This window comes from Polaromonas sp. P3_B1 (genome assembly GCF_056402935.1).
Genome location: NZ_JBFUGK010000006.1, coordinates 1 through 55267 on the forward strand (window position 1 = coordinate 1; position 55267 = coordinate 55267).

The window sequence follows — 55267 nt, forward strand, 5'->3', positions numbered from 1 at the left end:
GCCCACCCCTGTCCAGTCTCACTTCGTGTAGCCTGCTCCCCCTCAAGGGGGCGGCGCCTAGGGCCGGCAAGCCGGACCCTCGGCCCCCGCCGATTGAATCCCCTGAACTCTTAAACCCAGCCGGGGCCGCGGAACCGGCTTTGCCGGGCCGCAGGCGCAGCGGCCCCCTCGGGGGGCAGGGAGCTACACGCAGTGAGCGACCGTGGGGGCCATACTCTAGCCTTCAAACTGCGGGTGCAGCTGGCGGATCCGGTTCATGGCCATGCCCGCGGCGGCGGTGCGGGTTTCCACGCCCAGCTTGGCGTAAACCCGTTCCAGGTGCTTTTTGACGGTGGCCGGGCTGGAGCCCAGGATATCGCCGATATCGCGGTTGGTCTTGCCCTTGACCACCCAGTACAGCACCTCGGCTTCGCGGGCCGTGAGCTTGAAGCTCAGGCTCATGGCCTCGACCACCGCGTCGTCGGAGATTTCGCGCATCACGATCAGCCAGTCGCCCCGGCCGGCGCCCTCGCCGCCTTCACCGCCGTCGCCGGTCTGCTGGTGCAGCCGGAAGGTCAAGCGGCGCGGACCCATCTCCACCGCCAAGCGCGGCGGCTCGACCTGGCGTTCGGCGTCCGCGATATGGCTGCGCAGCCAGGCCAGCACCGGCTCGGGCGTTTGCGGCGCCGAAGTGCCGTAGTAACGCATCAGGAGCTCACGCGCCAGCGGCGTCTGCCATATCAGCCGGCCGTCGGCCGCGCCGCCCATGCGCACCGTGATGCTGGCATAGCCGAAAGCGTCGAGTGCATTGCGCGCCTGGCCGGCCTGGCGCGCCTCCTGGCGCGCGCGGCGCGCACCCTGCAGGTGCACGCCCATGCGCGCCATGACTTCCTTGGGCTTGATGGGTTTGGTCACGTAGTCCACACCGCCGGCCTCCAGCGCTGCCACCAGGTGCTCGGTTTCTGTGAGGCCCGTCATGAAAATGATGGGGATGTGCGCGGTCTCGGCCGCGGCCTTCAGGCGCTTGGCGACCTCAAAGCCATCCATGCCCGGCATCATCGCGTCCAGCAGCACGATGTCGGGCCTGGCCTGCAACGCACGCTGCAGCGCGGCCTCGCCGCTGGTGGCCACCAGCACGGTATAGCCCGATTCATCGAGCGCGTCGTGCAGCACCGACAGGTTGTCGGGCACGTCGTCCACGATGAGCACGACGTCGCTGTTGGCCCGGTCCAGCGTGCGGTCCAGGCTGCGGTTGAGTGGAGAGGATTCTTCAAGCACGCTGCTCATAGGCCGGCCTCCTGGTTGGCAAGCTGTCGGCCCATGGCCTCGAACTGGAACTGGCGCGCCAGCACGCGCATGTCGTCGACAAACGGCGCGGTGTCGGGTTGCTGCCGCTCTATCTCCGCCAGCATGTTCATGATGCCGCGGTAAAAGCCCAGGCTGACCACCTCCTGCAGCGCGGCCAGTTGAGAGGCGCTGGGCAGCACGCGCTGCGCGGGTGGGGCTGCCGGCAGGGCCGGCGCAGCCTCCCCGGCCGCCGCGTCATACCGCCAGGCCAGCGACAGGCGCCGCTCCAGCCAGGCGATCAGCTCGGTGTGGCGCACGGGCTTGAGGATGAAGTCTTCGGGGAGTATGCCGGCGTCGTTCTCCATGCCCTTGTCAAAGGCATTGGCCGACACCACGGCCAGGTGTATGTCCTGGTAGCCGGAGTTGCGCACGCGGCGCAGCGTCTCCCAGCCGTCTATGCCCGGCATGGCCAGGTCCATGAAGATCACGTCGGGCTGGTAGCCGGCGGCGAGCAGGTCCAGGCAATCATGGCCGCTGGCGGCGGTGCGCAGCTCAAAGCCCATGGGCTGCAGCAGTTGCACCAGCAGCTCCCGGTCGGGCTCCTCGTTGTCGACCACCAGCAACTTGCGGCGCGTGCCTTCGTAGCCGCGCGGCCGGCGGCGGGCAGGTACGGCGGCGATTTCCTTCGAGGCGCCCGCGGGCAGGTGCACCTCGGGCAGGAAGAGCCGGATGCGGAAGATGGAACCTTCGCCGGGCGTGCTGACCACCGTCATCTCGCCGCCCATCAGGTCGGTCAGCATCTTGGCGATCGTCAGGCCCAGCCCCGCGCCCGGCGTGCCTTCGGCGCTCTGGCCTGCCGTGGCGCCGCGCGCGAAGGGCTCGAAGATGCGCGCGAGTTCTTCCTCGCGCATGCCGGGGCCGGTGTCCTCGATCTCGATATGGGCCATCTCGCGCGCATGGCGCAGCCTGAATGTCACCTGCCCCTGCGCGGTGAACTTGATGGCGTTGCCCAGCAGGTTGATGAGGATCTGGCGTACGCGTTTTTCGTCGGCGCGCACCAGCTCGGGCAAGTTGCCGCCGGCCTCAAAGCGAAAGCCCAGGCCTTTGGCCGCGGCCTGCAGCTCGAACATGCCGGCCATCTCGTGCACGCAATCGGCGAAATGCATGGGCTTGACGTTGAGCGTGAGCTTGCCCGCCTCGATGCGCGCGATGTCCAGCGTGCCTTCGATCAGCGACAGCAGGTGCTCGCCGCCGCGCTTGATCACGCTGACCGCCTGCTTGCGGTGCGGGGGTATCGCGCTGTCTTCGCCCATGAGTTGCGCGTAGCCCAGGATGCTGTTGAGCGGCGTGCGCAATTCGTGGCTGATCGCGCTGATGTAGCGGCTCTTGGCCTGGTTGGCCTGGTCGGCGTGGTGACGCGCTTCCTCGGCCACCCGCTTGGCCTGCTGCAAGGCCTCGTCCGTCTGGCGGTGCGATTCGATCTCGCGCATCAGCAGATGCGTCTGGCGATTCGATTCCTCCTGCGCCACCTGGCGGCTCTTGTGCGCCAGCACCAGCCACCAGGCAACCAGGCCGGCAATCACCAGCAGCGCCATATAGGCCTTCAGGAAGCCCGACTTCAGGGCCGGCTCGGAGGGCATGAGTTCCGACAGCGCGCTGGTCTCCTGGTGATAAAGCAGGCCGAACACACTGGCCAGCAGCGGAACGATGATGAGCATGAGAAGCAGGAAGTGGCCCAGGCCGGTATCCAGATAAGGCCAGGCGCGGCGCGGCAGCAGCCAGCGCAGCGCGCCCGACCATTGCGCCGAGAGGCTCGCATGCGGTTTGCACAGGTCGCCGCAGCGCGCGTCCAGCGTGCAGCACAATGAGCAGATGGGACCCTGGTAGGCCGGGCAGTGGGCCATGTCCGGGCCCTCGTAGGCACGCTCGCAGATCACGCACTGCTGCAAGGCATAGGGCTTGTAAGTGCCCTGGCCGGCCGCCGTGGCCGGGCCACGTGCGATGTAGTAACGGCCTTTGGTGGCCCACGCAAGCAAGGGCGCCGTGACAAACGCCGTGCCCATCGCGATCACCGCCGAAAACGCCTGCGCCATCTCGCCGTACATCCCCAGGTGCGCCGTGACGGACAGCAGCGAGGCCAGGGCCATCGCGCCCACACCGACCGGGTTGATGTCGTAGAGGTGCGCGCGCTTGAACTCTATGCCCGGCGGGCTCAGGCCCAGCGGCTTGTTGATGACCAGGTCGGCCACCACGGCCATGACCCAGGCGATGGCGATGTTGGAGTACAGGCCCAGCACGTCGCCCAGCGCCTGGAAGACGTTCATCTCCATCAGCATGAAGGCGATCAGCGTGTTGAACACCACCCACACCACGCGGCCCGGATGGCTGTGCGTGATGCGCGAGAAAAAATTCGACCAGGCCAGCGAGCCGGCATAGGCGTTGGTGACGTTGATCTTGAGCTGGGATACCACCACGAAGAGCGCTGTCGCCGCCACCGCCACACCGTAGTGCGGGAACACGTATTCATAGGCTGCGAGGTACATCTGGTTCGGGTCCACCGCGCGGTCCAGCGGCACCATGTTGGAGATCGCCAGGTAGGCCAGGAGGGCGCCACCCAGCATCTTCACCACGCCCAGGAAAACCCAGCCGGGCCCACCCGCGAGCACACCACCCCACCAGCGCCAGCGCCGGGCAGGGGTCTGCACCGGCATGAAGCGCAAATAGTCGGCCTGCTCGCCCATCTGGGTGATCAGTGCGATGCCCACCGTCAAGGCGGCACCAAACAGGTGCAAATCAAACTCACCGCCCGTACCTTTTTCACCGCCGTAGTGCAGAACGCCCGAAAAGGCACCAGGATTGCGCAACAGCACAAACACAAAGGGCACGACCAGCATGACCAGCCACAAGGGTTGCGTCCAGACCTGCAGGCGCGAGATCACGGACACGCCGTGGGTGACCAGCGGGATCACCACCAGCGCGCAGATCAGATAGCCCCAGCTCGGCGGTATGCCCAGGGCCAGTTCCAGCGCATAGGCCATGACGGCCGCCTCCAGCGCGAAAAAAATGAAGGTAAAGGAAGCGTAGATCAGCGAAGTGAGGGTGGAGCCTATGTAGCCAAAGCCTGCCCCGCGCGTCAGCAGGTCCATGTCCACGCCGTAGCGCGCCGCGTAAATGCTGATGGGCAGGCCGGCCAGGAAGATGATGAGGCCGGTGGCGACGATGGCCCAGAAGGCATTGGTGAAACCGTACTTGACCAGCAAGGTGGCGCCCACCGCCTCGAGGATCAGAAAGGAGGCCGCGCCAAAGGCGGTGTTGGCGACCCGCCACTCCGACCACTTGCGAAAGCGCTGCGGCGTAAAGCGCAGCGCGTAGTCTTCCATGGTTTCGCTGGCGACCCAGCTGTTGTAGTCGCGCCTGACCTTGATGATGCGCTGCAGCGGCGGCGCTTCGGCCGCCATGGGCGCGGCCGCTGCCGCTTCGGGCGGCAGTGGCGGCTGCAGGGGCGTGAGCGGGGCGTCCATGGGGTGGGCAGATGCGCCGGGCGCGTAGTGATTGAGCGTCTTCAGGTGCATGTTCTGTGCCATGCGCCCCGGCGGCCCGCCTCAGGCTGGACCGTAGGCAGGGTCTTATGGCACCATTCTTGCACCCCGGCAAGCATCCCCAAGCCGGCAGCCTGCCCTGAGAGAGCCCCATGGAATTGACGCCCCGCGAAAAAGACAAGCTGCTTATTTTTACGGCTGCCCTGTTGGCCGAAAGGCGCCGCGCCCGCGGCCTGAAACTCAACTATCCCGAGTCCGTGGCGCTGATCAGCGCCGCCGTCATGGAAGGCGCGCGCGACGGCAAATCCGTCGCCCAGCTCATGAGCGAGGGCCGCACCGTGCTGACCCGCGCCGACGTGATGGACGGCATTCCCGAGTTGATCCCCGACATCCAGGTCGAAGCGACCTTTCCCGACGGCACCAAGCTGGTCACCGTCCACCAGCCCATCGTCTGAACGCCGCAACAACATCCATCCCACAGGAGATTGCCGTGAGTTTTTCCGCCCTGCCCTCGCCCCGCGCACTGCGCGCCCTGCTCGCCCTGGCGGCCGCGCTGCCCGCGGCAGCCTTCGCGCACACCGGCGTGGACGGCCATACGCACCTGGATTTTTTCACCGGCTTGCTGCACCCGCTGACCGGCATGGACCACCTCGCGGCCATGGTGGCCGTGGGCCTGTGGAGCGCGCTGGCCGCGCGTCGTGCCGGCCCTGAACTGCTGTGGGGCCCGCTGGGCTTCGCCGGCATGCTGCTGGCGGGTGCATTGCTGGGCCTGCAGGGTGTGCAGCTTCCCGCCGTGGAGCCCATGATCGCGGCTTCGCTGCTGGTCACCGGCCTGCTGGTCGTGACGCGCTGGCATGTGCCCGGCATCGCGGCCGCGCTCATCGTCGGTGTGTTCGCCGCCTTCCACGGCCTGGCCCACGGCTCTGAACTGGCCGGGGCACCCAGCGCCTGGGTAACCCTGTCGGGCATGCTGGCCGCCACCGCGTTGCTGCACCTGGCCGGCCTGAGCGCTGGCTGGGCGCTGCGCGGCGCGAGCGCCTGGCTGCCGCGTGCGGCCGGCGCAGCCGTTGCCGTCTTCGGCGTGACCTTGCTGGCCCGGCTGGCCTGAGGAGCGGGCCATGATTCCTGGAGAACTCATCACCGACGGACCAGACCATGTGCTGAACGCCGGCCGGCGCACGCTGACCGTCGTTGTGCAGAACACGGCCGACCGCCCTATTCAAGTGGGCTCGCACTACCATTTCGCCGAAACCAACGGCGCGCTCGGCTTTGACCGCGACGCGGCGCGCGGCATGCGGCTGAACATCGCCTCGGGCACGGCCGTACGTTTTGAGCCGGGCCAGCAACGCACGGTGGAACTCGTGGAATTCGCGGGCGACCGCACGGTTTACGGCTTTCGCGGCCTGATCCAAGGAAAACTGTAATGGCAACCATAGGACGCCGCGCCTACGCGGAAATGTTCGGCCCCACCGTCGGTGACCGCCTGCGCCTGGCCGACACCGAGCTGCTGGTCGAAGTCGAGGCCGACTACACCTTGCGCGCCGGCAGCTACGGCGAGGAAGTCAAGTTCGGCGGCGGCAAGACAATTCGCGACGGCATGGCCCAGTCGCAGAAAACCCGGGCCGAAGGCGCCATGGACTGCGTGATGACGAATGCGCTCATCATCGACCACTGGGGCATCGTCAAGGCCGACATCGGCCTCAAGGGCGGGCGTATCGCGGCCATTGGCAAGGCCGGCAACCCCGACACCCAGCCCGGCGTCGACATGATCATAGGCCCGGGCACCGAGATCATCAGCTGCGAAGGCATGATCGTCACCGCCGGCGGCATCGACTCGCACATCCACTTCATCTGCCCGCAGCAGATCGAGGAAGCGCTGACCGCCGGCATCACCACCATGCTGGGCGGCGGTACCGGGCCGGCCACCGGCACTTTTGCCACCACCTGTACGCCCGGCCCCTGGAACATCGAGCGCATGCTGCAGGCCGCCGACGCCTTTCCCATGAACCTGGGTTTCCTCGGAAAGGGCAATGCCAGCCTGCCGGCCGCGCTGCACGAGCAGATCAACGCCGGCGTGATAGGCCTGAAGCTGCACGAGGACTGGGGCACCACGCCCGCAGCCATCAGCAACTGCCTGGACGTGGCGGAAGAAACCGACACCCAGGTCGCCATCCACAGCGACACGCTCAATGAATCCGGATTCGTCGAGAACACGATTGCCGCCACCAAAGGCAGAAGCCTTTGCGCCTTCCACACCGAAGGCGCGGGCGGCGGCCATGCGCCCGACATTTTGCGCGTGGTGGGCGAGGAGAACTTCCTGCCCTCCTCCACCAATCCGACCATGCCCTATACCGTCAACACGCTGGACGAGCACGTCGACATGCTGATGGTGTGCCACCATCTGGACGCCGGCATTGCCGAAGACCTGGCCTTTGCCGAAAGCCGCATCCGCAAGGAAACCATCGCGGCCGAAGACGTGCTGCACGACCTGGGCGCGATCAGCATGATGAGCAGTGACAGCCAGGCCATGGGCCGTGTCGGCGAAGTCATCATCCGCACCTGGCAGACCGCGCACAAGATGAAGCAGCAGCGCGGCAAACTTCCTGGGGACACGGACCGCCACGACAACTTCCGCGCCAAGCGCTACATCAGCAAATACACCATCAACCCGGCGATCGCCCACGGCATCTCGCACGAGGTCGGCTCGGTCGAGCCCGGCAAGTGGGCCGACCTGGTGGTCTGGAAGCCGACCTTCTTCGGCATCAAGCCGTCGGTCATCCTCAAGGGCGGTTTTATTGCGATGGCGGCCATGGGCGACCCGAATGCGTCCATCCCCACGCCGCAGCCGGTGCATTACCGACCCATGTTCGGCGGCTTCGGCGGCGCGATCGCCAAGGGCTCGCTGACCTTTGTGTCCCAGGCGGGGTTCAATGCCGGCGTCAAGGAACGCTTCGGTCTGGCCAAGACCCTGAGCGCGGTGAAGAACGTGCGCGGCGTGCGCAAGCAGCAGATGGTCCACAATGCCTACCTGCCCAAAATGGAAGTCGATGCCCAGACCTACCTGGTGCGGGCCGACGGCCAGTTGCTGGGCTGCGAGCCGGCCACCAGCCTGCCGATGGCGCAGCGCTATTTCCTGTTTTAAGTCTCGCTCCTCTCGTTTCCTATTAAGGCCACATGCTTCAGGTTTCCAAAGTGATTTCGCAGGGCGCGGGCCTGGCCCCCGTCCTGGTCAAGCGCGCCGCCACGGTAGAACTCGACTGGGACATCCGCCAGAAAAGCCGCTTTGAGGCCACCGACTCGCAGGGCCGCCAACTGGGCGTTTTCCTGCCGCGCGGCACGCTGGTGCGCGGCGGCGACGTGCTGGTGGCCGAAGACGGCTCCATGGTCAAGATAATCGCCGCGCCGCAGGCAGTGCTGCGCATCACGGCCTGCGCTTCGCATGGTTCGCCCTTTGACCTGACCCGCGCCGCCTACCACCTGGGCAACCGGCATGTACCGATCGAACTCAAGCCCGACCACCTCAAGATAGAACCCGACCACGTGCTGGCCGACATGCTGCGCGCCATGCACCTGATCGTGAGTGAGGCTGAGGAAGCATTTGAACCCGAAGGCGGCGCCTACAGCTCGGGCGGCCATGGGCATGGTCACGACCATAGCCATGACCATGGCGGCGAACATGGACACAGCCATGCGCCTGTTGCCGCGGCCGCAGCGCCGGTACCGCACGTACACGGGACAGGCGGCAACCATGGACATGATGACCATGGCCACGATCACGCGCATGAAGCCAAGCCCGTGGCCGTCCAGGTCCACAAGCACAAACCCCATAGCCACTAGGCCCGCCGTGGACGCGCCCACAACGCCCGCAGCCCCTGTAGAACAGCTTGCGGCGTCCAGCCTGCTGCAGTTGATCTGGCTGGCCTCGCCCGCCCTGCCGGTGGGAGGGTTCTCGTACTCGGAAGGCCTGGAGGCTGCCGTTGAGGGCGGTGAGGTCACAACGGAAAGCGCGGCCGCAAGCTGGCTCAGCGACCAGCTCCAGCTGGCGCTGGCCCGCGGCGACCTGGCGGTGATCGCCAAGGCCATTCCAGCCTGGCGCGAAGGCAAGCTGGCGCGCATCGCCGAACTGAATGCCTGGGTGCTGCAAACCCGCGAGACCAGCGAGCTGCGCGCCCAAACCGAACAAATGGGCCGCTCGCTGCTCGAATGGCTGCGTAACCATGAAGGCGCCAGCGCCTCGCATATAGACGCCTGCGCCGCGCTGCAGCCGACCTACCCCGTGGCCTTTGCGCTGGCGGCCTCGCAGACCGCCGCCGGCGTGCGCGACTGCCTGCTGGCCTATGCCTTTGGCTGGGCCGAGAACATGATGCAAGCCGCGATCAAGTCCGTTCCCCTGGGTCAGAGCGCCGGCCAGCGCATACTCGCCCGGCTGAGCCGCGACATACCGCCCGCCGTGGAAGCGGCGCTGCACCTGCCCGACAGCGAGCGCCAGGCTTTTTCCCCCATGCTGGCGATTTTGTCGGCCCGCCACGAAACCCAGTATTCGCGGCTGTTCCGTTCCTGACCCCCTTCACGCCGTCCCATCCAAGGTATTCACATGAGCTTGCACCACATCGCCAACCGCACCAAAAAACTTCCCCCCTTGCGCGTAGGCATTGGCGGCCCGGTGGGCTCCGGCAAGACGACGCTGCTCGAAATGCTGTGCAAGGCCATGAAGGCCAAATACGACCTGGTCGCGATCACCAACGACATCTACACCAAGGAAGACCAGCGCCTCTTGACCGTGAGCGGCGCGCTGGACGCTGAGCGCATCATGGGTGTGGAAACCGGCGGCTGCCCGCATACCGCGATCCGCGAGGACGCCTCCATCAACCTGGAGGCCATAGACCGCATGCTGGTGGACTTTCCCGATGCCGACGTCGTGTTTGTCGAATCCGGCGGCGACAACCTGGCCGCCACTTTCAGCCCCGAACTGAGCGATTTGACGATTTACGTGATTGACGTGGCCGCCGGCGAGAAGATTCCGCGCAAGGGCGGCCCCGGCATCACCAAAAGCGACCTGTTTGTGATTAACAAGACCGATTTGGCACCTTATGTCGGTGCGGACCTGGATGTGATGAAAAAAGACACCACCCGGATGCGCACCACAAACAAGGGTTTGAAACCATTTGTAATGACAAACCTCAAAACCCAAACCGGCCTGGCCGAGGTGATCGCCTTTATTGAAACCCGCGGAATGCTGGTGCAAACCCAGCCTGTAACCGCCTGAAGCAGGAGCGGTAGCCCCTCTACCCCGAATCCGTATAAAAAATGGCCGGCGGACGAATCAAGGGTGAAATTCGCTGGGATGGACGGTCTCGTACATCTTGCCCTCGTGGAAAAACACCACCATCCAGTTGCCGAATTTTTGCGACGGATGAGAGGGAATTACCTCGTTCAGCGCCAGCGTGATCGACTCCTTGACAGGAAGAGCCACCTCACGGACCTCCGGCGATATGGCATCGACGCTGATCAACATAAAAGTGCCTTTGTCCTGCATGTCGACCCGCGGAAACGACCAGCGGGCTCCAGTTGCCTTGACAAAAGCGGTTGCCACCTTTTCGGCGACTTCGGGGTGAAAAGCAGGGATCTTCATAGATTGTGGGGGCGCCCTTCTACGCTGTAACGGAATGTTTCTATGATGACCTCACCCATGGTTTTCGTCACTGGCTTGAAAAAGGTTTTCAAAAGGGATCGGAAATAGTTCCAGGAAATAATTCCGTTTTTTCGGGTCTGTTTGTTGCTCAAGCGAAGTGTGGAGTACCTTTGACTACAAAGGGGGTGCGAAAAAGAAGCTTTTTGGTTTCAAAACGCTACCGCAAAGCACCCCGCCAGGGGATCCGCACAAGCGCCCACACATACTTCACTATTGATTTCCCAAACCCGATAGCGCGCCAACAGAGGTGCAGGCGCGGTAGTGGCAAGAACCACTCATGGGGAGGGTGTCAGCGCGCCGAGAGGTAGTTACAGCATGAACTGAACTGGAACGCGACTAGAGGCCAGAGGCCGATGCCATTTAAAAGTGGCGGAAGCGGTGAGATTCGAACTCACGGAGGACTTGCATCCTCGGCAGTTTTCAAGACTGCTGCATTCAACCGCTCTGCCACGCTTCCGAGTCGGGTAGTTTAACCGTATCGTTTGTGGTGAAGTCGCACACCCGCCAAGGCAGGACTTGCAAAGGGCTCACACCTACAGGAAATGCCGACCAGTGCCTTATGCACCGTGCAGCCGGCAAGCGCTAAGCTTTGCATGACGGATTCCTTGAACTACCCTTGAATTACAACTCTCCGCGTGGCGATGCACTCGATCGTCATCTTTCCAGAAGGAGCCACCATGCGTTTGCCAATCCTCGCAATCCTCGCTACCAACACGGCCCTGCTGATGTCCGCATGCAGCAGCGCCCCCGCCACTGGCCAGGCCGTTGATCCCTCGCCCGTGTCAACCCGCTGCAACGCCGCCCCAGCCCAGTTCGCCGTAGGCCGCAATGCGGATGCCGCGCTTGAAAACGAGGCGCGCACGCGCGCCGGCGCGAAGGCGGTGCGGGTGCTCAGGCCCAACCAGGTCGTGACCATGGAGTTCAATGCCGAGCGGCTGAACCTCACTGTGGACGATGCGGGCCGGGTGACGCAGGTCAACTGCGGTTGAACCACCACCAAAACGATAAGTCAGCGCTTGTCTTTGGCGGCTTGCTGAAGTTGACGTTTACGTTTGGCCTTGTTGAGTGATTCGGGCTCGGCCGGGCGGTTGCGCAGTGCCGCAGCTTCGCGCTCCTCGGCGGCCTTCTTGCGCTTCTTGTCACGGAAATGCACAAAGAGCCGGCCCAGGCCGAAACTGATGGCGCAACTGACAACGAGAAAGATAAGGGCGGGAGTTTCCATGCGTGGATCAAGCCTTGCGTTTTCAGCCGGCCAGAAACAGTGACTGCAAGTCGTTCAAAAAATCAAAGCCCCGCTCCGTCGGCTTGACGCGTACGAAGTCGCGCTCTATCAAGCCCTTGCGCTCGGCTTCTTCAAGGCCTTGCTGGATGGCGGTAATGGGCAAACCGGTTTTTTCCGTGAAGTCCTGCAGCTTGAAGCCTTCGCGCAAACGCAAGGCGTTGAGCATGAATTCAAAGGGCAAATCGGCGCGGCTGACTTCGGTCTCTTGTGTCACGGCTTCGCCGGCCAGAGCCTTTTCCATGTACAGCTTGGGTTCGCGGTAACGGACCTGGCGCACCACACGATGGGCAAAACTGAGCTTGCTGTGGGCGCCCGCGCCTATGCCCAGATAGTCGCCGAACTGCCAGTAATTGAGGTTGTGAAAGCAGCAGTGGCCGGCCTTGGCATAGGCCGACACTTCATAGCGCCGCAGGCCGGCCGCCTCGGTCAGCTCGGTGATCTTGTCGAGCATGGCGTAAGCCATGTCTTCTTCGGGCACCACGGGCGGGAACTTCGCGAAGTAGGTGTTGGGCTCTATCGTGAGGTGGTAGATGGAGATGTGGGGCGGCTGCAGGGCCAGGGCCTGGCGCATGTCCTGCTCCAGGCTCTGCATGGTTTGCCCCGGCAACGCGTACATGATGTCGAGGTTGAAGGTATCAAACGCCTGCGCAGCTTCTTCAACCGCGGCGATGGCCTGGGCGCGGTCATGCACGCGGCCCAGGGCCTTGAGGTGCTGGTCGTCAAAGCTTTGCACACCAACGGATAACCGGGTAACGCCCGCGGCGCGGAAAGCCTTGAAGCGGTCTTTCTCAAAAGTGCCGGGGTTGGCTTCAAGTGTGATTTCGCAATCGGCCTCCAGCCTGAGGCGCGCGCGTATGTCGCCGAGCAGGCGATCTATGGCCTGCGGTGAAAACAGGCTGGGCGTGCCGCCGCCTATGAAGATGCTGTGAATGGTGCGGCCCCAGACCAGCGGCAGGGCGCCCTCGAGATCCGCGATGACCGCGTCGATATAACGCTGCTCAGGCATTTCACCTGAGGCCTCGTGCGAATTGAAATCGCAATAGGGGCACTTGCGTATGCACCAGGGCAGATGCACGTATAACGACAGCGGCGGCAGCGCGGCCAGCTGCAGGGTGCCGCTGCGCATGTAGTGCTGGATGTCTTTCACGATCGATTCAGGTCAACAAGTACATTTGACAGGCGCCAGGCCTTACACCCGTCAAGACGCCGGCCAGCGGGCAGCGCGGAACCGGCTTTGCCGGGCCGCAGGTGCCGCCCCTTGAGGGGGAGGCTGCGACACGAAGTGCGCAAAGCCACGGGGTGAGTCATGTTAACCATTGCTCGCGCATGAGCTCTATCATGCGGCGCGCGGCCTTGCCGCGGTGGCTATTGGCGTTTTTGACTTCGACAGGCAACTGCGCAAAAGTTTTGCCGAACTCGGGGATGAACATCACGGGATCAAAGCCAAAACCGTTTTCGCCCATGGGCGCCGGCGCGATCTGGCCTGCGACGCGGCCGGAGGCAATCAGCGGCTCGGGGTCTTTGTCGGATCGCACGGCCACCAGGGTGCTGACCAGCGCGGCGCGGCGTTCAGCGGGCTGGGCCAGGTGGGCCATCTGCTCCAGCAAGGCCTTGACGTTGTTGTCGTCGCTCTTGGTGTAGCCGAAGCGGGTCGCGTAAAACGCGGTGTCGACGCCAGGCAGGCCGCCGAAGGCATCGACACACAGTCCCGCATCGTCGGCCAGCGCCGGCAGGCCGCTGAGGCGGGAGGCCTGGCGGGCTTTGGCGAGGGCGTTTTCCACAAAGGTGCGAAAGGGCTCTTCGGCCTCGGGCAGGCCCAGCTCGGCCTGGCTTACAAGCTCAAGCCCCAGGGGCGCGAACATGGCGTTGAGTTCGGCGAGCTTGCCCTTGTTGTTGGAGGCCAGAACGATTTTTTTCATAGATGGAAAAAGGACGAAAAGCCGGATGTGCGCGATCGGCGATCAGGCGGCCAGCGCCTGCTTTTGCAGGGCGACGAGTTCGCGTATGCCTTTTTCGGCGAGCACCAGCAGCGCATCCATTTCCTTGCGTGAGAACGCAGCGCCTTCGGCCGTGCCTTGCACTTCGACATAATTGCCGGCGCCTGTCATGACGACGTTCATGTCGGTGTCGCAGGCAGAGTCTTCGGTGTATTCGAGGTCCAGCAGCGGCGTTCCCTGCACGATGCCGACCGAGATGGCGGCGACCTGGTCGATGATGGGGCTTTGCGTGAGCTTGCCGCCGGCGATCAGGGTGTTGACCGCATCCTGCGCGGCGACAAACGCGCCGGTGATGCTGGCGGTGCGGGTGCCCCCGTCGGCCTGGATGACGTCGCAATCAAGGTGTATGGTGCGTTCGCCGAGTTTCTTCAAATCAAACACGGAGCGCATGGAGCGGCCTATGAGGCGCTGGATTTCCTGGGTGCGGCCGCTTTGTTTGCCGCGGGCAGCCTCGCGGTCGCTGCGGGTATGGGTGGAGCGCGGCAACATGCCGTATTCAGCGGTGACCCAGCCTTCACCGCTGCCTTTTTTGTGGCCGGGGACTTTTTCTTCCACGGAGGCGGTGCAGAGCACCTTGGTGCCGCCGAATTCGATCAGCACCGAGCCTTCAGCATAGGCGGTGTAGTGGCGGGTGATGCGCACATTGCGCAGGGCATCGGCGGCGCGTGCGCCGCTTCGTTCAAACTGGCTCATGGGATGGCTTTCTGCAAAAACGCCGAGGGATCGGCGAAGTGAAAAGGAACGAAAGGCTGTATAGCCGATACCGGCCCAAAGGCCGCGGTATCAGGCTTTTTTGGCGGCCGAGCGGCGTATGGCTTCGTTGATCTCGGCGATCGAGCGCTCTATGGTGGCTTCGTCGAGGTCGTCGACCATGGTGTCGAGCACGCCGGCCTGGATGGTGGAAGCGAACACGCCGTCCATGATGCTGTCGGTGTCGGTGGACACACCGCGGGTGGATTCAAAGGCGTCTGGCGTTTCCCACTCCATGGCCAGCACAGTGACGTTGTCGCTGTGTTCGCCGCCGGTGCGGAGGGCATTTTCGACCAGGTCGGGCACCGCGTCGGACACGCTCTTGCCGGCCAGGTGGCGCACGATTTCGGCATCGCTGAGGCTGCCCCAGAGGCCGTCGGAACACAGCAGCAGCTTGTCGCCCTGCTGCAGGGTGACAGGGCCGGCGACGTCGAAGACCGGCTTGGTGGGCGAGCCCAGGCAGGTAAAGAGGATGTTGCGATTGATGCGCTCGAGCTTGATGACGCCGGCGCTTTGCTGTTCGAGGTAGGAATGGTCGCGGGTGCGTGTGAGCAGTTCGCCGTCGCGCACGACATAGAGGCGCGAATCGCCGCAGTGCACCCATGTGGCACCCGAGCCCTGCAGGATAGCGGCTACCAGCGTGGTGCGGGGGGTGTCCAGCATGCCTTTTTCGCTGGCGTAGCGGATGATCTGGTGGTGCGCCGCCATCAGGGCGGTGGAGAGAAATTCGGTGGTGTCTTCAATAACCGGGCGCGCTTCCTTCTGGTAGAGCGCCGAGATGGTCTGAAGGGCCAGTTGGGCCGCGACTTCGCCTTCAGGATGGCCGCCCATGCCGTCGGCCAGCACGAAGAGGCCCGATTCACGCGTGTAGCAATAGCCCATGCGGTCTTCGTTCTTTTCGCGCCCGCCTTTGCGGCTGACCTGAAAGACTGAGAATTTCATTTGAATTTGGTCGCGTAGCCGGTGGCCTTGCGCGCGGATTTTTTGGTATCGGACACCATGTTGTCAAACTGCAGGCGAACCTTTTCGCTGACGGTGAGCTTGGTGTAGCGGCGCTCGCCTTCGCGGCTCAACTCTTTTTGCAGGGCAAAAACCGACTGCGGCCGCGACAGCGGATCGAGGGACATGCACCACTCTACTACCTCGATCAGGTTATCGGAATAAACCCCACGCAGGCGCGACAGGGCGAGCGACAAACGGTCTTTTTCGAGGCGCTGGGGTGCGTCGTTGGGCGGGTAGCCCTGCATGGTGGCGTAAATGCAGGCGCCTATCGCGTAGATATCAGTCCAGGGTCCCATGGAAGAGTCGCGGCGGTACATCTCGGGGGCGGCAAAGCCGGGGGTGTACATGGGGCGGATGAAGTTGCCTTCCTTGCTCAGCACCTCGCGTGCGGCGCCGAAGTCGATCATCACGGCGCGGTTGTCGTCGGTGATGAAGATGTTGGCGGGCTTGATGTCCAGGTGCAGCATCTTGTGCTGGTGCACGATGCGCAAGCCGCGCAGGATTTCATCGAACAGCGAACGGATGGTCGACTCGCGGAAGACCTTCTGCTTTTTGAGCTCACGGGCCGTGATGATGAAGTCCTGAAGGGTGCCGCCTTCCAGGTAGTTCATCACCATGTAGACGGTTTCGTTCTCGCGGAAGAAGTTCAGCACGCTGACCACGGAGCCGTGGGAAATCTGGGCGAGGGAGCGGCCTTCTTCGAAGAAGCTTTTGAGCCCCAGGCGGTACAGCGAGAGTTTTTCGGGCTGGACCTGGGGAAGCAGTTCGCCCGGTGAGCGGCTGGCCAGGGAAGACGGCAGGTATTCCTTGATGGCGACCTGCTGGCCTTCGTTGTCGACGGCCAAGTAAACTACCCCGAAGCCCCCGGCCGAAAGCTTTCGCACAACACGATAGCCACCAATCACGGTGTCGGGCGGCAATGGTGCAGGCTTGACCTTTGACATAATTTGGGGTTGCCCGGGCACGACAATGTCCGCCTGGGTCTTGGTTCTCTCTCTAGTCTAGTAAAGCGTATCTACAAATGTCAGTTTACAGCATGACGGGTTATGCGACCGTGCAATCAAGCATGGCGCCGTCCGCACCGGAAACTGAATCGGGCCCGGACGCAAGCTCACGCCTGGGCGTTGAAATACGCTCCGTGAACAGCCGCTTCCTGGACCTGGCTTTCCGCCTGCCCGACGAACTGCGGCAGGCCGAACCGGCACTGCGCGAACTGCTCACCGGCAAACTCAAGCGCGGCAAGGTCGAAGTGCGCGTGTCCCTTGAAAGCGCCTCGTCGGGCAGCCTGCGCGCGCCCTCCTCCGCGACCCTGCAGCGCCTGGGCTCGCTGGAGGACAGCATCAAGTCCTGGTTGCCGCAGGCGGCGGCGCTCAGCGTCGCAGATATTCTCAGAATTGCGACGAATGAAGACAAAAAGCCACACGACCACAGTGAGGAGCTGGTCAAGCTGGCCAAAAAAGCCCTGAAAGAGCTGATGGCGGCCCGTGAACGGGAAGGCGCCCGCCTGGCAGAGATGTTGCTGGACCGCACCGCGCAGTTGCGTGCCCTCGCAGCGCAGGCCGTGCCCATGGTTCCTAAACTGGTGGAGCAGCAAAAAACCCGCTTCCTGGAGCGCTGGAAAGAGGCCATGGCCCTGTCCGACAGCGGCGCGCTGCCTGAAATCGCCCAGGACCGCGCCCTGACCGAGGCCACAGCCTTCGCCATACGCATCGACGTGGCGGAAGAAATCACCCGGCTGTCCTCGCACCTCGACGAAATCGACCGCCTGCTTGCCAGCGGCGGTGAACTCGGCAAGCGCCTGGATTTCCTGATCCAAGAGCTGCACCGCGAAGCCAATACACTGGGGTCCAAATCAGCGTCCCTGGAACTGACCCGTATCTCGGTGGACATGAAGGTCCTGATCGAGCAGATCCGCGAGCAGGTCCAGAACATCGAATAGCCGCCTGGCCGCCCTCATATATATAAGCACTCACCGCCCTGAACGCATGGACTATCCCGGAAACCTCTTTGTCGTGGCCGCCCCCAGCGGGGCGGGCAAATCCAGCCTGGTAAAGGCCTTGATGGAGCTGGATTCACGCATCCAGCCCTCGGTGTCACACACCACCCGCCCCCCGCGTGGGCAGGAAAAGCACGGCAGGGAGTACTTCTTCCTGTCCACCGAGGAGTTCGACGGCATGGTGGCGCGCGACGCCTTCCTGGAATGGGCCCATGTGCACGGCCACCGCTACGGCACCTCGCGCCAGACCATTGAAGAGCGGGTAGCCCATGGCGCCGACGTGATCCTGGAGATCGACTTCCAGGGCGCCATCAATATCAAGCGGATTTTTGCCAACGCGGTGCTGATCTTCATCCTGCCGCCCAGTTGGGAAGAGCTGCGCTCCCGTCTGCAGCGGCGCGGCGAGGACAGCCCCGAGGTCATCGAGTTGCGGCTCAAAAATGCGGCCCTGGAGATGGCCCAGGCCCGGGAATTCGACTTCGTTATAATCAACGAGTTGTTTGAGCGGGCGGTTTTCGACCTGAAAACCATTGTGCATGCCCAGCGGCTCAAGTTTTCGGCCCAGCGACGTGCCCGTGCCGAGACCTTCCAGGCCCTTCAAATTCCCTGATTCCTGCGCTTTTTAGTTATCGATCACACCGGAGATCACCATGGCCCGCATTACCGTCGAAGATTGCCTCGAGAAAATCCCCAACCGCTTCCAGTTGGTGCTGGCCGCCACCTACCGCGCGCGCATGCTCAGCCAAGGCCATGCCGCCAAGATCGAAAGCAAGAACAAGCCCGGCGTGACCGCCCTGCGCGAAATCGCGGAAGGCAAAATCGGCCTGGAAATGCTGAAAAAAGTCCCCACCTGACACACTGCCCAACTTCGCAAAAAGCACCGAATACCGGTGCTTTTTTCGTTTTCGGATCGCCGGGAACCTGTTTACGATCCAAACGGGTTCCAAAGTCCATTTTTTCCACGTTTTATTCATGCCGCGATACATTTAAGGCATGAGCGCCATGCTTTCGCCTGTTGTTGCCAGCAAATCGACCCCGGCCGCCGCCAATGCCGCGGCCGCGAGTTTTGCCGCGCTCACGGCCAGGCTGGACTACATGAGCGCCGCCGACATCGACAATGTCCGCCGCGCCTACCGTTTCGCCGACGAGGCCCACCTGGGCCAGTTGCGCAACAGCGGCGAGCCCTACATCACCCACCCGATTGCCGTGGCGCAGCAGTGCGCCGAATGGAAGCTGGATGCGCAGGCGCTCATGGCCGCCCTGCTGCACGACGCGATCGAGGACTGCGGCGTCACCAAGCCCGAACTGATAGACCGCTTTGGCGCCCCGGTGGCTGAACTGGTGGACGGGCTGACCAAGCTCGAAAAGCTGGAGTTCAACACCCGCGAGGAAAACCAGGCCGAGTCCTTCCGCAAGATGCTGCTGGCCATGGCGCGCGACGTGCGCGTCATCCTGATCAAGCTCGCCGACCGCACCCACAACATGCGCACCCTGGGCGACGTCCCACGCGCCAAGTGGACGCGCATCTCGCGCGAAACCCTGGACATCTACGCGCCCATCGCCCACCGCCTGGGCCTGAACACCACCTACCGCGAACTGCAGGACCTCTCCTTCCAGCACCTGCACCCCTGGCGCTACGCCACCCTGACCAAGGCGCTGCAAAAGGCGCGTGGCCGCCGGCGCGACGTGATCAAGCGGGTCCAGGGCGAGGTCGAATCGGCCTTTGCCAATGCGCAGGTACCCGTGGTCATCTCGGGGCGCGAAAAGACGCTGTATTCCATCTACCGCAAGATGGACGAAAAGCACCTTTCCTTTGCCCAGGTCACCGACCTCTACGGTTTCCGGGTGATCGTCAAGGACCTGACCGCCTGCTACACCGCCATGGGCGTGCTGCACCAGCTCTACAAACCGCTGCCGGGCAAGTTCAAGGACTACATCGCGATTCCCAAGATCAACGGCTACCAGTCGCTGCACACCACGCTGGTCGGCCCCTTCGGCACCAACATCGAGTTCCAGATGCGCACCGAGGCCATGCATGTGGTGGCCGAGTCCGGCGTGGCGGCCCACTGGCTCTACAAGGCCACCGACCCGGACAGCGACGCCTCGCAGCGCCTGGGCACGCAGTGGCTGCAGTCGCTGCTCGACATCCAGCAGGAAACGCGCGATGCGGCCGAGTTCTGGGACCACGTCAAGATCGACCTGTTTCCCGAAGCGGTGTATGTGTTCACGCCGAAAAGCCAGATCATGGCCATGCCGCGCGGCGCGACCATCGTGGACTTCGCCTATGCCATCCACAGCGACGTGGGCCACCGCGCCGTCGCCGCCAAGGTCAACGGCGAGCAGGTGCCGCTGCGCTCAGAACTGCACAACGGCGACGTGATCGAGATCATCACGGCTTCGGTTTCCAGCCCGAACCCGGGCTGGCTGGGGTTTGTGCGCACGGGCAAGGCGCGTTCCAAGATTCGCCACCACCTCAAGACCATGGCGCTGTCGGAATCRCAGGAGCTGGGCGAAAAAATGCTTGCGCAGGCGCTGCGGGCCGAGGGCATAGAGCGGGATCGCCTGCCCGAAGACGACGAGGCCCACCACGCCACCTGGGAAAAAATCCTGCGCTTTACCGGCAACCGCACGCGCGCCGACCTGCTGACCGACATCGGCCTGGGCAAGCGCATCGCCAGCATGGTCGCCAAGCGCATCGTCACCCTGCTTGCCGAGACCGGCGAAAAACCCAATGCCTTGCTGATGAGCCGCGAGCGCTACACCGCCCATGAGTCGGTGTCGCAAGGCGGCCTGGTGATCGACGGCAGCGAAGGCGCTTCGGTTCAGTTCGCACCCTGCTGCCGGCCCATACCGGGCGACGGCATCGTGGGCTATCTGGGCCGCGGCGAGGGGCTGGTCATACACACCGACGACTGCGCGGTCGCCAAGCGCCTGCAGCATCGGGACAGTGAGCGCTTCATCGCGGTCGACTGGTCGGACGAACCGGTGCGCACCTTTGACACAAATCTGCTGGTGACGGTGTCCAACGGCAAGGGTGTGCTGGCCAGGGTGGCGGCCGCGCTGGCGAGCGCCGAGGCCGACATCACCCACGTCGACATGGAACAGGAGCCCTCGCACGACGCGACCGACCTGCGCTTTGGCGTGGCGGTGCGTGACCGGGTGCACCTGGCTTCGGCCCTGCGAAGCGTCAAGCGCACCCCCTCTGTTCTGAGGGTACAGCGGGCCAAATCGACCGGATAGTCCGTTGGCTCAGCCCGAAGCGCGTTCGTCGGGCGCCGGATAGTCCACCTTGAGTACTTCCAGCGACTGCAGGCCCTGTGGCGTCATCAGGTTTACCTCATCTCCCACGCGAGACTTGAGCAGCGCCCTGGCCACGGGCGATATCCAGCTGATCTGTCCCAGGGCACTGTTGGCCTCGTCGATTCCCAGTATGGTCACCACGCGCTCGGTGCCTTCGCCATCGGCATAGGTCACGGTGGCGCCGAAAAAGGCCTGGTCGCTGCCGTAGTGGATGGAGGGATTGCTGACTTCAGCGATTTCCAGCCTTTTTGTCAGGAAGCGTATGCGCCTGTCAATTTCACGCAGGCGTTTTTTGCCGTAGTGGTAGTCGCCGTTTTCCGAACGGTCGCCGTTGCTGGCGGCCCAGTGGACGATCTCGACCATCTTGGGGCGCTCGTTGTCGATCAGATCCAGCAGTTCGCCGCGCAGGCGCTCGTAACCCTGCGGCGTGATGTAGTTTTTGCCCCCGCCGGGCAGGGGCGCGAGCGCGGGCTCATCGTCCTCGGACTCGTCGGTTTCTTTGGTAAAGGCTTTGTTCATGCTCCGGCCACCTTAGCATTCATGGCCGCCAGCCGCGAATGCCCTAGAAATCTTCCATCCTCAGGACCAGGGGATTGTCAGGCGTGTAGTTCGTGCCCGCCACGACCAGGTCGGCGGCACGCGCATGGATCATCTCGGCGTCAAGCTCGTAGGCTTTTTTCAGGGGATCTCCGGGCGCAGCGCCGAAAAACTCCTCCATGACCTCGCGTGAAATCTTCACGGGAATCGCCTTGCCCGCATGCGATATCCCAAAACTCAACCAATCGCCGTGGTCCTCGACCTTCAGTGCTTCCATGTCTCTCCTCCGGAATAGGCATCCAGAATAACGGAGCACCTGTGTGGCGTACAGCCCATCGGGAGCCGCTTGGCCCCAGGAAAACCACTAAAAGGCATCGCGCAAAGAAAAATAGCCTAGAGGGATAAGCCTCTAAGCTATTCAAATCACTAATGAAAGTGGTGCGGCTGGCAGGAATTGAACCCACGACCCCTTGGTTCGTAGCCAAGTACTCTATCCAACTGAGCTACAGCCGCTAAGCCTCAAATTATAACCTATTTAAATGGCCTATCGCGAGCGGCTCGAGCACTCGATCAAAGGACCCCATAGTGGCAGTGCACATGCGCAATGGTTGCAGCGCCGGCTTTCGGTCGGTCGCAAGGCCCGCACCAGCACGGCGTCGCGCTCCACGCCATACGCCGGCCGGGCACCAACGGCCGCGGGCCGCTCCCACATTGCCAAGCTCACCGAACCGCATCGGCAGCAAGACAGAGGGCAATGAAAGCTTAGACCCCAGGTGGGTAAGGCCAAAATATCAAAACCCAGATTGGCCTGACCTTTTGGCCCGCATGGCGATGCCTGATGCCACGGTCGCGTAAACTGCAGCCAGCGGAGGACCCATGCTGGAGCAACTCAAACAGGTCGACAACCGTCGGTTGTACCAACAGATCGCGGACCAGATACGCACCTTCATTGATAATGGCAACTACACCGCCGGCATGCGCCTGCCGCCTGAGCGGGACCTGGCCCAGCAGCTGGGTGTATCCCGCCCCTCTGTGCGCGAGGCCCTGATTGCCCTGGAAATTGAAGGCAGCGTGGAAGTCCGCATGGGCGCCGGCGTGTACGTGTGCAATGCAGCCCAACGCAAGCCCCAGGCCCTGGCCGCGATGGGCGAAAGCCCCATCGAACTGATGCAGGCGCGCGCCGCCATCGAGGGCACGGTGGTGCAACTGGCCTGCGCGAAGGCCACTCCCCAGGCCTTGGCCGCACTGCGCCAGATCCTGGACAACATGCTGGCGGCGGTGGCGCAAGACCGTTCCCCTTTGGTGTTTGACCGCCAGTTTCACATGACCATTGCCGCCATGACCGGCAACTCCGTGCTGGAGCGCATGGTGGGCGAGCTGTTTGACGAGCGACACAGTCCGATTGCCACACGGGTAAGTGCGCACTCCGAATCGGGCCAGACCTGGGCCATCGCGCTACAGGAGCACGAGGCGATTTTGCGCGCCATGGAAAACCGCGAYGTGCTGGCCGCACAAACCGCGCTGCGCATGCACCTGCTGGCCTCCGAACAGCGCTGGGTGGAAAACAACCAGCGCGAATGGTCTTGAGCTAAGGCCGCCCTCTCTCGCCACCAATTGGTCAGGCCTGTGCACTCGCACGGGCTTTTTTTCGCACCTTTTCAGCTCGTTTCGACCCGAATTGCGGGTAAACACCGGTGCGCAGCCCTAATTTGGTAAGGCCAAATACGACCAATCGCGTCAGGTGGCCTTACCAATTTGCAATCGGCAAATGTCTCCTCTCGCGGTCCTTGACAACCCCAGAGGAGCCCGCATTGCTGCCATCCGTGTCCCATCCCCTGCATTCCGAAGCACCCAGTGCCTCGGCAGACGTGCTGCTGCGGCTGGACGGCATTACCAAACGCTTCCCCGGAGTGCTGGCGCTGGACGGCGTGAGCTTTGACGTGCGCCGCGGGGAGGTGCATGCGGTGTGCGGCGAAAACGGCGCCGGCAAATCCACCCTGATGAAGGTCGTCAGCGGGCAATACCTGCCCGACGCGGGCGCCCTGCACTACCGCGGCGAGCCATGCACCTTCCGCTCCACCGCCGACTCCGAGGCCGTGGGCATCGCCATCATCCACCAGGAGCTGAACCTGGTGCCCCACCTGTCGGTGGCCGAAAACATCTTCCTGGCACGCGAGCCGCGCAAAGGCTGGCTGATCGACCGCGCTGCGCTGCGCCGCAATGCGCAGCAGTGCCTGAACCGGCTGGGCCTGGACATCGCGCCGGACGTGCTGGTCAAGACCTTGTCGGTGGCGCAGCAGCAGATGGTGGAGATTGCCAAGGCCCTGTCGCTCAACGCGCAGGTGCTCATCATGGATGAGCCCACCTCGTCGCTGACCGAATCGGAAACCGAAAAACTCTTCGCCATCATCCACGAACTCAAGCGCGCGGGCGTGGGCATTGTCTACATCTCGCACCGGCTCGATGAACTGGCCCAGATCGTGGACCGCGTCACCGTGCTGCGCGACGGACGCTATGTGGGCACCGACCGCTTTGTCGACACCAGCGTGGAGCAGATCGTGGCCAAGATGGTGGGGCGCTCGCTGGACGACGTGTTCCCCAAGCGCAACTCCGTGCCAACACCCGAGGTGCTGCTGCGCGCGCAGGGGCTGACTCGCCGCGGCGTGTTCCACGACGTGAGCTTCGAGCTGCGGCGTGGCGAGATTCTGGGTTTTGCCGGCCTCATGGGCGCGGGCCGCACCGAAGTGGCGCGCGCCATCTTCGGCGCCGAGCCGCTGGACGCCGGCGAGGTGTTGCTGGGCGAACAGCGGGTTGCCATCCGCTCGCCGCGCGATGCGGTGCGCCACGGCCTGGCCTACCTGTCGGAAGACCGCAAGCACGATGGCCTGGCGCTGAAGATGACCGTGGCGCAGAACATCACGCTGGCCAGTATGGACGCAGTGTCCAACCGCGCCGGCATGATCCGCTTCGACCAGGAGCAGGCGGCCGCCGCCCGCTATATCAAGGCCCTGGACATCCGCACCCCGAGCAGCAGCCAGATCGTGCGCCTGCTCTCGGGCGGCAACCAGCAAAAGCTGGTCATCAGCAAATGGCTGTTCCGCGAATCGCGCATCCTGTTTTTTGACGAGCCCACACGCGGCATTGATGTGGGCGCCAAGTACGCGATTTACCAGCTGCTGGACCAGCTCGCAGGCCAGGGCATCGGCGTCTTGATGATCAGCTCGGAGCTGCCCGAGATCATGGGCATGACCGACCGCGTGGCGGTGTTCCACGAAGGGCGCCTTGTCACTGTGCTGGCCACCCGCGAGACCAGCCAGGAGGAAGTCATGCACTACGCCTCGGGCCGCAGCATCCCCAACCATCCCTGAGTTTCCCCTCGAACCGACCTATGACCGAACGACAACAAGACCTGCTCCAGAAATTTGCCGCGCTGGCCAGCCTGCTGGGCCTGATCGCGATTTTTTCGTTCACCAGCAACGCCTTCTTCACCGTGGGCAACGGCATGACCGTGGCGCTGCAGGTCACTTCCATCGCCTACCTGGGCATTGCCGCCACCTGCGTGATCATCACGGGCGGCATCGACCTGTCGGTGGGCGCCATCCTGGCGCTGGCGGGCGTGGTTGCAGCCATGGCGACCAAGGCCGGGGCACCCGTGCCGCTGGCCATGCTGGCGGGCCTCCTGGTGGGCGCCCTGTGCGGCCTCATCAACGGGCTGTGCGTGACGGTGCTGAAGCTGCCACCCTTTATTGCCACGCTGGGCATGATGCTGGTCGCGCGCGGCGTGGCACTGCAGATTACGGATGCCAAGGCCATCGGCGGCCTGGGCGACAGCTTTGCCGAGCTGGGCAACGGCTCGCTGTGGCGCGTGGTGAACATGGGGGCGGACGGCTTCCCGGATGTGGTGTTCATAGGCATTCCCTACCCCGTGCTGCTGATGATCGTGCTGGCGGTGGCCGTGTCCATCCTGCTGAACCGTGCCACGCTGGGCCGGCACTTGTATGCCGTGGGCTCCAACCTGGAAGCGGCACGCCTTTCGGGCGTGAACGTGCAACGCGTCACCTTGTTTGCCTATGTGTTCTCCGGCCTGCTGGCCGGCCTGACGGGTTGCGTGCTGATGTCGCGCCTGGTCACCGCGCAGCCCAGCGAAGGCCTGATGTACGAACTCGACGCCATTGCGGCCGCCGTCATCGGCGGCACCTCGCTTACCGGCGGCGTGGGCACGATCTCCGGCACCGTGATCGGCGCCTTTGTGATCGGCATCCTGCGAAACGGTTTGAACATGAGCGGCGTCTCCGCCTTCACCCAACAGATCCTGATTGGCCTGGTCATCCTGCTCACGGTATGGATAGACCAGATGCGTCATCGCAAGTGATCCCTACCGGCAGGGCTTACCGGGACATTCACAACAACCCATCGATAAAGAGGAATGACATGAAACAACTGCTGAGCACCCTGATTGCATCGGCCCTGGTGGCCGCATCGTCCCTGGCCATGGCGGCTGACAAGGAAATCGCCGTGATCGTGAAGACGACCAACTCCGACTTCTGGCAAAACGTGAAGAAAGGCTCGAACGACGCCGCCGGCAAGTCCAAGGGCTACACCGCAACCTTCCAGGGCGCCGCCTCCGACACCGACCTGGCCGGCCAGGTGGCGCTGGTGGAAAACGCCGTGAACCGCAAGGTGGCAGGCATTGTGCTGGCCCCGTCCGACCCCGACGCGCTGATCCCCGCGATGAAGAAGGCCTGGGAAGCCAAGATTCCCGTGGTGCTGATCGACTCCGCCGCCTCCGACGCCGGCAAAGCCTACTACCAGTCCTTCCTGGCCACCGACAACAAGGTCGCGGGCGAAATGTCGGCCAAGACCCTGATCGACAAAATCGGCACCACCGGCAAGATCGCCGTGATGTCCTACACCGCCGGTTCGGGCTCTGAAATCGGGCGCGTGGGCGGCTTCATCGACTATGTGAAGGCGCACTCGAAGCTGCAGATCGTCGGCCCCTTCTATTCCAACTCGCAAATGGGCACCGCATTGAACCAGACCACGGACGTGCTGGCTGCCAACCCCGACCTGAAGGGCATCTTCGGCGCCAACGAGCCCACCGCTATCGGCATGGGCCGCGCGCTGGCCCAAACCGGCAAGGCCGGCAAGGTCGTGGCCATCGGTTTTGACGGCAACTCCGACCTGCAAGGGTTTGTGAAGGACGGCACCATCGAGGCGATTGCCGTGCAAAGCGCCTACGAGATGGGCAACCTGGGCGTGAAGACCGTGGTGGAGCTGGTGGAGGGCAAGAAGGTTCCCCGCTTCCGCGACACCGGCGTGTTGATGGTGAACAAGAAAAACATCGACAGCCCCGCCGCCAAGAACGTTCTCTACTGAATCCCTTTTTTCCTGAAGCACCCCCTGCGGCGCCACACGCCCGGGGGACGGCCCTATGCACACCACGGATCTCAAAAAACTCCCCCGCGTTGACCTGGAGCTCACGGCCCTGGGCCTGGGCTGCTCGCAAATGGGGGGTCTGTACCGCGCCACCAGCGCCCGCGAAGTGGAAGGCGTTTTCGCCAGCGCCTGGACGGCGGGTGTGCGCTACTTCGACACCGCGCCCTACTACGGCTACACCCGCTCGGAACACCGGCTGGGCGCCCAGCTGGCCGAACGCGCGCGCCATGAATTTGTGGTGAGCACCAAGGTGGGCCGGCTGCTGCGCCCCGATGCCGGCGTGGCGCCGGGCGACGGCGGCTGGGCCAACCCCTATCCGTTTCGTCCCGTGTACGACTACAGCTACAGCGGCGTGATGCGCTCCTTTGAGGACAGCCAGCAGCGGCTGGGCCTGGCGCACATCGACATCCTCTATGTGCACGACATCGGCACGGACACCCACGGTGAACGGCACACCCATTACTGGCAGCAACTGACCACGGGCGGCGGCTTCCGCGCGCTGGACGAGCTGCGCCGCAGCGGCGCCACCCGGGCTGTGGGCCTGGGGGTGAACGAATGGCAGGTGGTGCAGGACAGCATGCGCGAGTTCGACCTGGACTGCACCATGCTGGCCGGGCGCTACACCCTGCTGGAGCAGGACAGCCTCACCCTCATGGACAAATGCCTGCGCCGCGGCAATGCCATCGTGGCGGCGGGCCCGTTCAATTCCGGCATCCTGGTCGGCGACACCAAATTCAATTACGCCGAAGCTCCTGCCGAAGTGGTGGCGCGTGTGCACGCGCTGAGCACCGTGTGCGCCGAGTTCAACGTTCCCCTTCCCGCTGCGGCCATGCAGTTTCCGCTGGCGCACCCGGCCGTGGTGTCCTGTGTCACCGGCACGCACACCGCGGCCCAACTGTGGCAGAACGCGGCCTGGCTGGAGCAGCCCATTCCCGCCGCCCTGTGGCAAACCCTGCGCACACGCGGGCTGCTGCACCCGGACGCGCCGGTACCCGCCTGAGGCCGCCATGCTGATCGACGCCCACCAGCACTTCTGGCGCCTGGCCGACCGCGTAGGCCACTGGCCACCGCCCGCACTGGCGCCCATCCACCGCGACTTTGACCCCGCCGACCTGGAGCCACTGCTGGCGCAAACCGGTGTCGCCGGCACGGTGCTGGTGCAATCGCTGCCCACGGTGGCCGACACCCTGCAGCTTCTGCAACTGGCCGACCAGCACCCGATGGTGAAGGGCGTCGTGGGCTGGGTGGATCTGCTGGCGACGGACGCACCCGCGCAGATCACGGCGCTGGCCCGCCGCCGCAAGCTCAAGGGCCTGCGCCCCATGCTGCAGGACCTGCCTGACTCGTACTGGATTGCCCAGGCCGCGCTCACTCCCGCCATCGCCGCCATGCAGGCGCACGGCCTGGTGTTTGACGCGCTGGTGCTGCCGCAGCACCTGGGCGCCCTCCTGGCCTTTGCGCAGCGGCACCCGGATCTTCCCATCGTCATCGACCACGCGGCCAAACCCGAAATCGCGCTGGGCCGGCTGGACCCGTGGCGCCGGGACATGGCCGCCCTGGCCGCCCTGCCCCAGATTCACTGCAAGCTCTCGGGCCTGCTGACCGAAGCCGGCGTACACGCCCGGGCCTCTGCACTGGAGCCCTACGTCGCGCACCTGTTTGCCACGTTTGGCGCAGAGCGCCTGATCTGGGGCAGCGACTGGCCGGTGCTGAACCTGGCCGCCGGATATTCCGACTGGCTGGCCATGGCGCACGCGCTGTGCAGGGGCCGGCCAGACACGGATGACACGCACATTGCCGCCATTTTTGGCGGTAACGCGCGGCGCATTTACCACCTCGACTAGAACATCGGAAGACTGCCATGCAACGAATGGGCTGGGTCATCGGCATAGACCCTCAACACATCGCCGAGTACAAACGCCTGCACGCGGCCGTTTGGCCCGCCGTGCTGCAACGCATCCACCAGTCACAGGTGCGCAACTACAGCATCTTCCTGCGCGAACCCGAAAACCTGCTGTTTGGCTACTGGGAATACCACGGCCGGAACTTCGACGCGGACATGGCCGCCATCGCCGCCGATTCGCAAACCCAGCGCTGGTGGTCGCTGTGCGGCCCCTGCCAGCGCCCGCTGGAATCCCGCAGCCCGGGAGAGCACTGGGCAGCCATGGAGTCCGTATTCCACACCGATTAACCCCACTCCCCAAGGAACACCATGTTGACAGTTATTTGCGAAACCCCCGGCGTACTGCGAGCCCAGGAAAACCCGCGCCCCACGCGCCAGGCCAGCGAGGTGCTGGTGCGCGTGCGGCGCGTGGGCGTGTGCGGCACCGACCTGCACATCTTCACCGGCAACCAGCCCTACCTGGCCTACCCGCGGGTCATGGGCCATGAAATTTCCGGTACCGTGGAAGAAGCGCCCGAAGGCAGCAAGCTCACCGCCGGTGACCCGGTGTTTGTCATGCCCTACCTGTCCTGCGGCAACTGCATTGCCTGCCGCCAGGGCAAGACCAATTGCTGCGTCAACATCCAGGTGCTGGGCGTGCACCGTGACGGCGCCTTTACCGAATACCTGTGTGTGCCGGCGGCCTTTGTGCACAAGGCCGAAGGCGTGAGCCTGGACCAGGCCGCCATGGTGGAATTCCTGTCCATAGGCGCCCACGCGGTGCGCCGTGCCGAGATAAAGCCCGGCCAGCGCGTACTGGTCGTGGGCACCGGGCCCATCGGCATGGCGGCCCTGTTGTTTGCGGGCCTGCGCGGCGCGCAGGTGACGGCACTGGACACACGCGCCGAACGCGTGGCATTTTGCAGGCGGCACCTGGGCGCACACGCGGGCGTGCTCATCGGCCCCAACGACCACGAGGAACTGGGCGCACTGACGCAGGGTGAGTTCTATGACGTGGTGTTTGACGCCACCGGCAATGCGCGTGCCATGGAGCGCGGCTTCCAGTTCATCGCGCACGGGGGCAAGTACGTCATGGTGTCGGTGGTGCGGGACAACATCACCTTCTCGGACCCGGAGTTCCACAAGCGCGAGGCCACACTGCTGGGCAGCCGCAACGCCACGGTGGAAGACTTCGAGACCGTGCTGGCCGCCATGCGCGCCGGAAAGATTCCCACGGCTGCACTCAACACCCACCGCATGCCGCTGGCCGAGGTGCCCACCAGCTTCGAGACCTTGCTGGACCCCACGCAGGGCGTGGTCAAGGCGCTCATCGAGTGCTGAAGCGGGAGCGCATGTGAGTCATTGCATTTTGCAGTTCGGCACGGGCCGGTTTTTGCAGGCGCATGTGGACCTGTTTGTGTCCGACGCGCTACGGCGAGGCCAGGCGCTGGGCCGCGTCACCGTGGTGCAAAGCACGGGTAGCCCGCAGAGCAGCGCGCGCGCCGCCGTACTGGCGCAGGGCTACCGGGTGGAAGTGCGTGGCATGCAACAAGGCCAGCCCGTGCAGACCACCGTGCAAGTGGATTCCATCCAGACGGTATGGCATGCCGACCGCGACTGGGCGTTGCTGCGCGCCGCCATGGCCGACAGCGTGCAGGTCATCGTGTCCAACACGGCGGACGCCGGCTATGTGCTGGATGCCGCCGACCAGGCCGCGCTGCTGCAAACACCCCATGCCACACCCCGCAGCTACCCCGCCAAGCTGCTGGTGCTGCTGCACCACCGCTGGGAGCGCCGGCCCGAGGCGCCGCTGACGCTCTACCCCTGCGAGCTGGTGAGTCGCAACGGCGAGACGCTGCGCGCCATCGTGCGTGATCTGGCGCTGGACTGGGGTGCGCCGCCCGCCTTCATCCATTACCTGCAAACGCATTGCGTATGGGTGAATTCCCTGGTGGACCGCATCGTTTCGTCTCCGCTGGAGCCCGCCGGTGCGGTGGCCGAGCCGTATGCGCTGTGGGCGCTGGAACAGCAAGACCGCATGGTGCTGCCCTGCAGCCACCCGGCCATCGTGCAGACCGACGACCTTGCCACCTTTGAACAACGCAAGCTCTGGCTGCTGAACCTGGGCCACACTTTTCTGGCCGAGCGCTGGCAACTGCTGGGCGGCCCGCCCGACATGACGGTGCTGCAGGCCATGCGCACATCGGCGCTGCGCAACCCGCTGGAAGCCGTGTGGGCACAAGAGGTTCTGCCGGTGCTGGATGCCGAGGGGCGCGGCGCCGCAGCCCGCCCCTACCTGGAAGAGCTGCGCGACCGGCTGCTGAACCCATTTCTGGAACACCGCCTGGCCGACATCGCCAAAAACCACGCCGAGAAAAAGCAGCGGCGCCTGGCGCCGGTGGTGCAGCGCGCTGAGGAATTGCGGCTGCCTATCGCGCAGTTGCAACTACGCAGTGCGTTGTCTGAAAAGTAGGATGTCGAGTTCCGCCGAAATCTGCCCTGGGGCCGGGCTTCGGGGTAACTCAAGGAGAAGGCATCCGGGCGAGCCGTCCGCCGGCAATGAAGGTTTCGGCGGTATCCGGCAGGATTCTGCAGAACCCGGAATCACCTAAATCATTGTCAACGCTGAAGAAATGGTAGGGCGTGAGTGACTTGAACACTCGACCAAAGGATTATGAGTCCTCTGCTCTAACCAACTGAGCTAACGCCCCACACAAGAGGGAGATTGTAAGGGCGTTGAGAACCTGTTCACGGACAGGTTCTTAGCCCTACTTGCTGTGGCTGAGGGCAGTGCTGACCAGTTTGGAGGTGATATCGACGATCTGGATCATTTTTTCGTAGGGCATGCGCATGGGGCCAATGACGCCCAGCGTGCCCACGACCTGGCCGTCGACCTCGTAGGGCGCGGTCACCACCGACAACTCCTGGTAGGGAATGACCTGGCTTTCGCCGCCTATATAGATGCGAACACCCTCGGCGCGGCTGGACACGTCGAGCAGGCGCATCAGCTGCGCTTTTTGCTCGAAGAGGTCGAACAGCTTGCGCAGGTTGCCCATATCGCCCGAGAAATCGCTGACGGCCAGCAGGTTGCGCTCGCCTGAAATCACGACCTCATCGCGCGACTCGATGGCTTCGGAGCTGACCTTGACCGCGGCCTGCATCAGCGTGGCGATCTCACCGCGCAGCGCCTCGACCTCGTTCTTCAGGCGCTCGCGCACTTCCTCGATGGCCATGCCGGCGTAGTGTGAATTGAGAAAATTGGCGGCCTCCACCAGCTGCGACTGGGTGTAGTCGGCCTCGGTGAAGATGACCCGGTTTTGCACGTCGCCGTCGGGCGAGACGATGATCACGAGGAAGCGTTTTTCAGAAAGGCGCAAAAACTCAATATGGCGGAACACCGAAGTGCGGCGCGGCGCCATGACCACACCGACGAACTGCGACAGGCTGGACAGCATATGCGCCGCGTTGCTGAGCACCTTTTGCGGCTGGTCGGGCGCCAGCCGCGGGGCGCCTATCTGGCCGGCGGCGGAGAACGGGTCGCGCTGCGCGGTCAGCATGGTATCGACGAAGAGGCGGTAACCGCGCGCCGTGGGGATGCGGCCGGCCGAGGTGTGCGGACTGACGATCAGGCCGAGCTCCTCGAGATCGCTCATCACATTGCGTATCGTGGCGGGGGACAGTTCCAGGCCCGAGGCCTTGGACAGCGTGCGGGAGCCCACCGGTTGCCCGTCGGCAATGTAGCGCTCCACCAGCGCCTTGAGAAGCAACCGCGCACGATCATCAAGCATGCAGACATTCTACGAAGCTTGGGGCGGATGTTGTGATGTAATTTGCCGATGAAGTCGCAATTCCGCCATGTCGCCCTGATCGGCAAGTACCACGCACAAGGTTCCCGGTCGGCGCTGGAGGACATCGCGCACTTCCTGGGCACCCAGGGCTGCGAGGTCGCGATCGAGCAGGACACCGCCAGCAACACGGGCCTGACACAATTCCCGACGCTGGACGCGGCCGGTATAGGTGCCCAGTGCGACCTGGCCCTGGTGGTCGGCGGCGACGGCACCATGCTGGGCATAGGCCGGCTGCTGGCGCAGTTCGGCATTCCGCTGGTGGGCATCAACCAGGGCCGGCTCGGCTTCATCACCGACATCGCCTTCGAGGACTACCAGAACACCCTGATTCCCATGCTGCGCGGCGAGTACGAGGAAGACCGCCGCTGGATGATGCAGGCCAAGGTCGTGCGCGACGGCCGCTGCGTCTTCAGCGCCACCGCCATGAACGACGTGGTGGTCAACCGCGGCGCGACCGCCGGCATGGTCGAGCTTCGCGTCGAAGTCGACGGCCGCTTCGTGGCCAACCAGCGTGCCGACGGCCTGATCATCGCCTCGCCCACCGGCTCCACGGCCTACGCGCTGTCCGCCGGCGGCCCGCTGCTGCACCCGTCGATTGCCGGCTGGGTGCTGGCGCCCATCGCGCCGCACACCCTGTCGAACCGGCCTATCGTGCTGTCCGATTCGGGCGAGATCACGATTGAAATCGTCGCCGGCCGGGACGCCAGCGCCAACTTCGACATGCAGTCGTTGGCCAGCCTGCTGCACGGCGACCGCATCACCGTCAGGCGCTCGGAACACCAGATGCGCTTTCTGCACCCCAAGGGCTGGAGCTACTTTGACACCTTGCGCAAAAAACTCCACTGGAATGAAGGCGTGGCCTGAACGGCCCGGATTCAAGTTATGAGCCTCAAAAGCATCTCGCTTCGCGATTTCGTCATCGTCCACGAACTCGAACTCGACCTGTCCGGCGGATTCACGGTGCTCACCGGTGAAACCGGCGCCGGCAAATCCATCCTGATCGACGCGCTGCAACTGGCCCTTGGCGCGCGCGCCGATGCCGGTGTGGTGCGTGAAGGCGCGGCGCGCTGCGAAATCAGCGCCGAGTTCGACAGCCCCAAGGGTCTGGCCCCCTGGCTGGAACAAGCCGGCTTCGACGGCGGCGACAGCCTGCTGCTGCGCCGCACGATAGACGTGCAGGGCAAAAGCCGCGCCTGGATCAACGGCAGCGCGGCAACCGCCACCCAGCTCAAGGAGATTGCCGACCAGCTGGTCGACATCCACGGCCAGCATGCCTGGCAAAGCCTGACGCGCCCCGATGCGGTGCGCGGCCTGCTGGACTCCTATGCCGACGTCTCCACCGACGAACTCTCGCGCCGCTGGCAGCAGTGGCGCCTGGCGCAAAAGACACTGATGGAAGCACGCGACGCCCAGGACAGCCTGCAGCGCGAACGCGAGCGCCTGGCCTGGCAGATCGGCGAGGTGGACAAGCTCGCGCCCGGCACCGATGAATGGGACGAGCTCAATGCCCAGCACGGACGCCTGTCGAATGCCCAGGCCCTGCGCGACGCGGTGCAGACTGCCGTCGATGCGCTGCAGGAGTCCGACGAGAACGCCAATGCGCTGCTGGGCCGCGCCATCGCCGCGCTGCAGGGCCAGGAGCACATAGAACCCGAGTTCAAGGCCATGGTCGAGGTCTTGAACGGCGCGTTGGCGCAGATGGAAGACACCGTCCACTCCCTCAACGGCTATGCCCGCCATGCCGAGCTGGAGCCGCAGCGGCTGGCCGAACTCGACGAGCGCCTGTCGCAGTGGGTCAGTCTGGCACGCCGCTACAAGCGCACACCGGCCGAGCTACCCGAACTGCTGGCGTCCTGGCAGGCCGAGCTGCAAAAACTCAATGCCGCGGCCGACCTGGGCCAACTTGAAAAAAACGAGAACCAGGCCAAGGAAGCCTTCCTCGAAGAAGCCGGCCAGGTGTCCAAGGCGCGCGGCAAGGCCGCGCCCAAGCTGGCCAAGGCCATCACGCTAGCCATGCAGGGCCTGGGCATGCAGGGCGGCAAATTCGACGTGGCCCTGGCCAAACTTGAGCAACCCGCCCAGCATGGCCTGGAACAGGCCGAATTCCTGGTGGCGGGCCACAGCGGCAGCACGCCGCGCCCGGTCGGCAAGGTGGCCTCCGGCGGTGAGCTGTCGCGCATCGCGCTGGCCATTGCTGTCACCACCAGCCAGCTCGGGCAGGCCGAGACACTCATTTTTGACGAGGTGGATTCGGGTGTGGGCGGCGCCGTCGCCGAAACCGTGGGCCGCCTGATGAAACAGCTGGGCAAGGACCGCCAGGTCATGGCCGTCACCCATTTGCCCCAGGTGGCGGCCTGTGCCGACCAGCACCTGGTGGTGGCCAAGCGCGCCGAGAACGGCGTCACCCTCAGTGCCGTGGACCATGTCAACGGCGAGCAGCGCGTGGCTGAAATCGCCCGCATGCTGGGCGGCGAGCGACTCTCCGGCACCACGCTGGCGCATGCCAAGGAAATGCTGGGGCAGTGATGGCTACGCTGGAAATGGTCCTCATCACCGGCATGTCGGGCTCGGGGAAATCCGTGGCCCTGCATGCGCTGGAAGATGCCGGCTATTACTGCGTCGACAACCTGCCCCCGGAACTTCTCACGCCCTTCGTTGCGCTGGAGCAGCAGCACGGCGCGCAAAAGGTGGCCATCGCCATGGACGTGCGCAGCGCGACTTCGCTGCCGCTCGTGCCCCAGCAACTTCGCCAGCTGCGCGAGTCCGGCGTGGTGGTGCAATCGCTGTTCCTGGACGCCAATACCGAAACCCTGGTGCGCCGTTTTTCGGAAACACGCCGGCTGCACCCGCTGTCGCGCATAGACGCCTCCGACCAGCACCGCGCGCTGGTGGACGCGATTGAACTGGAGCGCGAGCTGCTCGGCGAAATGCGCGAGCAAGCCCATGTGCTGGACACCAGCATGATCCGGTCTTCGCAGCTGCAGGGCTATGTGAAGTCGCTGATCTCCGCGCCCATCACGCAGCTGACATTGGTGTTCGAATCCTTCGCGTTCAAGCGCGGTGTTCCGCTGGACGCCGACTACGTGTTCGACGTGCGCATGCTGCCCAACCCGCACTATGAATCAGGCCTGCGCCACCTGACGGGCCTGGATGAGCCGGTGGCAAATTACCTCAAGGCGCATTCCGAGGTCGGCGAGATGTTCAGCCACATCGAGCAGTTCCTGAACCACTGGCTGAATGCGCTGGTGCGCGACCACCGCAGCTACGTGACGGTCGCCATCGGCTGCACCGGCGGCCAGCACCGCTCGGTCTACCTGGTCGAGCAACTCGCAGCGACCTTCAGCCCCCACTGGCGCACATTGAAGCGGCACCGCGAGCTGGACGCCGGCAAACCCTAAGCCTGGACAGCCAGCAGCTTGCGTATCGGCGCGGGCAGGCCCAAGGCGGGCCAGGCATCCGGGCCAAACCAGGCGCCCGGCCGCTCTTGCGACACCATGGCCTTGGGCAGGGCCTGGCTTGCGCCAAAGCCCGCGACCCATGGCGACAAATACAAATCCTTGTGCGTGAGCACATGGACAAACTGCGGCAAAGGGTTGAGCCGCGACTGCAGCGAAGCCGGGAGCACCGCTTTCAACTCGTCATCGCTGTCGAACACGGGCAGGCAATACAGCCCACCCCAGACACCTCGGCCTGGGCGCCTCTCGAGCCAGACTGAGCCGTCGGGCCGCTGCGCCCACAGCAGGCTCAGGCCCTGGGCGCTGCGTTTGAGCTTGCGGGTCTTCACGGGGTATTTGCCCGGGTCGCCCTCGGCAAAACCGCGGCACAGCTTCTGCACCGGGCACAGCAGGCACTGCGGCTGCCGGCCGGCGCAAATCGACGCGCCCAGGTCCATCAGACCCTGGGTGTAACGCGGCATGGTTTGCGCCAGGTTCCGATGGGGCAGCAGTTCCGTTGCGAGGTTCCACAGCGCCTTTTCGTTGGCGCTTTGAGCAAGGTCGGCGGAAAACGCCAGCACCCGCGTGAGCACCCGCTTGACGTTGCCATCCAGTATCGCGACTCGCTCGCCAAAGCAAAAAGAGGCGATCGCGGCCGCCGTGGAGCGGCCTATGCCGGGCAGGGTCTGGAGCTGCTCCGCCGTCCCTGGAAACTGCCCGCCATGCAGGGCGACAACGTCTTTCGCGCAACGGTGCAGGTTGCGCGCGCGGCTGTAGTAGCCCAGCCCGCTCCACAGGCCCAGCACCTCGTCTTCGCTAGCGGCGGCCAGCTCGGCGACGGTGGGAAAACGCCCAAGAAAGCGCGCGTAGTAATCAAGGACTGTCGCGACCTGGGTCTGCTGCAGCATGATTTCCGACAGCCACACGCGGTAGGGATCGCGCGTGTTTTGCCAGGGCAGGCTGTTGCGCCCGTGCGTGCTTTGCCAGCGAACGATTTCATCGGAAAAACCGTGAGGCAGGGTTTGCAAGGCGGCTTGCTTCACCGCCGGCCTCGCGCCTTGGGAGGGCGCTGCCGCGGCAAGGCCGGAAGACCTGGCGGGCAAGGCTCAGGCGGCCTCGGGCAGGGCCGCACTCTTGGTTGCGGCTGCCGCGGCCTGTGCCTTGTCCTGCGACGAAGGACCACCCATCAGGTGTGCGGTCAGCTCTGTGAGCTTGTTGTCCAGCTCGTTGAGCACGCCTTCCTGCTCGTCGATTTCGGCGATGCGTTCATCCAGGCCCGATGCGGCCTGCTGGATGCGCTCAATGGCTTCCAGCCTGCGGCCGAAATTGCGGCGGCGCTCGCGCAGCTGGGCATCCAGCTGCGAAGCCGCGGATTTGTTCCAGAGCTCAACCTCGCCGAGCGCGGTCTCGTAGACCACGCGCAGGCGCGTGGCCAGCGCGCGAACCAGGCGCTCGGAAAAATCAGCCTGCGACAGCTTGATCACATTGCCGAGCCCGAGGTATTGCAGGTGGCTGCGCTCTATCTGCTCAAGGTCGTGCTCGTAGCGGATCAGTTCAGGCTCCTTGGGCGCCTGGAGCGAAAAGCTGAATTCGGAATTGAGCTGACGGAAGGAAGCCGTGAGCATCGACTGGATTTCGCCGCTCAGGACCTGGGCCTTTTGCAGTCCTTCGCGCAGCCGCGAGAAGGTCTGCCCATAGGCTTTTTTGACGCCCAGCTTGATGCCCGGCTGCTTCAACGCCTGGGTCAGCTCGGCCAGTTCCGCCTTGAGGGTGGGCGTGCTGAGCAGGGTGAACAAGTCGCGCAGCATTTTGAGGTGCACCGAACGCACCGCGTGAATCTTGGAGCCGCTGGTGTCGAACTCGGCCTGTTCCTGCTCGATGCGGCTGCGCATGTGCTTGATCACAGAGACATTTTTTCCGCGCAGGCCGCGCAGCTCGATCATCTGCTCGGCCAGGTCGCGCCGGCGTATGTGCATGGCACGCCCGGCTTCTGTCCTGAGCTCGCCAATGCCGGCCGCTACCGCCGTGCGCAGGATTTTCTGGCGCTGCCCCATCACGCCCTGCCCCAGCGCCAGCTCAAGCGCCGGCAGGTTGCTGGATTCGAGCAACGACTTGTCGCGCGTCACCTTGGCCACAAGGCCCTTCTGGGCCGAGACGGGAATGACCTGGGATTCAGGCAGGCCGAGGATTTCGGCCGAGGTCGCACGTTGACGCTCGATCTGCGCCTTGACCTGCTCAGAGGTGCTCAGCGCATCCCAGAGCGTGTCTATCTTGTTGAGCACCACCAGGCGCGCATCGCTGCCCTCGCCTTCGGTGATCAGGTGCTCGCGCCAGATCGACAGGTCGGACTTGGTGACGCCGGTGTCCGCGGCCAGGATGAACACCACGGCATGCGCCTGTGGAATAAGGCTGACCGTCAGTTCGGGCTCCGCACCGATGGCGTTCAGGCCAGGCGTGTCGAGGATCACCAGGCCCTGCTTGAGCAGCGGGTGCGCGATATTGATCAGCGCATGGCGCCACTTGGGCACTTCGATCAGGCCGTCGGGGCCGGCAAGCGGGTTGTCGTCGGGGCTGTTGTCGTGCCAGAAACCGAGTGCGCGCGCCTCGTCCTTGGTGACGTGCCGCACTTCCGCGACTTTTTCCAGGGCCTGCGCCAGCTGCGCGGGATCGTTGACGTCCAGGTCCACCCGTGTCCACTTCTCGGGCGCCGAACGCCACTCCATCAGCGCCTGTTTCTGCAGCCGCGTCTCTATAGGCAGCAGGCGCAGGCACGGCGGCACGTCGGCGTCGTAACCGAGTTCGGTCGGGCACATCGTGGTGCGGCCGGCGCTTGCGGGCATGATGCGGCGGCCGTAGCCGGCGAAAAAGATCGCGTTGATCAGTTCGGACTTGCCACGCGAGAATTCAGCCACAAAAGCCACCATGACCTTGTCGGAGCGCACCTGCGACTCCAGCCGCTGCAGGCGCTCCTCGACGGCCGCGTCGAGCAGGTCATGGTCTTTCATCCACTCAGCAAGCAGCTTCAGGCGAAGCGCAAATTCGCGCCGCCACTGGCCATGCTGGTCAAATTGTTCGTTAAAAGACATCGGTCTTCCGTTAAGTGTGGTCGGTCAATATAGCATCGCAGCCCCGAAAGGCCTATTGGCGCGACTACGGACCCGGATTCACGGTTTTTGGCAGGTCGCGCAGTAAAAAGTGGAACGCTGGCCTTGGCGAATGCTTTTGATGGGTGCGGCGCAGACCCTGCAAGGCTGTCCCGCCCGGTCGTAAACCATGGCCTCAAGCTGAAAATAGCCGGATTCGCCCCAGGCATTCGAGAAATCCCGCAAGGTGCTGCCGCCTTTTGTAACTGCCTGGGCCAGCACCTGGCGTATGGCCGCGTGCAGCAGCGCCGCGCGCGGCCTGCTGATGCGGCTGGCTCGCGTGGTGGGGCGTATGCCCGCCAGGAACAGCGCCTCCGAGGCGTAAATATTGCCGACACCCACCACAGCCTCTCCGCCCAGCAACACCTGTTTGATGGGCGTTTGCCGCAGTTTCAGCGCCCGGTGAAAATCGGACGCGTCGAAAGCCTCGCTGAGCGGCTCCACGCCCAGACGGCCAAGCAGCTTTTGCGCGGTGGGGGTGTTTTCACCGCCGGCATAGACCACCGCACCAAAACGGCGCGGATCGTTGAGCCGCAGGGTCCCCAGGCTGGTGGCCATTTCAAAGTGATCATGCTTGCCCGGCGCGGGCATGCCGGCCCCAAAACTCACGCTGCCGGACATCCCCAGGTGGATCATCAGCAGGCCCTCGCTCAGGTCCACCAGCAGGTATTTGCCCCGCCGCCGCACCGCCAGCACCTGCCGCCCGACCAATTTCCCCGGATGGCAGCCCAGCGGCCAGCGCAGGGGCTTTCCCATTTCGATGCGCTCAATGCGCGCGCCCGCGATGCGGTCGGCGAAACTCAGGCGGGTGACTTCGACTTCCGGCAGTTCAGGCATAGATTTGACAGCTGGGGACGGCGCTTCGCGGCGCAAGGGCGGCTACGGTCCGAGCCTATCCGGCCGCAAAGCTTTCAGGACGGCAGGGTAAAGCGGGAGCGCGGCCGGGGAGCATCAATTATCATGGTTCGATGAAGAAAAAAACTGGCCTAGCCGGCCTTGCCCTCAGCGGCTTGTGGTTTGTTGTCCCTCTGGCCCTGGCACAGACCGAGGAGCCCGTGTCGGCGGCTCCCGCGACGCTCAGCGAAGCCAAGGCGGTGCAGGAAGCCGCCCCGTCCTCGCTTCTGGACAGCGCGCTGTTCTACCAGCTGCTGGTCGGTGAAATGAACCTGCAGGAAGGCGAGCCTGCCGCGGGCTTTGCCCTCATGCTCGATGCCGCCAGGAAAACCGGCGACGCCCAGCTTTACCAGCGCGCCACCGATATCGCCCTGCAATCGCGCTCAGGCGACGCGGCCTTGCAGTCGGCCCGCGCCTGGAAGCAGGACCAGCCCACATCGCGCGAAGCCAACCGCTACGTGCTGCAGATCCTGGTCGCACTCAATCGCATCGCCGACACGCTGGAACCCCTGCAAACCGAAATCAGGCTGGCCCCGGATATCGAGCGGCCCGCCGTGTTAACCGCAGTGCCGCGTGTCTATGCTCGCGCGACGGACAAAAAACTGGCCAGCACCGTGGTCGAGGAAGCGCTGGCCGACTACCTGGGCAATCCCGCCACTGCCGGCGCCGCCTGGACAACACTGGGTCGCATGCGCATGGCCGCCGGCGACACGAGCGGAGCGCTCGCGGCGGCCAAGCGCGGGCAGGCTGCCGCCCCGCAGGCCGAAGGCCCTGCCCTGGTGGCGCTCGAGTTGATGGACCCCAAGATGCCTGAAGCCGAAGGCGTGGTGCGCCGCTACTTCGAAGGCAATCCCAAGGCCATGCCTGAAATCAGGATGGGATATGCCCGGGCCCTGCTGGATTCCCAGCGCTATGCCGAGGCCTCCGCCCAACTGCAGATCGTGACGCGCGACAAGCCCGACCTTCCCGAAGGTTGGCTGGTGCTTGGCTCCCTGCAGTTGCAGGACAACCAGCTGGCGCAGGCGCAAACCTCGCTGGAGCGCTATGTCGGCCTGGCGCAGCAGCAAACCGCCGAGGGCGAGCGCAACCGCAGCCTGGCCCAGGCGTATTTGTCGCTCTCGCAAATCGCGGAAAAACGCAAGGATTACGCGACAGCCGAAAGCTGGCTCGCCAAGATTGACAATGCATCCGACCTGGCGCTGGCACAGACCCGGCGCGCATCCATTCTGGCCAGTCAGGGCAAGCTCGAGGAAGGCCGCCAGCTGATCCGCAAGCTGCCCGAGCGCAATGCCGCGGAGGCCAGGGTGAAGCTCAACGCGGAAGTCTCCCTGCTGCGTGAGTTCAAGCAGTACCAGCTGGCCTATGAGGTGCTTGCGCAGGCCCTGGCCAAGTCACCGGAAGAAACCGAGCTGCTTTATGACCAGGCCATGATGGCTGAAAAGCTAGGCAAGCTCGACGAGATGGAAAGCCTGCTGCGCAAGGTCATCCAGCTCAAGCCCGACTACCACCACGCCTACAACGCACTGGGCTACTCGCTGGCCGATCGCAGCGTGCGCCTGCCCGAGGCGCGCGAGCTGATCCGCAAGGCGCTGGAATTCGCACCTGCCGACCCATTCATCGGAGACAGCCTGGGCTGGGTGGAATTCCGCCTGGGTAACAACGCCGAAGCCGTGAAAATCTTTGAGGCGGCCTACAAGGCCAAGCCCGATGCCGAGATCGCGGCACATTTCGGCGAAGTGTTGTGGGCGATGGGCCAGCGCGACCGCGCCATCTCTATCTGGAAGGAAGGCCGGCTGCTCAACCCCGAAAACGAAACGCTGCTCGAGACGCTCAAGCGCCTGCGCGTGAAGCTGTAGCCCGGAAACTTATCGTGCCGTTTATTTTCCGCGCGCGCCTGGCCAGGCTGGCCCTTGTTTTCGCCTCCCTTTTTGCCGCATTGCTGATCGCCGGTTGCGCGCAACCGCCCAGGGCCAAGGCCCAGGACGGTGTGCAGAGCGATCTCTGGACCGGACGCATCAGCCTGCAGGTCCTCAGCGAGCCAGCGCAGTCTTTTTCAGCCAGTTTCGAGCTTAAGGGCAAGCCCGAGCGCGGCGAGTTGTCGCTGATCAGCCCCCTGGGCAGCGTACTCGGCGTGCTGCGCTGGTCACCCGGCGAGGCGGTACTGGACTCCGGCAACGGCAAGGTCCAGCGCTTTGCCTCCGTCGACGAACTGATGGCCCAGGCTACGGGCGCGGCCGTACCGCTGGGTGCGCTGTTTGCCTGGATGCAAGGTGACAATGCCGCCGTCAGTGGCTGGTCGGCGGACCTCTCGCGCTACCAGGACGGCCGCATTTCGGCCAAAAGAACTCAGCCTGCGCCGCAGGCGGACCTGCGGGTCGTGCTCGACCAATAGCCTTTCGCCGGCGCGCACGGTTTTCGCTTCCTTCCTGTTTATGACTTCTGTCTCTTCCGCCTCTTCTGCTTCAAGCTCTCCGCCGCCGCTCAAGGCCCTGTATGACGTGCCGGCACCCGCCAAACTCAACCTTTTCCTGCACGTCACCGGTCGCCGGCCGGACAGCTATCACCTGTTGCAATCCGTCTTCATGCTGATCGACTGGTGCGACACCTTGCATCTGGAATTGCGCACAGACGGACAGATCAGCAGGGAAGACCTTGAAACCGACGGCCAGGCGGCGCAGCCCTTGCCCGCGGACGACCTTGTTGTGCGCGCCGCCAAGGCGCTACAGACCGCCTGCGGCACCCCGCTGGGTGTACACGTCGGCCTCGAAAAGCGGATTCCTTCGCAGGCAGGCATGGGCGGCGGCTCATCGGATTCCGCCAGCTGCCTGCTGGCCCTGCAGCGGCTGTGGGGCGTGCGCCTGCCGCCTCAGGAGCTGCAGACCCTGGCCTTGTCGCTGGGCGCCGACGTGCCTTTTTTCCTCTCGGGCGGCCACGCCTGGGTAGAAGGCATAGGCGAAAAAATCACCCCGCTGGTCTTGCCGCCGGCGCGTTTTCTGGTGGTCAAACCGGCGGCCGGACTCCCCACCCAAGGTATTTTCAGCGCGCCGGAGCTAAAACGCGATACAGAAACTGCTACAATCCAAGGCTTTGCTGCAAATGCTGAAGGCCAGTCGAAATCCTTTGATTTCGGATTCGGCCGCAACGACTTGCAGCCGGTAGCGCAGGAGATGTGCCCACAGATAGGCCAATCGCTCGATTGGCTCAAAAGCAAGGGACTCCAAGGGCGCATGACCGGCTCCGGAAGTGCTGTATTTGCGCAACTGCTGCATGAAGCAGATTTGCCAGACATCGCAGGATTGCCTGATGGCTGGAAAGTCCGTAAATGCAGTAATTTGGAAGCGCATCCCCTGGCCGGTTGGTAAAATAACCGCTCTCGAAATGGGCTTCCAAGCGACCATAAATGAATAAGTTATAGGTCTGTTGTTGGCAACAACAACTGTCCTGTGTAGGGGTGTCGCCAAGCTGGTTAAGGCACCGGATTTTGATTCCGGCATTCGCAGGTTCGAATCCTTCCACCCCTGCCAAATTTAAGACTGAGGGCCACAGCCCCGGTTTGCGGCTCCGCCCGGAGCGAAGCCGCGTGACTCCTGACAGACCCGCATGATGTGTATCAGCGGGTCTGTGTGTTTTTGGAAACACGCCAGGCAAGCGGCGCTCACTGCCAAGCCCCCCTTGCAACGTGTTGTCCCCGTGCGTATTTTGCTTCGATCAGAAATTTCAGCCACGTTCAAGTCCTTGTAGCAGCTGGGCCCCACATGCAAACGCACCACCCCGATTTCATGGTTTTTACCGGCAATGCCAATCCGAGCATGGCCTCCGAGATTGCCCAGAACCTGGGCATCTCGCTGGGCGCGGCCCATGTGGGACGTTTTTCGGATGGTGAAGTCACCGTCGAGATCCAGCAAAACGTGCGGGCTCGCGATGTCTTCGTGGTGCAGTCGACCTGCGCGCCGACCAACGACAACCTGATGGAATTGCTGATCATGGTTGACGCGCTGAAACGAGCTTCGGCCGAGCGCATCGCCGCCGTGATCCCGTATTTCGGCTATGCGCGGCAAGACCGCCGTCCGCGTTCGGCGCGTGTGCCCATCACGGCCAAGGTGGTGGCCAACATGCTGCAGGCCGTGGGTGTGTCGCGTGTCCTGACGATGGACCTGCACGCTGACCAGATCCAGGGCTTTTTCGATATCCCGGTCGACAACATTTATGCGTCGCCGGTGCTTTTGGGCGATTTGCGGCAGAAGAATTACGCCGACCTGATGGTCGTTTCGCCCGACGTGGGCGGCGTGGTGCGTGCCCGGGCGCTGGCCAAACAGCTGGGCTGCGACATGGCCATCATCGACAAGCGCCGCCCCAAGGCGAACGTGTCGGAAGTGATGCACGTGATCGGTGACATCGAAGGCCGCAACTGCGTGATCATGGACGACATGATCGACACGGCCGGCACACTGGTCAAGGCGGCCGAGGTGCTCAAGGAGCGCGGCGCCAAGAAGGTTTACGCCTATTGCACGCACCCGATTTTTTCGGGCCCTGCCATAGACCGCATCGCCAAGGGCGACGCGCTCGATGAAGTGGTGATCACCAACACCATTCCGCTGAGCCCGAATGCCGAAGGCTGCAAGAAGATTCGCCAGCTCTCCGTGGCGCCGCTGATCGCTGAGACCATACAGCGCATCGCCAAGGGAGAGTCGGTCATGAGTTTGTTTTCGGACCAGGACAATCTGTTCTGACCTGGAGCAAAAAGTAGCTGCCATCGCGGCGTGGTGTTCATCGCGCAGCAAAAGCAGCTTTTTAAACCAGAACGAGACTGGTCGCGGTCCGTTCTTTATTGGAGTTGATTATGAAATTCGTCGCTTTTGAGCGCGCAAAGCAGGGCACGGGTGCGAGCCGCCGTCTCCGCATCACGGGCCGCACGCCCGGTATCGTCTATGGTGGCACCGGTGAACCCACGCTGATCGAAATCGATCACAACGCGTTGTTCCACGCCATCAAGAAAGAAGCGTTCCATGCTTCCATCCTCGAGATGGAACTGGCCGGCAAAGAACACAAAGTTCTGCTGCGCGACCTGCAAATGCACCCCTACAAGCAGCAGATCCTGCACATCGACTTCCAGCGCGTGGAAGCCAAGACCAAGATGACCGTCAAAGTGCCCGTGCACTACAGCGGTGAAGAAGAGTCCCCGGCCGTCAAGACCGAGAACTGCCTGGTCAACCACGTGATCACCGAATTGACCGTGTCCTGCTTCCCGGCCGACATCCCCGAATTCATCGCCGTCGACCTGAAGGGCCTGAAGAAGGGTTCGCCGCTGCACATCAAGGACATCACGCTGCCAAAGGGCGTGAAGTTTGTCGCCAAGGGCCAGGACAACCCGGTTCTGGTGTCGGTGTCCGCAGTGTCCGAAGAAGCCGAGGCCGATGCCGCAGCAGCCGCTGCCGCCGCCGCACCGGTGGACCCGAAAGCTGCCAAGGCCGCTGCCGCCAAGGAAGCCAAAGCCGGCGCCAAGGCTGACGCCGCCAAGCCTGCCGCCAAGAAGTAATCCACTTCAGGCGCAGGCCTGAAAGGCCCACGGCCCTTGTCCTCTTGCGGGACAAGGGCCGTTTTTCTTGCTGCTCCCCAATCTGAGGTACGTGAAGTACCCCCAAGAGAGCCGAACCATGCCCCCTAGAATTGGACGGATGGAAACTTTCGCATGATTAAATTATTTGTAGGCTTGGGCAATCCTGGCCCTGAATACGAAGCCACGCGCCACAACGCCGGCTTCTGGTGGATAGACGAGCTCTCGCGGGAGCTCAAGGCTCCCCTGAGCCTGGACAAAAGCTACCACGGCCAGGTCGCCCGCACCACGGTGAACGGCCAGAACGTCTGGCTGCTCAAGCCGCTGACCTTTATGAACGTGTCGGGCAAGTCGGTCGCGGCGCTGGCCCGTTTTTTCAAGGTCGCGCCCGAGGAAGTGCTGGTGGCACACGACGAAATGGACATCGTGCCCGGGCAGGTCAAGCTCAAGTTCGGCGGCAGCCACGCCGGCCACAACGGCCTGCGCGACATCCATGCGCAATTGGGCACAGCAGACTACTGGCGCTTGCGTATCGGCGTGGGGCACCCCGGCGTCAAGGCCGAGGTGGTCAACTGGGTTCTGAAAAAACCGTCAGCCGACCACCGCATCGCCATAGAAGACTGCATCGCGCGCTGCCTCAAGGCCGTGCCGGAATTGCTCAAGGGCGAGATGGAAAAAGCCACGATGATGATCCACACCAGCACGCCGCCGCGGCCCAAGCCGCCGCGCAAGGTTGAGCCACAAGCCGAAGACTGAGAAGGAATCAGGCCCTTAGCGGGCCGTGACGATGGGAATGACGGCCTGCAGGCGCTGGTATTTTTCCCACAGGGTTTCCCGCGTTTCGATGTGCTGCGGGTTCAGGGGAATGCAGGCCACGGGGCAGACCTGCACGCATTGCGGCTCATCGAAATGGCCGACGCATTCAGTGCACTTATGCGGGTCGATTTCATAGATTTCCTTGCCCAGGTAAATCGCCTGGTTGGGGCATTCGGGCTCGCAGACGTCGCAGTTGATGCATTCGTCGGTGATCATCAGGGCCATTGGATCACCCCGCCTTCGCTGCCTGGTGCGCCGCCGCCAGCGCGGAAGCCACCGCCGGGCTCACCATTTGTGCCACGTCGCCGCCCAGCTTGCTGATTTCGCGCACCAGCGTGCTGCTGATGCACTGCAGCGGCGCATCGGGCAGCAAAAACACGGTCTCCACCTGCGGGCGCAGCTTGCGGTTCATGGCGGCCATCTGGGCTTCGTAGTCAAAGTCCGTCAGATTGCGGATACCGCGCACCACGGCCGAGGCCTTTTGCGCCGCGCAGAAATCCATGATCAGGCCCTCAAAAGGCAGCACGCTCACACCGCCAATCCCTTCGGTGGCGGCTTTCACCTGCGCCACGCGCGCATCCAGCGAGAACAAGGTTTTCTTGTGGTGGGCCACGGCCACGGCGATGACCAGTTGGTCAAACAGCCCGGCCGCGCGCCGCACCACGTCGTCATGGCCCAGCGTGAAGGGGTCAAAAGTGCCGGAATAGACAGCGATGCGCGGGGTGGCCATAGGGGGAATTATGCCCGCCCCGCCCTTTTCCCAGACATGAACGCCGTTGTATCCACGAAGCAGGCAAGGCTTGCCGATCAGGCCGCCGGCGCCCCCAGCCCTGCCAGAAGGTGAAAATGCACGGCGCCTGCCTTGCCGCTGCGGTGCAGTTTGAGGCCCAGCGGCAGCAATTCCTCGTCGCTCCAGGCTTTGGGAGCCTCCAGGTAGACCACGCCGGTGGGACCTATGGCCTTGGCCGCGGCTTGCAGCGCGGATTCGAACAAGGTGGACTCAAAGGGCGGGTCCAGCAACACCAGTTGCAGGCTGCCCGGGGCGACGCGCTTGAGGGCACTGAGGCCATCGCCGCGCTCGATGCGGCACATATCGGCCTTCAGCCTGGTTTGCACCGCCTTGAGCTGCAACGCCAGCGCCGGGTCCTGCTCGCAGAGGAGCACATCGCCAGCGCCGCGCGAGGCGGCTTCAAAACCGAGCGCGCCCGTGCCGGCGAAGACGTCCATGCAGCGCCAGCCCGTCAGGTCTTGGCCCAGCCAGTTGAACAGTGTTTCGCGCACACGATCGGGCGTGGGGCGCAGGCCGGGCTTGCTGGGCACCGGCAACTTGCTGCGTTTGTAAACTCCGCCGATGATGCGGATTTCTCCGGGTGGCACGGTCTTGCGGCCCACGACCTTGCCGCCTTTGGGCCTGGCAGCGCCAGCGGCCTTGGCGGGAGTGGATGCGGGGGTGTATTTCATGGCGCGGCGCCCAGGATCACGGTTACCATTTTCTCGGGTTGCAGCTTGCGCGCAAAGGCCGCCTTGATGTCGGCTACCGTCACCTTGTCCACCTGCTGCGTCCAGGTGTCCAGATAATCGAGCGGCAGGCCGTTCCAGGCGATGCTGGCGATGTTGTCGAGCAGCTTGCGGTTGCTGTCGATGCGCAGGGAAAAACCGCCTACGAGGTTGTCCTTGGCGGCCTTCAATTCAGCTTCGGTCGGGCCGTTGGCGACAAAGTCCTTCACCACCTCACGCACCAGCTTGACCGCCGGGTCGGTCTGGTCGGGCCGCGTCTGAAGGCCCACGGTGAAGCTGCCGGCATGAAGGCCGGGCGAGAAATAGCTGTAAACACCATAAGTCAGCCCCCGCTTCTCGCGCACCTCCGAAGTCAGGCGCGAGACAAAGCCGCCGCCGCCCAGGATGTAGTTGCCCACGGTCAGCGCGAAATAATCGGGGTCGTCGCGCTTGAACCCGGGCTGGCCCATCAGTACGTGGGCCTGCGCCGAATCAAAGGGGATGCGTTTTTCCTCGGCCTGGGTCAGCGGCGCTACTTCGGGCACCTGCGGCATGGGTTGCAGGCTGGCGCACGGCACTTGCGGCAACCGCGACAACAGACGTGCCGCAATCGCATCGGCCTGGGCACGCGTCACGGCGCCCACCATGCTGATGCGCGCGCGGCAAGCCGCCACGCCCGCGCTGTAAAAAGCCCGCATGTCGGCGACGCCGATGCGCGCCAGTGTGGCCTCGGTTACCTCGTAGCCGTAGGGGTGCGTGCCGTACACCGCCTTCGCATAGGTGCGGCCAATAATGCTGGCTGGGCGGGTATAGGACTCCTTGATCGAGGCCACCGTGCGCTCGCGTTCGCGCTGCAGGATGGCGCCGGGAAAGGAGGGTTCCGCGATCTGGCGCGCCGCGAGCGCGACGGCCTTGTCCAGCAGTTCAGGATCGGTGAGCGAGCGCAGCGAAAAACTCATGCGCTCGCCCGTGGCGCTGGCGCCAAACTGCGCACCCAGGTCGGCCCAGGCCTCGCTGAGCGCATTCTCGTCCATGGCAGGGTCGCCATTTTTTGCCGCGAGTCCCTTGTCGAGCATGGTGGCGGTTATGCCTGCCAGGCCCGCCAGTGCAGCCGGGTCGCGCCGGCTGCCTGCGTCGAAGTCGACCTGCACATCGAGCATGGCGATGGCCGGGCTTTCGACCAGGTAGACCTGCGCGCCGCCCGGTTGGGTCCAGTGCTGGATGGGGATGGCCGCATTGGCAGACGCCTGCAGGCACAGGGAAAAGAGGCCGGCAATCCAGAGAGTAAGGGGACTGCTGGCCCGGTATGTCATGGCGATGTTCATGGGATTCGGATAGTCAGATTCAGGAGCCGGCGTCATGGCGGATGGGCACCGCCGGTTTGCGGGGTTTTCGATTGGGATCCACGGGCTGGGGCAGCAAGGTGACAAGGGTCATCTGGTCGTCGCCGAAGTACTTGCCGGCCACAGCCTGCACCTCAGCAGCGGTGACGCGGCGCAGCGCGGCAATCAGGCGCTCGCTGCCGTCCAGCGGCAAGCCCTGTATCCAGTTGGAGCCAAGCTCGCGCGCCTGGCTGAACACGGAGTCGAGTTTGTAAATTTCGCTGGCCACCCATTGGGTCTTGACGCGTTTGAGTTCCGCCTCGCTCACGCCCTCCCGTGCCACGCGGGCGACCTCCCGGCGCAGGGCTTCAGCCACCTGCTGCGTGGTCTTGCCTTCGGCCGGAACGCCGTCGAGCACAAACAGCTGCGGCCCCCGGCCCATCAGGCCGTTGGATGCTCCCGCGCCGTCGGACACCCTGTTGTCGCCCTGCCCCAGGGCGCGTTCCAGCCGCGCACCGCCATAGCCGTCCAGCACCGCGGCCAGCACGGTCAGGGCCAGCGCGTCCCGGCTGCCTTCGGCCGTCGGCGAGGCCGGCGTGCCGGGGACGGGATCGGCAAGGTCCGCCGGCTCCAGCTTGGGCACCTTGAAGGACATGCCCACGTAGGCCTGGCTGGCCGGGGCCTTGTAGTCCAGGCGGCGCAGGCCGGCCTGCTCCGGCTCGGTGCGGGGCTTGCGTTCGGGTACAGGCCGCGCGGCAATGCCGCCGTAGTATTTTTCGACCAGCTTCTTCACCTGCGCGACTTCCACATCACCCGCCACAACCACCGCCGCGTTGCCGGGAACATACCAGCGGCGGTAGAAGTCGCGCACGTCGGCCGCTGTCATGGCGTCCAGGTCGCTCATCCAGCCGACAACGGGGCGCCGGTAAGGCGATGCCATATAGGTCATGGCGATACCCTGCTCGTACAGCATGGCGCGAGGCGAATCCTCGGTGCGCATGCGGCGCTCCTCCTTGACCACCTCAATCTCGCGCTTGAACTCTTCATCCGGCCACTGCATCTGGGCAAAGCGGTCGGCCTCCAGCCGCATCACGTCCTCCAGCTTGCCGGCGGGAATCTGCTGGTAGTAACCGGTGTTATCACGGGTGGTGAAGGCATTCTCGCGGCCGCCCAGGGCGGCCACCTGCCTGGAAAAGTCACCCGGCTTCACCGTCGGCGTGCCCTTGAACATCATGTGCTCCAGCGCATGGGCCACACCCGAGGTGCCGTCCACCTCGTCCATGGAGCCGACCCGCACCCACAGCATGTGGGCCACGGTGGGCGCGCGGTGGTCGGGTTTGACAATCACCGTGAGGCCGTTGGCCAGCGTGAATTTCTCCACCACCGGCGTCGGAGCCGATGCCTGGGCGAAAGCGGCGGATCCCAGGCACAAGGCCACCAAGGCGGCAAGGGCGCGGGAAAGGCGGAAAACGGGGCGGGAAAGGGGTACTGGGGAGGCCAAAAGGGTTTGTCTGGGGTGTTTCATAGAATAGCTGGGTGGCGCCGCACACTGGCACTGCAAAGTGCAACACTCAGGCCTATTAGCAGGCCGTAAGACTCCACAAGCATACCCAATGTTCAGTTTTTTCAAGAAAAAATCCCCTCCCCCCGCTGCCGCGCCTTCTTCGGCCCCCACGGCCCCCGTGGCCCCGGCAACTGCGGACAGCCCGGCAGTGGCCGCCCCCGTGACGGCCGCCGGCGGGGGACTGATAGGCAGCGCGCTGGTCACTCCCATCGCCATGCCGGTTCCCGGCGCCGCCGCGCCCGAGCGCGAACGCTGGCTGGCCAAGCTGCAGAACGGTCTGCGCAAAACCGGCTCCAGCATTTCGACGGTGTTCACCGGCAGCCGCATTGATGACGCGCTTTACGAAGACCTTGAAACCGCGCTGCTGATGGCCGACACCGGCACCAAGGCCACCGAACACCTGCTGGCCGACGTCAAGCGCCGCGTGCGCGAAGGCGGCATGACCCACCCCGTCGCCGTCAAGAACGCGCTGGTGGACTCGATTTCGCAACTGCTCAAGCCGCTGGAGCAGCCCCTGGTGATCGGCCAGTACCAGCCCACCGTGATCATGGTGACCGGCGTGAACGGCGCCGGCAAGACCACCTCCATCGGCAAGCTCACGCGCCACCTGGCCACCGAAGGCGCTTCGGTGCTGCTCGCGGCGGCCGACACCTTTCGCGCTGCGGCGCGCGAGCAACTCAGCGTCTGGGCCGACCGCAACACCGTCGAGATCGTGAGCCAGGAAGGGGGCGATCCGGCCGCCGTGAGCTTTGACGCCGTGAGCGCCGGCAAGGCGCGCGGCAAGGATGTAGTGCTGGTCGACACCGCCGGCCGGCTGCCCACCCAGCTGCATTTGATGGAAGAGCTGCGCAAGATCAAACGCGTGGTGCAGAAGGCGGATGCCACGGCTCCTCATGAAGTATTGCTCGTGATTGACGGCAACACGGGGCAGAACGCCCTGGCACAGGTCAAGGCTTTTGACGACACACTGCAGCTGACCGGCCTCATCGTGACAAAGCTGGATGGCACGGCCAAGGGCGGCGTGCTGGCGGCCATCGCGTTGTGGGCGCGCGAGCGTGCGCTGGCCTCGCCGGCGCTGCGGCCCGTCTCGGTGTATTTCATCGGCGTGGGCGAGCAGCTCGAAGACCTGGAAACCTTCAACGCGCGTGAATTCGCGCAGGCCCTGCTGGGCTAGCCGCTTTCCTCAAGCGCCGCCCAGGCGCAACAGCAGCACCGCGGCCACCACAAAGGCCACGATAAACACGGTTTCGGTGACCAGCATGGCCACCGGTTTCCAGCCCAGCTTGAGCAGGTCCTCAAAACTGGTTTTGACGCCCGCGGCCGCAATGGCCGTGACCAGCATCCAGCGCGAGGCATCACCGGCCAGTTGAACCAGCGGCGGGCTGATCAGGCCGGCACTGGCCAGCATTACCAGCACCACAAAAGCCAGCAAAAAGCCCGGCACCAGCGGCACCTCGGTCTCGGGCACTTTCACGGCCGGGTGGTTGCGGTACAGCACGGCGATTGCCAGCACCACGGGCATCAGCATCATGACGCGGAACAGTTTGACCACCGTCGCCGTGTCGCCGGCCTGCGGGCCCAGCATCATGCCGGCCGCCACCACCTGCGCTACATCGTGAATGGAACCGCCCAGCACAATGCCGGCCTGCCCCGGGAGCAGCCCTATCACTTGCAGGCTGAAGGGGTAGACCACCATGGCCAGCGTCGACAACACCGTCACGCCCACCACGACCAGCAGCGTGAAGCGCTCGTTCTCTTTGGTCTGGGGCAGAACGGACGATACCGCCAGCGCGGCCGATGCACCGCAGATGGCCACCGCACTGCCCGAGAGCAGGCCTTCGTCGCGCGAACAGCCGAGCCAGCGCGCCAGCATCACGCCCAGCCCTATCGTGAGCAGCACCGCGAAGACGATCACGGCGGCGGTCTCCAGCCCCAAGTGGGCCACCTGCGAAAACGTGATGCGCGCGCCCAGCAGGGCCACGCCGATGCGCAGCACCACGCGGCCGCAAAAGCCTATGCCTTTGGCCGTTTGCGGATGGCTGTTCAGGAAGTGAAAGGCCAGGCCGAACAGCAGCGCATACAACAGCTGCGGCCCGCCGTAATGTTCCGAGACAAAAGTGGCCGCCAGTGCAATCACCATGCACACCAGCACACCGGGGAAATACGAAGCCAGTTGCAAGCGCCATTTGAGAATCATGGGTACCCAATAGAAAATTTCAGGAAGGGAGTGAGGAGGCGATGCGCCCGCCTCACGGGCGCTTGAGCACGCCTTCGAGCAGAGCCGCGCCGGCCGGGCTGCCGGCCACCAGCATCCGGCTTTCCAGCAGCGGCAGGCCGTCCATCGCCTGCATCACGGCGCCGGCTTCGCGCAGCAACACCGCGCCGGCCGCCGCGTCCCAGGCGCCCATGCCGCGCTCCCAGAAGGCGTCTACCCTGCCGGCAGCGACGTAGGCCAGCTCCAGCGCCATTGCGCCGCTGCGGCGGACCTGGCCGAAGGCCTTCAGCACACGGCCGAATTCGGCGAGGTAGTCGTCCATAAAGGACGCGCCGGGCTTGGGAAACACCGTGGCGACCAGGCACTGGCCCGGCAGGCGAGTGCCCGCGCAGGCGATGCGCTCCCCATTCAGCCAAGCACCCAGTCCGGCAGCGGCGGTGAAGACTTCATCGCGCGAAGGATCCACAATCACGCCCAGCACCGGCTCGCGGCCCACGCAAAGCGCGATAGCCACCGCATACTGCGGATAGCCGCGCGCAAAGTTCGCCGTACCGTCGATCGGGTCGACCAGCCAGGTCGGCTCGTCCGTCAGCTCGCCACCGCCCTCCTCGCCGACAAAGCGGCCCTGCGGCAGGGCATGCCGCAAGGCTTCCTGCAAATCCTCTTCCACTTCGCGGTCAAAGCGCGTGACCCAATCGCCGGGCGCTTTCTGGCTGACGTCGGCCGGCTTCAGGGCGGCCCGCGCCTCTTTGATGCGGACGGCCGCTTCCACGCCGGCAAGCCGGGCCTTTTCCAGTAGAAAACCAAGGTCCATGCTCAAGCTCTCTTGGACAGCACACTGACGTAGTCGTGCGCCTGGGTGTTGATGGTCGACACGCGGTACTCCACCGGCTTGTCGCCAAAAGTCAGCGCCAGCCGGTGCACCTCCATCACCGGTGCACCCGCCGCCACGCCCAGCACGCGGGCCGTGGTTTTATCCGCCGCCACCGCGCGTGCACGTTCCTGTGCGCGCAGCACAGTGATGCCGAAATCGGTCTGGTACAGCGCGTAAATCGTGCTGGGCCTTTCGACAAAGCGCTTTTCCGTGAGGTTTCGAAACAGCGCCGCCGAGATTGCCAGCCTGTCATGCATCACCACGCGGCCGCGCAGGGCAAGCCGGTTCTCGGCCCTGAACACGGGCTCGCCGGCCTTGATACGCAAGGCCGCTGCCTCAAGCTCGTTCGCCCGTTCGCGCGCGAAGGCGATGCAATCGATTTCGGGGTAGTCGCGCTCGTGCGCCTCATCGTCGTCGCCGAAGTTCCAGCGCGGCTCCACATGGAAAAACTGGAACATGAAGCGGGCATCGGTGTGCGGCGCCACAAAAGTGCCCTTGCCCTGGCGGCGCAGCAGCACGTGCTCATGCACCAGTTCATCCACCGCATGGCGCAAGGTGCCCACGCTGACCTGCAGGCCTGTGGCAATTTCAGCCTCACTGGGCAAGGGTTTACCCGGACCATAGTGGCCGGCTTCGATGAGTTTTTGCAGCTCCCGCTTGACCTGGCGGTAAAGCGGCATGGTGTCCCCGCCCGCCAGCGGGCGCAGGGGGGTGGATCTGGTTTTCACGTTCACGGCGCCCATTGAAACACCGATGGCCCAGCCATACAAGTCATATACATGAGTTAATTGACAAGGCATGGGCCCTCCATAAAACTGGCAGCTCGATTCAACTCAGCCCCTGATGGAGAACCCATGATTCATTTTGTATTGCATGACGCCAAAGACACCGTGGCGGTCGTGGTGGTGGAAGGTGTGAAGGCCGGAACCGCCATGACCGGCTGGATCATGGACGAGGACCGCATGATCAACGTGCAGGCCCAGCAGGACATTCCCATCGGCCACAAGGTGGCGCTCAAGGACATGGCCGTCGGCGATACGGTGCTCAAGTACGGCATCGACATGGGCAAGGTCGTCGCCAACATCAAGGCGGGCCAGCATGCACACGTACACAACATCAAAACAAAACGCTGGTGATTGACGGCGCTCCCGGCTACTGCGCGGGCGGGATGCGTCGTTGCAAATCCTCGCCGGGCACAAGCCCGTCTGCGGTTTGCGCCTTGCCTGCCGCCCGCTCGCTACGCCGGGCGCACCATCAATCCAAGTTATTTTTTTAAGGATTTCTTATGTCAGTCATCAACAAAGACACCACATTCCTGGGCTATCGCCGCGAGAACGGCCGCGTCGGCGTGCGCAACCACGTCATCATCCTGCCGCTGGACGACCTGTCCAACGCGGCGGCCGAGGCCGTGGCCCACAACATCAAGG

56 protein-coding genes and 4 tRNA genes (1 of these 60 cut by a window edge) are annotated in these 55267 nt (G+C 64.2%); 34 read left to right on the forward strand and 26 right to left on the reverse strand.

Translation table 11 applies throughout. The annotated features are described in order from the left end of the window. Positions 1 to 216 precede the first annotated feature (216 nt). Complete coding sequence (locus tag AC1DXS_RS04830) at positions 217 to 1266, reverse strand: response regulator (RefSeq protein WP_477736439.1); 1050 nt, start codon at positions 1264 to 1266, stop codon at positions 217 to 219. Further along, a complete protein-coding gene (locus AC1DXS_RS04835; RefSeq protein ID WP_477736574.1) occupies positions 1263 to 4787 on the reverse strand; it encodes a hybrid sensor histidine kinase/response regulator in 3525 nt (1174 codons plus the stop codon). Before AC1DXS_RS04835 ends, AC1DXS_RS04830 begins: the two co-directional genes overlap by 4 nt. 170 nt (positions 4788 to 4957) lie before the next feature. Here AC1DXS_RS04835 and AC1DXS_RS04840 point away from each other — a divergent pair, with 170 nt between their 5' ends. From AC1DXS_RS04840 to ureG, 7 genes are read left to right on the forward strand one after another with little or no spacing between them, the layout of a single operon-like run. Next, complete coding sequence (locus tag AC1DXS_RS04840) at positions 4958 to 5260, forward strand: urease subunit gamma (RefSeq protein WP_007874763.1); 303 nt, start codon at positions 4958 to 4960, stop codon at positions 5258 to 5260. A gap of 35 nt (positions 5261 to 5295) precedes the next feature. Next, positions 5296 to 5913, forward strand: coding sequence for a HupE/UreJ family protein (locus AC1DXS_RS04845; RefSeq protein ID WP_477736440.1), 618 nt, complete (start codon positions 5296 to 5298; stop codon positions 5911 to 5913). Positions 5914 to 5923: 10 nt separating this feature from the next. Then, on the forward strand, positions 5924 to 6229 hold the full coding sequence (locus AC1DXS_RS04850; RefSeq protein ID WP_477736441.1) for an urease subunit beta: 306 nt from the start codon (positions 5924 to 5926) through the stop codon (positions 6227 to 6229). Then, the gene (gene ureC, locus AC1DXS_RS04855) at positions 6229 to 7947 is read left to right on the forward strand and encodes an urease subunit alpha (protein WP_477736442.1); all 1719 of its coding nucleotides are present in this window, start codon (positions 6229 to 6231) and stop codon (positions 7945 to 7947) included. Before AC1DXS_RS04850 ends, ureC begins: the two co-directional genes overlap by 1 nt. Positions 7948 to 7979: 32 nt before the next feature. Beyond that, complete coding sequence (gene ureE / locus AC1DXS_RS04860) at positions 7980 to 8642, forward strand: urease accessory protein UreE (protein WP_477736443.1); 663 nt, start codon at positions 7980 to 7982, stop codon at positions 8640 to 8642. A gap of 7 nt (positions 8643 to 8649) precedes the next feature. Then, the gene (locus tag AC1DXS_RS04865) at positions 8650 to 9366 is read left to right on the forward strand and encodes an urease accessory protein UreF (RefSeq protein WP_477736444.1); all 717 of its coding nucleotides are present in this window, start codon (positions 8650 to 8652) and stop codon (positions 9364 to 9366) included. A gap of 33 nt (positions 9367 to 9399) precedes the next feature. Then, positions 9400 to 10071 (forward strand): urease accessory protein UreG, encoded by a 672-nt coding sequence (gene ureG / locus AC1DXS_RS04870; protein ID WP_477736445.1) that lies wholly within the window; start codon positions 9400 to 9402, stop codon positions 10069 to 10071. A 57-nt stretch (positions 10072 to 10128) separates the two neighbouring features. On the opposite strand, the gene AC1DXS_RS04875 is transcribed toward ureG, so the two are convergent. Then, the gene (locus tag AC1DXS_RS04875; RefSeq protein WP_477736446.1) at positions 10129 to 10437 is read right to left on the reverse strand and encodes a hypothetical protein; all 309 of its coding nucleotides are present in this window, start codon (positions 10435 to 10437) and stop codon (positions 10129 to 10131) included. A 427-nt stretch (positions 10438 to 10864) separates the two neighbouring features. Then, positions 10865 to 10954, reverse strand: a tRNA-Ser gene (locus tag AC1DXS_RS04880). A 220-nt stretch (positions 10955 to 11174) separates the two neighbouring features. On the opposite strand from AC1DXS_RS04880, the gene AC1DXS_RS04885 reads away from it, so the two are divergent. Beyond that, positions 11175 to 11486, forward strand: coding sequence for an I78 family peptidase inhibitor (locus tag AC1DXS_RS04885; protein WP_477736447.1), 312 nt, complete (start codon positions 11175 to 11177; stop codon positions 11484 to 11486). Between the two features lie 20 nt (positions 11487 to 11506). Here AC1DXS_RS04885 and AC1DXS_RS04890 read toward each other — a convergent pair whose 3' ends face one another. The 6 genes from AC1DXS_RS04890 to AC1DXS_RS04915 form a co-directional block, all read right to left on the reverse strand. Further along, entirely contained in the window at positions 11507 to 11719 is a 213-nt protein-coding gene (locus AC1DXS_RS04890) for a hypothetical protein (RefSeq protein ID WP_477736448.1), read from the reverse strand. Between the two features lie 22 nt (positions 11720 to 11741). Beyond that, positions 11742 to 12905: a radical SAM family heme chaperone HemW gene (gene hemW, locus AC1DXS_RS04895; protein WP_477736575.1), complete on the reverse strand. Its 1164-nt coding sequence runs from the start codon at positions 12903 to 12905 to the stop codon at positions 11742 to 11744. Positions 12906 to 13083: 178 nt separating this feature from the next. Beyond that, on the reverse strand, positions 13084 to 13698 hold the full coding sequence (gene rdgB, locus AC1DXS_RS04900) for an RdgB/HAM1 family non-canonical purine NTP pyrophosphatase (RefSeq protein ID WP_477736449.1): 615 nt from the start codon (positions 13696 to 13698) through the stop codon (positions 13084 to 13086). Between the two features lie 42 nt (positions 13699 to 13740). Beyond that, positions 13741 to 14469, reverse strand: a complete 729-nt coding sequence (gene rph, locus AC1DXS_RS04905) for a ribonuclease PH (RefSeq protein ID WP_477736450.1) — start codon at positions 14467 to 14469, stop codon at positions 13741 to 13743. Between the two features lie 90 nt (positions 14470 to 14559). Beyond that, entirely contained in the window at positions 14560 to 15468 is a 909-nt protein-coding gene (locus AC1DXS_RS04910; RefSeq protein WP_477736451.1) for a PP2C family protein-serine/threonine phosphatase, read from the reverse strand. Next, positions 15465 to 16472 carry a serine/threonine protein kinase gene (locus tag AC1DXS_RS04915; protein ID WP_007874747.1) on the reverse strand — a complete coding sequence of 336 codons (1008 nt, stop codon included), beginning with the start codon at positions 16470 to 16472 and terminating at the stop codon, positions 15465 to 15467. Before AC1DXS_RS04915 ends, AC1DXS_RS04910 begins: the two co-directional genes overlap by 4 nt. 77 nt (positions 16473 to 16549) lie before the next feature. Here AC1DXS_RS04915 and AC1DXS_RS04920 point away from each other — a divergent pair, with 77 nt between their 5' ends. From AC1DXS_RS04920 to AC1DXS_RS04935, 4 genes are all read left to right on the forward strand, one after another. Beyond that, entirely contained in the window at positions 16550 to 17467 is a 918-nt protein-coding gene (locus AC1DXS_RS04920) for a YicC/YloC family endoribonuclease (RefSeq protein ID WP_477736452.1), read from the forward strand. 46 nt (positions 17468 to 17513) lie between these two features. Then, positions 17514 to 18134, forward strand: coding sequence for a guanylate kinase (gene gmk / locus AC1DXS_RS04925; protein WP_477736453.1), 621 nt, complete (start codon positions 17514 to 17516; stop codon positions 18132 to 18134). Between the two features lie 40 nt (positions 18135 to 18174). Beyond that, positions 18175 to 18378, forward strand: a complete 204-nt coding sequence (gene rpoZ, locus AC1DXS_RS04930) for a DNA-directed RNA polymerase subunit omega (protein ID WP_092132810.1) — start codon at positions 18175 to 18177, stop codon at positions 18376 to 18378. A 139-nt stretch (positions 18379 to 18517) separates the two neighbouring features. Beyond that, on the forward strand, positions 18518 to 20764 hold the full coding sequence (locus tag AC1DXS_RS04935) for a RelA/SpoT family protein (protein WP_477736454.1): 2247 nt from the start codon (positions 18518 to 18520) through the stop codon (positions 20762 to 20764). A 9-nt stretch (positions 20765 to 20773) separates the two neighbouring features. Here AC1DXS_RS04935 and greB read toward each other — a convergent pair whose 3' ends face one another. From greB to AC1DXS_RS04950, 3 genes are all read right to left on the reverse strand, one after another. After that, on the reverse strand, positions 20774 to 21343 hold the full coding sequence (greB, locus tag AC1DXS_RS04940) for a transcription elongation factor GreB (protein ID WP_477736455.1): 570 nt from the start codon (positions 21341 to 21343) through the stop codon (positions 20774 to 20776). A 43-nt stretch (positions 21344 to 21386) separates the two neighbouring features. Beyond that, a complete protein-coding gene (locus AC1DXS_RS04945) occupies positions 21387 to 21638 on the reverse strand; it encodes a hypothetical protein (protein WP_477736456.1) in 252 nt (83 codons plus the stop codon). A 159-nt stretch (positions 21639 to 21797) separates the two neighbouring features. Then, positions 21798 to 21874: transfer RNA gene (locus AC1DXS_RS04950), tRNA-Arg, on the reverse strand. Between the two features lie 363 nt (positions 21875 to 22237). Here AC1DXS_RS04950 and AC1DXS_RS04955 point away from each other — a divergent pair. The 9 genes from AC1DXS_RS04955 (at position 22238) to AC1DXS_RS04995 (ending at position 31152) form a co-directional block, all read left to right on the forward strand. Continuing rightward, a complete protein-coding gene (locus tag AC1DXS_RS04955) occupies positions 22238 to 22948 on the forward strand; it encodes a FadR/GntR family transcriptional regulator (protein WP_477736457.1) in 711 nt (236 codons plus the stop codon). Between the two features lie 224 nt (positions 22949 to 23172). After that, positions 23173 to 24729, forward strand: a complete 1557-nt coding sequence (locus AC1DXS_RS04960) for a sugar ABC transporter ATP-binding protein (protein ID WP_477736458.1) — start codon at positions 23173 to 23175, stop codon at positions 24727 to 24729. A gap of 20 nt (positions 24730 to 24749) precedes the next feature. Beyond that, positions 24750 to 25733, forward strand: a complete 984-nt coding sequence (locus AC1DXS_RS04965) for an ABC transporter permease (RefSeq protein WP_477736459.1) — start codon at positions 24750 to 24752, stop codon at positions 25731 to 25733. Between the two features lie 59 nt (positions 25734 to 25792). Then, positions 25793 to 26737 carry a substrate-binding domain-containing protein gene (locus AC1DXS_RS04970; RefSeq protein ID WP_477736460.1) on the forward strand — a complete coding sequence of 315 codons (945 nt, stop codon included), beginning with the start codon at positions 25793 to 25795 and terminating at the stop codon, positions 26735 to 26737. Positions 26738 to 26792: 55 nt separating this feature from the next. Then, positions 26793 to 27797, forward strand: coding sequence for an aldo/keto reductase (locus AC1DXS_RS04975; RefSeq protein WP_477736461.1), 1005 nt, complete (start codon positions 26793 to 26795; stop codon positions 27795 to 27797). A 7-nt stretch (positions 27798 to 27804) separates the two neighbouring features. Next, entirely contained in the window at positions 27805 to 28641 is an 837-nt protein-coding gene (locus tag AC1DXS_RS04980; protein ID WP_477736462.1) for an amidohydrolase family protein, read from the forward strand. Positions 28642 to 28658: 17 nt separating this feature from the next. After that, entirely contained in the window at positions 28659 to 28988 is a 330-nt protein-coding gene (locus AC1DXS_RS04985) for an L-rhamnose mutarotase (RefSeq protein WP_477736463.1), read from the forward strand. Between the two features lie 21 nt (positions 28989 to 29009). Next, positions 29010 to 30020 carry a zinc-binding alcohol dehydrogenase family protein gene (locus tag AC1DXS_RS04990; protein ID WP_477736464.1) on the forward strand — a complete coding sequence of 337 codons (1011 nt, stop codon included), beginning with the start codon at positions 29010 to 29012 and terminating at the stop codon, positions 30018 to 30020. 13 nt (positions 30021 to 30033) lie between these two features. Further along, on the forward strand, positions 30034 to 31152 hold the full coding sequence (locus tag AC1DXS_RS04995; RefSeq protein WP_477736465.1) for a mannitol dehydrogenase family protein: 1119 nt from the start codon (positions 30034 to 30036) through the stop codon (positions 31150 to 31152). A gap of 161 nt (positions 31153 to 31313) precedes the next feature. Here the strand turns inward: AC1DXS_RS04995 and AC1DXS_RS05000 are convergent. Together AC1DXS_RS05000 and hrcA are read right to left on the reverse strand one after the other, a co-directional pair. Continuing rightward, positions 31314 to 31390, reverse strand: a tRNA-Ile gene (locus AC1DXS_RS05000). 57 nt (positions 31391 to 31447) lie between these two features. Next, the gene (hrcA, locus tag AC1DXS_RS05005) at positions 31448 to 32467 is read right to left on the reverse strand and encodes a heat-inducible transcriptional repressor HrcA (protein WP_477736466.1); all 1020 of its coding nucleotides are present in this window, start codon (positions 32465 to 32467) and stop codon (positions 31448 to 31450) included. A gap of 48 nt (positions 32468 to 32515) precedes the next feature. On the opposite strand from hrcA, the gene AC1DXS_RS05010 reads away from it, so the two are divergent. The 3 genes from AC1DXS_RS05010 to rapZ are packed head-to-tail and all read left to right on the forward strand — an operon-like array spanning position 32516 to position 35925. Beyond that, complete coding sequence (locus AC1DXS_RS05010; protein WP_436156629.1) at positions 32516 to 33391, forward strand: NAD kinase; 876 nt, start codon at positions 32516 to 32518, stop codon at positions 33389 to 33391. Positions 33392 to 33409: 18 nt separating this feature from the next. After that, entirely contained in the window at positions 33410 to 35053 is a 1644-nt protein-coding gene (gene recN, locus AC1DXS_RS05015) for a DNA repair protein RecN (RefSeq protein WP_477736467.1), read from the forward strand. Continuing rightward, entirely contained in the window at positions 35053 to 35925 is an 873-nt protein-coding gene (rapZ, locus tag AC1DXS_RS05020; protein ID WP_477736468.1) for an RNase adapter RapZ, read from the forward strand. Before recN ends, rapZ begins: the two co-directional genes overlap by 1 nt. On the opposite strand, the gene mutY is transcribed toward rapZ, so the two are convergent. The 3 genes from mutY to mutM form a co-directional block, all read right to left on the reverse strand. Continuing rightward, positions 35922 to 36980 carry an A/G-specific adenine glycosylase gene (gene mutY / locus AC1DXS_RS05025; protein WP_477736576.1) on the reverse strand — a complete coding sequence of 353 codons (1059 nt, stop codon included), beginning with the start codon at positions 36978 to 36980 and terminating at the stop codon, positions 35922 to 35924. The genes rapZ and mutY overlap by 4 nt on opposite strands. 87 nt (positions 36981 to 37067) lie before the next feature. Then, entirely contained in the window at positions 37068 to 39047 is a 1980-nt protein-coding gene (locus AC1DXS_RS05030) for a dynamin family protein (RefSeq protein ID WP_477736469.1), read from the reverse strand. A 78-nt stretch (positions 39048 to 39125) separates the two neighbouring features. Then, complete coding sequence (mutM, locus tag AC1DXS_RS05035; RefSeq protein ID WP_477736470.1) at positions 39126 to 39941, reverse strand: bifunctional DNA-formamidopyrimidine glycosylase/DNA-(apurinic or apyrimidinic site) lyase; 816 nt, start codon at positions 39939 to 39941, stop codon at positions 39126 to 39128. Positions 39942 to 40072: 131 nt separating this feature from the next. On the opposite strand from mutM, the gene AC1DXS_RS05040 reads away from it, so the two are divergent. From AC1DXS_RS05040 to pth, 7 genes are all read left to right on the forward strand, one after another. After that, complete coding sequence (locus AC1DXS_RS05040; protein ID WP_477736471.1) at positions 40073 to 41854, forward strand: tetratricopeptide repeat protein; 1782 nt, start codon at positions 40073 to 40075, stop codon at positions 41852 to 41854. 14 nt (positions 41855 to 41868) lie between these two features. Beyond that, entirely contained in the window at positions 41869 to 42390 is a 522-nt protein-coding gene (locus AC1DXS_RS05045) for a lipoprotein insertase outer membrane protein LolB (RefSeq protein WP_477736472.1), read from the forward strand. A 40-nt stretch (positions 42391 to 42430) separates the two neighbouring features. Continuing rightward, on the forward strand, positions 42431 to 43360 hold the full coding sequence (gene ispE / locus AC1DXS_RS05050) for a 4-(cytidine 5'-diphospho)-2-C-methyl-D-erythritol kinase (RefSeq protein WP_477736473.1): 930 nt from the start codon (positions 42431 to 42433) through the stop codon (positions 43358 to 43360). 85 nt (positions 43361 to 43445) lie between these two features. Then, a tRNA-Gln gene (locus AC1DXS_RS05055) sits at positions 43446 to 43522 on the forward strand. A 231-nt stretch (positions 43523 to 43753) separates the two neighbouring features. Further along, on the forward strand, positions 43754 to 44728 hold the full coding sequence (locus AC1DXS_RS05060; protein ID WP_007862847.1) for a ribose-phosphate pyrophosphokinase: 975 nt from the start codon (positions 43754 to 43756) through the stop codon (positions 44726 to 44728). A gap of 110 nt (positions 44729 to 44838) precedes the next feature. Next, positions 44839 to 45534 carry a 50S ribosomal protein L25/general stress protein Ctc gene (locus tag AC1DXS_RS05065; RefSeq protein WP_092132828.1) on the forward strand — a complete coding sequence of 232 codons (696 nt, stop codon included), beginning with the start codon at positions 44839 to 44841 and terminating at the stop codon, positions 45532 to 45534. Positions 45535 to 45687: 153 nt separating this feature from the next. Beyond that, a complete protein-coding gene (gene pth, locus AC1DXS_RS05070; RefSeq protein WP_477736474.1) occupies positions 45688 to 46308 on the forward strand; it encodes an aminoacyl-tRNA hydrolase in 621 nt (206 codons plus the stop codon). Between the two features lie 15 nt (positions 46309 to 46323). On the opposite strand, the gene AC1DXS_RS05075 is transcribed toward pth, so the two are convergent. From AC1DXS_RS05075 to AC1DXS_RS05095, 5 genes are all read right to left on the reverse strand, one after another. After that, entirely contained in the window at positions 46324 to 46593 is a 270-nt protein-coding gene (locus tag AC1DXS_RS05075) for a YfhL family 4Fe-4S dicluster ferredoxin (RefSeq protein ID WP_477736475.1), read from the reverse strand. Between the two features lie 4 nt (positions 46594 to 46597). Then, on the reverse strand, positions 46598 to 47098 hold the full coding sequence (gene coaD, locus AC1DXS_RS05080; protein ID WP_477736476.1) for a pantetheine-phosphate adenylyltransferase: 501 nt from the start codon (positions 47096 to 47098) through the stop codon (positions 46598 to 46600). 77 nt (positions 47099 to 47175) lie between these two features. Next, positions 47176 to 47829 carry a 16S rRNA (guanine(966)-N(2))-methyltransferase RsmD gene (gene rsmD / locus AC1DXS_RS05085; protein WP_477736477.1) on the reverse strand — a complete coding sequence of 218 codons (654 nt, stop codon included), beginning with the start codon at positions 47827 to 47829 and terminating at the stop codon, positions 47176 to 47178. Beyond that, positions 47826 to 49190, reverse strand: a complete 1365-nt coding sequence (locus AC1DXS_RS05090; protein WP_477736478.1) for a M16 family metallopeptidase — start codon at positions 49188 to 49190, stop codon at positions 47826 to 47828. The genes rsmD and AC1DXS_RS05090 overlap by 4 nt, the downstream gene beginning before the upstream one ends. A gap of 19 nt (positions 49191 to 49209) precedes the next feature. Continuing rightward, complete coding sequence (locus AC1DXS_RS05095; protein WP_477736479.1) at positions 49210 to 50712, reverse strand: M16 family metallopeptidase; 1503 nt, start codon at positions 50710 to 50712, stop codon at positions 49210 to 49212. Positions 50713 to 50800: 88 nt separating this feature from the next. Here AC1DXS_RS05095 and ftsY point away from each other — a divergent pair, with 88 nt between their 5' ends. After that, entirely contained in the window at positions 50801 to 51925 is a 1125-nt protein-coding gene (gene ftsY / locus AC1DXS_RS05100) for a signal recognition particle-docking protein FtsY (protein WP_477736480.1), read from the forward strand. A 9-nt stretch (positions 51926 to 51934) separates the two neighbouring features. Here ftsY and AC1DXS_RS05105 read toward each other — a convergent pair whose 3' ends face one another. Genes AC1DXS_RS05105 through AC1DXS_RS05115 form a run of 3 tightly spaced genes read right to left on the reverse strand, consistent with a single transcriptional unit; the run spans position 51935 to position 54568 of the window. After that, positions 51935 to 52948: a YeiH family protein gene (locus tag AC1DXS_RS05105; RefSeq protein WP_477736481.1), complete on the reverse strand. Its 1014-nt coding sequence runs from the start codon at positions 52946 to 52948 to the stop codon at positions 51935 to 51937. Between the two features lie 52 nt (positions 52949 to 53000). Then, positions 53001 to 53780, reverse strand: coding sequence for an inositol monophosphatase family protein (locus tag AC1DXS_RS05110; RefSeq protein ID WP_477736482.1), 780 nt, complete (start codon positions 53778 to 53780; stop codon positions 53001 to 53003). 2 nt (positions 53781 to 53782) lie between these two features. Further along, positions 53783 to 54568 carry a GntR family transcriptional regulator gene (locus AC1DXS_RS05115; RefSeq protein WP_477736483.1) on the reverse strand — a complete coding sequence of 262 codons (786 nt, stop codon included), beginning with the start codon at positions 54566 to 54568 and terminating at the stop codon, positions 53783 to 53785. Positions 54569 to 54694: 126 nt separating this feature from the next. Between AC1DXS_RS05115 and AC1DXS_RS05120 the strand changes: the two genes are divergently transcribed. Further along, entirely contained in the window at positions 54695 to 54976 is a 282-nt protein-coding gene (locus tag AC1DXS_RS05120; RefSeq protein WP_007862870.1) for a UxaA family hydrolase, read from the forward strand. Positions 54977 to 55125: 149 nt separating this feature from the next. Continuing rightward, on the forward strand, positions 55126 to 55267 hold the start of the coding sequence (locus tag AC1DXS_RS05125) for a UxaA family hydrolase (protein ID WP_477736484.1). Its footprint extends 1034 nt past the window's final position; only the first 142 of its 1176 coding nucleotides appear in the window; its start codon is at positions 55126 to 55128; its stop codon lies off the right edge, out of view.

What these genes read in the sequence shown, in the direction of transcription:
- rpoZ (WP_092132810.1), top strand. Translation starts at nt 18,175, where the DNA reads ATGGCCCGCATTACCGTCGAAGATTGCCTCGAGAAAATCCCCAACCGC.
- rapZ (WP_477736468.1), top strand. Translation starts at nt 35,053, where the DNA reads ATGGCTACGCTGGAAATGGTCCTCATCACCGGCATGTCGGGCTCGGGG.
- AC1DXS_RS05090 (WP_477736478.1), bottom strand. Translation starts at nt 49,190, where the DNA reads ATGAACATCGCCATGACATACCGGGCCAGCAGTCCCCTTACTCTCTGG.
- AC1DXS_RS05110 (WP_477736482.1), bottom strand. Translation starts at nt 53,780, where the DNA reads ATGGACCTTGGTTTTCTACTGGAAAAGGCCCGGCTTGCCGGCGTGGAA.
- AC1DXS_RS04915 (WP_007874747.1), bottom strand. Translation starts at nt 16,472, where the DNA reads ATGTCAAAGGTCAAGCCTGCACCATTGCCGCCCGACACCGTGATTGGT.
- AC1DXS_RS05040 (WP_477736471.1), top strand. Translation starts at nt 40,073, where the DNA reads ATGAAGAAAAAAACTGGCCTAGCCGGCCTTGCCCTCAGCGGCTTGTGG.
- mutM (WP_477736470.1), bottom strand. Translation starts at nt 39,941, where the DNA reads ATGCCTGAACTGCCGGAAGTCGAAGTCACCCGCCTGAGTTTCGCCGAC.
- AC1DXS_RS04920 (WP_477736452.1), top strand. Translation starts at nt 16,550, where the DNA reads ATGTCAGTTTACAGCATGACGGGTTATGCGACCGTGCAATCAAGCATG.
- rsmD (WP_477736477.1), bottom strand. Translation starts at nt 47,829, where the DNA reads ATGAAATACACCCCCGCATCCACTCCCGCCAAGGCCGCTGGCGCTGCC.
- hrcA (WP_477736466.1), bottom strand. Translation starts at nt 32,467, where the DNA reads ATGCTTGATGATCGTGCGCGGTTGCTTCTCAAGGCGCTGGTGGAGCGC.
- ureE (WP_477736443.1), top strand. Translation starts at nt 7,980, where the DNA reads ATGCTTCAGGTTTCCAAAGTGATTTCGCAGGGCGCGGGCCTGGCCCCC.
- ureC (WP_477736442.1), top strand. Translation starts at nt 6,229, where the DNA reads ATGGCAACCATAGGACGCCGCGCCTACGCGGAAATGTTCGGCCCCACC.
- AC1DXS_RS04885 (WP_477736447.1), top strand. Translation starts at nt 11,175, where the DNA reads ATGCGTTTGCCAATCCTCGCAATCCTCGCTACCAACACGGCCCTGCTG.
- AC1DXS_RS04830 (WP_477736439.1), bottom strand. Translation starts at nt 1,266, where the DNA reads ATGAGCAGCGTGCTTGAAGAATCCTCTCCACTCAACCGCAGCCTGGAC.
- AC1DXS_RS04850 (WP_477736441.1), top strand. Translation starts at nt 5,924, where the DNA reads ATGATTCCTGGAGAACTCATCACCGACGGACCAGACCATGTGCTGAAC.
- hemW (WP_477736575.1), bottom strand. Translation starts at nt 12,905, where the DNA reads ATGCGCAGCGGCACCCTGCAGCTGGCCGCGCTGCCGCCGCTGTCGTTA.
- AC1DXS_RS05010 (WP_436156629.1), top strand. Translation starts at nt 32,516, where the DNA reads ATGAAGTCGCAATTCCGCCATGTCGCCCTGATCGGCAAGTACCACGCA.
- AC1DXS_RS05065 (WP_092132828.1), top strand. Translation starts at nt 44,839, where the DNA reads ATGAAATTCGTCGCTTTTGAGCGCGCAAAGCAGGGCACGGGTGCGAGC.
- AC1DXS_RS04890 (WP_477736448.1), bottom strand. Translation starts at nt 11,719, where the DNA reads ATGGAAACTCCCGCCCTTATCTTTCTCGTTGTCAGTTGCGCCATCAGT.
- AC1DXS_RS04985 (WP_477736463.1), top strand. Translation starts at nt 28,659, where the DNA reads ATGCAACGAATGGGCTGGGTCATCGGCATAGACCCTCAACACATCGCC.
- AC1DXS_RS04835 (WP_477736574.1), bottom strand. Translation starts at nt 4,787, where the DNA reads ATGGACGCCCCGCTCACGCCCCTGCAGCCGCCACTGCCGCCCGAAGCG.
- ureG (WP_477736445.1), top strand. Translation starts at nt 9,400, where the DNA reads ATGAGCTTGCACCACATCGCCAACCGCACCAAAAAACTTCCCCCCTTG.
- AC1DXS_RS05060 (WP_007862847.1), top strand. Translation starts at nt 43,754, where the DNA reads ATGCAAACGCACCACCCCGATTTCATGGTTTTTACCGGCAATGCCAAT.
- greB (WP_477736455.1), bottom strand. Translation starts at nt 21,343, where the DNA reads ATGAACAAAGCCTTTACCAAAGAAACCGACGAGTCCGAGGACGATGAG.
- AC1DXS_RS04840 (WP_007874763.1), top strand. Translation starts at nt 4,958, where the DNA reads ATGGAATTGACGCCCCGCGAAAAAGACAAGCTGCTTATTTTTACGGCT.
- AC1DXS_RS04910 (WP_477736451.1), bottom strand. Translation starts at nt 15,468, where the DNA reads ATGAAATTCTCAGTCTTTCAGGTCAGCCGCAAAGGCGGGCGCGAAAAG.
- AC1DXS_RS04980 (WP_477736462.1), top strand. Translation starts at nt 27,805, where the DNA reads ATGCTGATCGACGCCCACCAGCACTTCTGGCGCCTGGCCGACCGCGTA.
- pth (WP_477736474.1), top strand. Translation starts at nt 45,688, where the DNA reads ATGATTAAATTATTTGTAGGCTTGGGCAATCCTGGCCCTGAATACGAA.
- AC1DXS_RS04970 (WP_477736460.1), top strand. Translation starts at nt 25,793, where the DNA reads ATGAAACAACTGCTGAGCACCCTGATTGCATCGGCCCTGGTGGCCGCA.
- AC1DXS_RS05030 (WP_477736469.1), bottom strand. Translation starts at nt 39,047, where the DNA reads ATGTCTTTTAACGAACAATTTGACCAGCATGGCCAGTGGCGGCGCGAA.
- AC1DXS_RS05120 (WP_007862870.1), top strand. Translation starts at nt 54,695, where the DNA reads ATGATTCATTTTGTATTGCATGACGCCAAAGACACCGTGGCGGTCGTG.
- gmk (WP_477736453.1), top strand. Translation starts at nt 17,514, where the DNA reads ATGGACTATCCCGGAAACCTCTTTGTCGTGGCCGCCCCCAGCGGGGCG.
- AC1DXS_RS05105 (WP_477736481.1), bottom strand. Translation starts at nt 52,948, where the DNA reads ATGATTCTCAAATGGCGCTTGCAACTGGCTTCGTATTTCCCCGGTGTG.
- ispE (WP_477736473.1), top strand. Translation starts at nt 42,431, where the DNA reads ATGACTTCTGTCTCTTCCGCCTCTTCTGCTTCAAGCTCTCCGCCGCCG.
- AC1DXS_RS04945 (WP_477736456.1), bottom strand. Translation starts at nt 21,638, where the DNA reads ATGGAAGCACTGAAGGTCGAGGACCACGGCGATTGGTTGAGTTTTGGG.
- ftsY (WP_477736480.1), top strand. Translation starts at nt 50,801, where the DNA reads ATGTTCAGTTTTTTCAAGAAAAAATCCCCTCCCCCCGCTGCCGCGCCT.
- AC1DXS_RS04965 (WP_477736459.1), top strand. Translation starts at nt 24,750, where the DNA reads ATGACCGAACGACAACAAGACCTGCTCCAGAAATTTGCCGCGCTGGCC.
- AC1DXS_RS05075 (WP_477736475.1), bottom strand. Translation starts at nt 46,593, where the DNA reads ATGGCCCTGATGATCACCGACGAATGCATCAACTGCGACGTCTGCGAG.
- recN (WP_477736467.1), top strand. Translation starts at nt 33,410, where the DNA reads ATGAGCCTCAAAAGCATCTCGCTTCGCGATTTCGTCATCGTCCACGAA.
- AC1DXS_RS05095 (WP_477736479.1), bottom strand. Translation starts at nt 50,712, where the DNA reads ATGAAACACCCCAGACAAACCCTTTTGGCCTCCCCAGTACCCCTTTCC.
- rph (WP_477736450.1), bottom strand. Translation starts at nt 14,469, where the DNA reads ATGAGCCAGTTTGAACGAAGCGGCGCACGCGCCGCCGATGCCCTGCGC.
- AC1DXS_RS04875 (WP_477736446.1), bottom strand. Translation starts at nt 10,437, where the DNA reads ATGAAGATCCCTGCTTTTCACCCCGAAGTCGCCGAAAAGGTGGCAACC.
- coaD (WP_477736476.1), bottom strand. Translation starts at nt 47,098, where the DNA reads ATGGCCACCCCGCGCATCGCTGTCTATTCCGGCACTTTTGACCCCTTC.
- AC1DXS_RS04990 (WP_477736464.1), top strand. Translation starts at nt 29,010, where the DNA reads ATGTTGACAGTTATTTGCGAAACCCCCGGCGTACTGCGAGCCCAGGAA.
- AC1DXS_RS04975 (WP_477736461.1), top strand. Translation starts at nt 26,793, where the DNA reads ATGCACACCACGGATCTCAAAAAACTCCCCCGCGTTGACCTGGAGCTC.
- rdgB (WP_477736449.1), bottom strand. Translation starts at nt 13,698, where the DNA reads ATGAAAAAAATCGTTCTGGCCTCCAACAACAAGGGCAAGCTCGCCGAA.